Raw genomic sequence first — 57,671 nt, 5'->3', positions numbered from 1 at the left:
CTAATAAGATTGTAATAACGTTTTAAAAGGAATGCGTAAATTTGTAGAAATAAATTTGATATGACAACTGTATATTTAACCTTGGGATTTGTAGCGTTGTTTTTCATCATGATGTCTGTTAGGCTGATCTTTTTGAAAAATGGTGAATTTAAAGGCACATGCGCCTCACAAAATCCCTACCTTAACAAAGACGGTGGCACATGTGGGTACTGCGGGAAAAACGTAGATGATGGGTCTGCCTGTGGCAATCCGGACAACGAAGTGGACAAGGTCCTCGCCAAATTTAAATAAGTGTAACGATATAAGTTTTTTTACAGCTAACTAACCAATTTTAAGTGGCATTAATTAAGTCAATTTCTGGCATCAGGGGAACCATAGGAGGTAAAAGTGGAGAAAGCCTTACTCCTTTGGACATTGTAAAATTTGCGGCGGCTTTCGGCTCTTGGATTGTAGAGAAGACGCAAAATCCAAAAATAATAATCGGGAGAGATGCCCGCATCTCAGGAGAGATGGTTTCCCAACTCGTGACCGCTACCCTACAGGGGCTTGGTATAGATGTGGTTGACCTGGGTCTAAGTACCACACCTACGGTGGAACTAGCTGTCCCTCAGGAGAAGGCTGGAGGGGGTATTATCATTACCGCAAGCCATAACCCTATGCAGTGGAATGCACTCAAACTGCTTCAACATGATGGGGAATTTATCTCTGATGCTGACGGTAAGGAGGTATTGGAAAAGGCCGATAAGGAAGACTTTACCTTTGTGACGGTAAAGAAACTCGGTAAATATACCACTATAGACGATTATCTCGACCGGCACATTCAGCACGTTCTTAATTTAAGATTGGTCGATAAAGAGGCTATTGCTGCAAGGAATTTCAAAATCGTGGTGGATTGTGTCAATTCAACCGGCGGCATTGTTATCCCCAAACTACTGAAAGCATTAGGGGTTGCTCAAGTAGAAGAGTTGTACTGTGAGCCTACCGGCAACTTCGCCCACAATCCTGAGCCATTACCGGAAAATTTGAGGGACATAGCGATGAAACTTGAAAACGGTAATTATGATCTGGGTATAGTGGTGGATCCGGACGTGGATAGGTTGGCATTTTTTAATGAGGATGGGAGTTTTTTTGGAGAGGAATACACGATCGTTGCTGTGGCTGACTATATCCTTTCAAATCAGCCCGGGTCCACCGTATCAAACCTCAGTTCCACGAGAGCACTGAAGGACGTTACCAATAGAAGAGGAGGTGAGTATCATGCTTCGGCGGTCGGGGAAGTCAATGTAGTCAAGAAAATGAAAGAGGTGCAGGCCGTAATTGGGGGAGAAGGCAATGGTGGCGTGATCTATCCAGAGTCGCATTATGGTAGAGATGCGCTCGTAGGTATTGGTTTATTCCTTACCCATTTGGCTAAATTTGGAAAAACGGCAAGTAGGCTGAGGGCATCTTACCCTAATTATCATATTTCAAAAAATAAAATTGAGCTTACGGCGGATATAGACGTAGACAGAATATTGGATGCCATAAAATTGAAATACAAAAAACATCCCATCAACGATATCGACGGTGTAAAAATCGAATTCGAAAAAGAATGGGTACACCTTCGCAAGTCAAACACAGAACCTATAATCCGGATTTATTCTGAATCTGAAACCTTGGCCACGGCCGAACACTTAGCCAATAAAATCATTTTGGATATTAAAGAGGTAATTGCCGAGTCCGTGTAAGCGTGGCATTTTGGTAAAATTTGATTATGGAGTTTAAAAGAACGGTTTATCTCGACAACGCAGCTACTACTGCTCTTGACGAGCGGGTTCTCGAGGCGATGTTGCCCTTTCTAAGGAGCACCTATGGAAATCCTTCTTCCGTTCACAAGCATGGGAGGGAAGTTCGGGTTGCCATCGAAAAAGCAAGAAAAACCGTCGCTAATATCCTGCTGGTTAGTCCCGGAGAAATATGCTTCACCTCCGGTGGTACAGAGGCTGACAATATGGCTATATCCGGTGCGCTTGAAACCTTTGGATTGAAGCAGATAATTTCGTCGCCTTTGGAGCACCATGCGGTATTACACACCGCAGAAAAATGTTCCAAACGCATGGGAATTCCACTAAAGTTATTGGAGGTAGATTCACAGGGAAATCTAAACATGGATCAATTATCCACGTTTCTGCAGCAAACTCCGCATAGCTTGGTGTCTTTGATGCATGGAAACAATGAAATAGGTAACATCAGTGACCTTGAAAAAATCGGTGAATTGTGTAGATCGCATGGGGCATTTTTTCACTCCGATACTGTGCAGACAATGGGGCATTATGCGCACAACTTGAACACACTACCCGTGGATGCCGTGGTAGGAGCCGCGCATAAGTTCCACGGACCAAAAGGAGTGGGTTTTTTATTTATCCGGAAAGATAAAAAAATTCGGCCTTTTCTTCATGGAGGCACTCAGGAGCGAAATATGCGGGGAGGAACCGAGAATGTATATGGAATTATCGGACTGGCCAAGGCCTTGGAACTGGCCTATCAGGAAATGGAAGCTCATGAAACCCACATCAAGGAAATCAAGCGGTATTTTAAAAATGTACTCGTTAAACGGTTGCCGGGTGTAATTTTCAACGGGCTGTCAGGAAACTTGGAATCAAGCCTCTATACTGTACTCAACGTCAGTTTCCCTCCATCGGAAGCCAATCAGGGCATGCTACTTTTTAATTTGGACTTGGGTGGCATTTCTGTCTCTGGGGGTTCTGCATGCAGTAGTGGAGCCACATTGGGTTCCCATGTGCTTCAAGCTTTAGGTAGCGATCCTAATAGAGAATCAGTTCGTTTTTCATTTAGTAGGTTTACCACCAAAGAAGAAGTGGATTATACCTTAGCGAAGGTCTTAGAACTTTACGCTTAGAAGGGGAGCTTGGATAAGTCAACATTCCCCCCAGACAAAATAATCCCTATCTTTTTACCATGAAATTGCTCCTTGTTTTTTAGTAGAGCAGCGAGTGGCACTGCGCAGCTGGGCTCCACAATAATTTTCATTCGCTCATAAATCAACCGCATGGCTTCTATGATTTCCCTATCACTTACGGTTAGAATGTCGGATACGAATTCTTGAATAATCTCAAAATTCAATTCCCCCAAAGAAGTCAGCAGACCATCAGCGATGGAGTTGGGAGTGGAGAGAGGAATACGTTTTTTGGCTTGGAAAGAGCGGTAGGCGTCATCTGCACCCTCCGGTTCAGCCCCAATTACTTTAGTGTTTGGAGAGATATAATGGGTAGTGAGCGCAGTTCCTCCCAATAACCCTCCTCCTCCAACTGGCGCAATGATGGCATCAAAAGGAATATGCTCCTCCCACATTTCCAATGCACAGGTTGCCTGTCCTTCAATTACATGAATATCGTCAAAAGGAGGTATAAAAGTGGCCCCAGTTTTATTTACCACCTGAGCGAGGGTAGCTTCCCGAGAAGCCAAAGTTGGTTCGCAGAGAGTGATCTGTCCACCATAGGACTGCACCGCTTTCTTTTTGATTTGCGGAGCCGAAGAAGGCATCACAATATAAGCAGGAATCCCCGCCTGAGTAGCGGCCCTTGCAAGAGCTGCTGCGTGATTGCCACTGGAATGCGTCGCGACTCCTTTTTTTCTATCCTTTTCGGATAGCTTTAAGACTGCATTCGCCGCACCACGTGCTTTGAAAGCACCCACTTTTTGAAAATTCTCACATTTGAAAAATATTTCACAGCCTGCAAGACTATCAATAGCGGAGCAGGTCAGGATAGGTGTATTATGAATCATATGCCGAATTCTAACACCTGCCTCCTGAATATCCTCTAGGGTGGGAAAAGTACTTGTTATCATTAGTTATCGATTTATTTCAAGCTTCAAAGGTAATTTTTCCCCTTCAATCCGACAATAGTTATTTTTTTAACCCTCGTTTAATTGAACTCGGTACCGGCTGCTAGCCAAAATTTCTTTATATTGTCCGATACATGATAAGTATGACAGAAATATTGACTGATAAGCCTATTTTCCCGGTCATGGGTGAGGAATTGGGTGCGCATAATGCCATTGCCATTGACCTTAGCAAGGATAATGAAGCCTTAAATCAAGTGAATTTAGCCGATAGTCAGCAATTTTGCAGCTACGTGGATAGCCTGAGAGAAAGTCAGGAAAAAAAATATGGGCTTGGGGGGTATTTGGAAAATCGGGTAATATATACCAGAAGTCATGTATTTGCGACAGATTCAGCCATTTTCCGCAATATTCATCTAGGTGTAGATATCTGGGCATCTGCTGGCTCATCCGTTTTTTGTCCGGTTGAGGGGGTAATTCACAGCTGTCAAGATAATGCAGGTTTTGGAAATTATGGCCCTACGGTCATTTTGGAACATGTATTGCGGGGTAATAAAATCTACAGCCTATACGGCCATTTGGCAAAAGCGGACCTAGGTCTATTTTATCCAGGTAAACAAATAAGGGCTGGTGAAATATTAGGTCACTTGGGAGAGGAAAAAGAGAATGGAAATTGGCCTTCACACCTTCACTTTCAGTTAATTCAGGATTTGGAAGGCCTGACTGGCGACTATCCGGGCGTTTGCAGGGATTCGGAAATCGGTCACTATGCTCAAAATTGCCCTAATCCAAATAACTGGCTGAATTGTGAGTTGCTACAACCTATCTACTAAGCATCGTTTATACATAACATCAAATAACTTCATGAATAAATCAGAAATTGCCCACCTAACCAATTTTAGAAAGGAACTTCATAGCTATCCAGAGCTTTCTGGAGAGGAAGCAGCTACTTCTGAACGGCTAAAGGTATTCTTTAAGAATTTAAACCCCGATGAATTTATTGAAGATTTGGGGGGACATGGCTTTGCTGTCGTTTATAAAGGGAGCAATCCGGGTCCAGTCACCCTTCTACGAGCTGAATTGGATGCTTTGCCTATTTTGGAGCATGGTGCGATCAAGCACATTAGTCAAGTACCCGGAGTATCGCATCTCTGTGGCCATGATGGACATATGGCAATACTCTGTGGGGTGGGCATTGTGCTTTCACAGGAAAAACCCTTAAATGGAAGCGTTGTAATTTTATTTCAGCCTTCAGAAGAGACGGGAGAAGGAGCCTCCCAAGTGTTGAACTCAGAAAATTTCAAAAAAATTGTTCCAGATTTTGCCTTTGCCCTTCACAATCTACCGGGGTACGACAAAAACCAAATCGTCTTGAAAAAGGGTGCTTTTACGGCAGCATCTAAAGGAATGATCATAACTTTTACGGGAAATACCAGCCATGCAGCGCATCCTGAAGATGGCAACAGCCCAGCTGAAGCGATGTGTAAAGCAGTAATTGGCCTGGAAAGGCTCTCTGAATCCATCTCAGAGTTTTCAATGATTACCGTCATACATGCAGTCTTGGGCGAAGTTGCTTTCGGAACCACCCCGGGGGAAGCAAAAGTTATGGCCACAATTCGGACGTATGACGATGATGTATTAGAGAGGCTCGGCAAATTTGCTACTAAATTGGTTGAGCTTATTGCAAAGGAATATCGGTTGGAGGTTTCCGTATCGTTTCGTGATCATTTTCAGGCGGTAGTCAATGAAGAAAAAGCTTGGGAGTATGTCAACGAGTCAGCTAAAGACCTTAAATTAAAAACCAAACACATCAGGACTCCATTCCGCTGGTCGGAGGATTTTGGTCATTTTTCCAGCGTTACCAATACCCTCCTTTTTGGCTTGGGTGCAGGCAAAAAACACCCCCAACTTCATGAAGGCACGTATGATTTTCCGGATGATGTGATATCAACTGGGGTGAATCTTTTTTCCGAAGTGGTACGAAAAATAAATTTTTAATCCGACAAATGGACCACACCTCTTACATTGAAATCAACAAGACAGCCTACAAGCAAAACATTCAATTTATCCGAAACCAAGTTGGCGAAAAAACTATCATTTCTTCTGTTGTTAAAGGCAATGCCTACGGGCACGGTATTGAGAATATTGTAACCATAGCAGAGAGCAACGGAATACGGCATTTTAGTACCTTTAGCACCGATGAAGCTGTTCGGGTTTTTAATGCCTCCACAAAGGGAAGTCAAATCATGATTATGGGAATGCTTGATGAGGAATCGCTTCCTTGGATCATTGAGAGGGGAATTGGGTTTTATGTATTCGAGTTTGGCCGCCTGAAAGCGGCGATCGAGGTAGCAAAGCAACTTGACAAGCAGGCAAGGGTTCATATCGAAGTGGAGACTGGATTTCACCGGACTGGGTTCGAATGGGAGGAAAGAGAAACACTGCTTAAACGAATCGAAAAAAGCAGAGATCATCTGGAGCTACAGGGACTATGTACCCACTATGCGGGTGCCGAGAGTGTAGCTAACTATGTGCGTGTAAAATCCCAAATAACCAAATACCTGGAATATAAAGCATGGTTTGAGGAAAATGGGGTGATTTTCGAAACCTATCATACGGCTTGTTCAGCGGCATCCCTCAGTTATCCAGAAACTATTATGGACATGGTTCGGATAGGCATTGCCCAATATGGGTTTTGGCCAAGTCAGGAAACCTATATGGCAAATTTCAAGCAGCTGGATGCAGACATGAAAAATCCACTTAAACGCCTCATTAGTTGGAAGAGTAGTATCATGAGTATCAAAAAGGTGAAGATGGGTAGTTTTATTGGATATGGAAACAGTTATATGGCTTCCCGTAACATGACGATTGCCTTGGTTCCGATAGGCTATAGTCATGGATTCAGTAGAAATTTGAGTAATCTTGGAAAGGTATTGATTGACGGAAAAATTCTCCCTGTAGTGGGTACAGTAACCATGAATACAATTTCAGTAGATATTTCAGACCTCTCTACTCCAAAAAAGGGCGATGAGGTGGTAATTATCGGCAAGCAAAAAAGAAATGAAATAACTGTGGCCTCATTCGGGGAATCTACCCAACAAGTTAACTATGAATTGCTGACCCGATTGCCGGCTGATATCCCCCGAAGAGTTAAATAATAGATGCTTTTAAAAAAATAAAATCAAATTGGTATTTTAGAATGGTATTTGCGGCTAGTTTATTCAGGTAGTGTGTTAGTGAAAAAGCTGCACCTACCTTTTTAGCCGATCCGTGCGTTTTATGTATTAAGGATCAAGTTCAATCTTAAACAAAAATATCATGACGAATCTAACAAAATTATTCATGCCACTTTTTCTGCTATCTATTTTTTTCTTCTACGCTTGTGGCAGTGAGCCGGTAGAGCTTTCTGACCATAAGTGGAAAGCAACCAATGTTGCAGGTGCTGCCGCATCTAAAGAAAAATTGGCAAATCTAACTCTCGAATTTAGAGAGGATCAGGAAATTGGAGGTTTCGCTGGATGCAATGAATACAGAGGAGGTGCTACCTACAATCAACAACAAATCAAATTTTCGACCTTATATACGGATAATGAAACTTGTGATGATTCTGCCTTAGAGCGAGCGTTTCTCAAAAATCTGGAAAGTGGATCCACCTATACGTATCAGGGAAGCAAACTTGCCATCCATGATGAGTCCGGGAATATCGTAGTGGAAATGGAGCAAATCTGATGAGCTGAAGAATTAATGGAGTGGAATATACAAAATATACTTTTGGATAATTCCGGTTACTAGGTGGGGAATCACCTTAGAGTTTCTTAAGTTTTAGGTAAATATAATTGTCCGGTTTCCAACTACCTGTACCTTATGGGCCAGGTGGTATTTGATGGCACGTGATAGAACTACCTTCTCCACATCCTGGCCCATTTGTACCATTTCCTCGACAGTGTTTTGATGGCGTACTCGGGCCACATCCTGCTCTATAATTGGGCCAGCGTCCAACTCTTCGGTAACGTAGTGGGCGGTGGCACCGATTATTTTAACACCTCTTTTATAGGCGGCGTGGTAAGGTTTCGCTCCGACAAACGCTGGTAAAAATGAATGGTGGATATTGATGATACGATTGGGAAAGTGACGAATAAATTCCCCACTCAGAATCTGCATATACCTGGCTAAAACGACAAAGTCTATCTGATGTTCCTCCAGCAGTTTCAGTTGGCGTTGTTCCTGATCAGCCTTTGTTTCTTTTGTGATCGGGAGGTAATGAAACGGAATACCGAAGCCTTTGACAACTCGTTTCAAGTCGGTATGGTTGGAAATAATCAGGGGAATCTCCACCTGAAATTGCCCTGAATAATATCGGCTCAGTACATCAAAAAGGCAGTGAGATAATTTGGACACAAAAATGGCCATTCTAGGTTTGGGGACGCTAAATTCCAACGTGCAGCGCATGGAGAACTTTTTTCCAACTTCATCGAGAAAAACCGAAAGTATTTCCTCCTTTGGAATATCAAAGGTATCCAGTTCCCAGGCAGCCCGCATAAAAAAGTCCCCAATTTCTCCGTCAATATGCTGATCTACTTCTATAATGTTGCCGGAATAACGATATAAAAAATCAGAGACTGCGGCTACAATTCCTTTGTCATCTTTACATTGAATGATTAATATGGCTGTCTGCATGGATTTGGGTAAATAAAATTAAAATTGATGCTTAGCTAAGCAGTGCTTTAATATCCTCACTGTTAAGACTTTTTATAAAGCTTTCTTCAGAACTTACTAGCTCGCCAGCAAGGGCCATTTTGCGCTCTTGGAGTGCCATAATCTTTTCTTCTACGGTATCCTTGCTGATAAATTTGTAGATCATGACTTTGTTTTCCTGTCCAATTCGATGGGCTCGGTCTATAGCCTGTGCTTCTACTGCCGGGTTCCACCAGGGGTCTAAAAGAAACACATATTCCGCTTTGGTGAGATTGAGGCCCACTCCCCCAGCTTTCAGGGAAATCAAGAACACCTTCACTTCATCTTTTTGTTGGAAAGCCTCCACTTCTGCCTGCCGATTTTTCGTGGCACCATCCAAGTAGGCGTAGCATATTTTTTCCCTTTCAAGGACTTCTCTGATTATTGTTAAATGTTTTACAAACTGGCTAAAAATCAACACCTTGTGCCCCTCACTAGCGGTGGAAGAAATCATATGCGTAATATCTTCCAATTTTCCTGAGTCGCCAATATAATTTTCGTCTGTAAGCTTGGGGTGGTTGGCGATCTGACGCAATTGGGTGAGCCCCCGAAGCAAGGTAAATGATCGACGGGACATTCCAGGTATGGAAGATTCATTTACAATTTTTTCCCTAAAATAATCTTTTACCTCATTGTAAATTTTTTCCTGATCTGCGGTCATAGTAGAATATTTGACATTCACTACTTTTTCAGGCAGGTCGGTTGCTACTTGGGATTTTAATCTCCTTAGGATAAAGGGTTTAATCATAGCATGAAGCTTGGCGGTTTTATCCATATCTCCTTTCTTCTCGATAGGTAGAAGAAACTGCCGCTTAAATGACCCCTTACTACCCAATAGGCCTGTATTGACAAAGTTCATTTGAGACCATAAATCCATCGTTCCATTTTCCACAGGTGTCCCAGTGAGGATCAGTCGGTGCTTGCTGGATAGCTGCATGACCGATTTTGAAATAATGCTTTCGGGATTTTTGATGGCCTGCGACTCATCCAGAATGATATAATTGAAGAAGAACGTGCCTAAGATGTCAATGTCCAGTCGGGTAATGCCGTAGGAGGTCAAGACTAGATCATATTTTTCAAATCTGGAACTATCTTTAATCCGTTGTGATCCGGTATATACTAAAATTTTTAATTCCGGGGTAAATTTCCTGGCTTCCAGCTCCCAGTTATAGATCAGGGAAGTGGGCATCACCAGAAGCGAAGTTGCACCACCCGACTTTTCCTGCTCATGAGCGAGCATGGCAAGGGTCTGTACTGTTTTTCCCAATCCCATATCATCGGCCAAGCATCCGCCAAAATTATATTCATTGAGGAATCGAAGCCAATTGTAGCCCGCTTTTTGGTAGGGACGTAGGCTCCCCATGAAGTTGACTGGAAGGGGATAATCCTCAAAGGAGGAAAAATCTTTCAACTTGGCAAGTCGCTTACTGAGTGAAAGTTTGATTAAGTTTCCCTTCTGAAGTTCTTGGGCTAGGGCGATGTGGTGCTTTTTTAACTTAAGGCTACCTTCCTCCCGGTCTTCCATAAAGGAAAAAATTTCCCCGTAATTTACGAACCAAGACTTTGGGATAATCGCAATCTCTTTGTTGGGCAGTTCGATTTCGGTTTTTCCCTGAAGCAACATTTTCCGGAATTTGGCAAAGGGGATTTCGTAATCCCCAAATAACACGACCGCCTCAATATCGAACCAATCTATTTTTTCGGAGATATTGATGCTTATCTTGGTTGTACCGATAAAATATCGTTTCGATTTGTCGGGGTTAGCCTGTACAATCTCAATACCCAGCTCGTCCATGTCCGGCTTATGGTCAATAATCCAATCATAGGCCATCCGTTTCTGAATAGCGACTTTGCCGTTTCGGAAAGAAAGATTTCTTGTTTTGAAAAAATCACCAATTTCCTGTTCCCTAACCAAATCTCGAATGACCTTATGAAAGACGTACTCATCCCCATTCTTTTCCAGTTCCACATTGGTTGGCGTAATTTGGTCTGATCGAAAGAAATAATCACCATATTTGAAGCGCAGGTCGAAAACCATTTTTTCGTCCTGATCTATTTCCAGTTTTTCCCCATACAAGTTAGTCGTGGGGCTACCGGGCAGATCGCTAAGGATCAGTTGGGCGTGAGGCTCGCCCCGCTGCACCTGAATATCAAATCCCTTTGCGTACACATCAAATGATGCTACAAGTTGGGTGACGAATTTCTGGTAATACGATTCCTCGACTTTTCGGGGAACTACGATAAATTTTTTGTTTAGAAAGGGAAGCAGCTTTTTTCCGTCAACGTCTTTCTCAAAACTGTAAAGATTACTATCGACTACCAGCCAAGCCGGTTCTTTGCAGACTAGGTAACTCCCCACGTATTGCCATTCAAGTTTTTCGCCCCGATACTTTATTGTGGGAAAGTAATGTGTGTTTTCTTCGTTTCTGCGAAAATGGAATAAAACAGATGCTTTTTCAGGCATTATCTCGATTTCCTTCCAAGTGGGGTTACCGTCGTTGCCTGTCTCGAACAGCCGCTTTCCTTTGATTTTCGATAGGATTTTCGCCCGGGTAATCTCCAGTCGATGGTCGATCAGTTTTTGCGTCTCTTTAGTCGTCGCGTTGGAATTTTGTTCATCATAAATTTTGCGTAAAAAATCCTTTGCTTTCGTATTTTTGGTGTTAAACTTCTTGACGATAGCTTCCTGCTGCATGCTATCCATGAGCTTAATCAGCTCAAAATCCACCTCTTCCATTTCCGAGGCAAATTCAGGGGCATTTTGTGAAGATATATTCTGATAGGCATAGGATAGCCTTCCTTTTTCATCCAGCTGAATTGCAAAGGATTCAAAAAGAATCCCCAAGAACTCATGGTTGAAGAGAGCATAAATAATTTTAAAAGGCTTTTCAGCTGAAACTTTCATGGTAAGGGGTCATATCTGACGGAAACCTGATATAATTGCCAAATTCTAATTTCCGCTAGCTTGCAAATTACATAATTAATTAAAAATACGTGAATCTTTAGCTTTTTTTCAATTAAAGATGTTCTACTGTCTTTACGCGGGAGGCAATTTGCGCAGGTCTGTAGGCAGCCAAAAATGTGATCAGGATAACGCTCAGGCTGGTAAAAAGAAAATCTGAAACCCGCATCTTCACGGGATAGCTTTCAACAATGGAAGAAGTTACGCCTAAGGATACGAGTCCAAACATGTCCTGCAGCCAGCATATGACAAATCCAAGTACCAATCCTACCGCTGCACCGGACAGGGCAATGATGGCGCCTTCTTTCATGTAGATGGACCGAATCAATTTACGTGTAGCACCCATGGCGAAGAGCACCGCAATGTCTTTTTTCTTTTCTATGGCCAGCATGCTCAGGGAGAAGAAAATGTTGAACGAGGCAACAGCCAGAATGAACGTGAGAGTAAGGAAGACAAACAATTTTTCTAATCGGATTGTCATAAGGAGACTGGCATGCTGTTCATCGGTATCTTTTACCAAGAATTCACTGCCCAAAAGCGCGCGTAATTCATTTTTCACTTTTTTGATGCTGTATCCATCCGCTACCTTGATTTCCAGTGCAGTCCGTTTGTTTCCGTAATTTAATAACTTGGCGGCAAAGTCCAAGGGTACGATTATAAACTCATCATCAAACTGCTTTTCAATGCTGAATGTCCCTACCGGTTTAATGATTTCGCGGTTGTACATACTACTTGGATCAATGCTTCCTGACCGGGGAGCCTTAGGGTAGAATACCTGAAGGAAATCCTGTTGATTTTCCGGATCTACCAGAAGGAAATAGGAAACACCCAACCCAATGATGGCATGGGGTTGCAATTCGGAGCCCAGGGACATTTCTCCGGTAAAGTACCCTTGCGAAAACCTGCCTTGCTTCAAAAAATTATCAGAGACGCCTTTTATTGTTGCGACCAGTTGATTATCCCCATACCGGACTAGCGCATTATCTTCAATGACTTCAGTAAGCACTTCTACCCCGGCAGTGTTTTGAATGGATTCCAGCCACTCGGCTTCGACTTCAAACGATTTCCCCAAAGCAGGTTCTACTTTTAATTCCGCATCGAAAGAAGCATATATCCCTTTGATTAACTCTTCAAGACCGTTGAAGACAGAAAGGACAATCACCAGTGCCATCGTTCCTACGGCTACTCCAATCATGGAAATCCGGGAAAGAACGGTAATAAAGTTCCGCTTTTTTTTGCTGCGAAAATACCGGGATGCTATGAAAAACGAGAGGTTCAAGGAGTATGATTAATTATGGGGTTAGTTATCCTCATCTTCCTCGTCAGAAGCTTCCGGAATGTCTAATTTTGAAATAACGCCGTCCATATGCTGGGCGTAGGCAGCCGATTCATCTAAAAATAAGGCCAGTTCCGGGATGATACGTACAGATTTGCCAATTCGTTGACCTAGGTTTCTGCGGATTGTCTTTTTGGCATCGTTGACTTTGTCAAAGAGCTCCTGGGTATTGCCACCAAGAAAGCTTAGGTAGACTTTGGCAACCCCCAAGTCAGGGCTCATCAACACCCGAGTGACTGTCACCATGGTATTTCCAATGAGGGACCGCGATTCCCGCTGAAAAATATCCCCCAATTCCTTCTGGATTAATTTTGAATATTTTTGCTGTCTTTTGCTTTCCATAATAATAAAGTTATGACAAATTTAGTGAATTATATGCGTATCGGTTAATTTCGTGTCTTTCAATTAAACTTAATCTTTCCCTTGTTACAATTTTTCAAAGTAAATGATCCGTTTCGGCTCTTGGGTATCCTGCTGTTTGTGGTGCTACTACGGCTTCCATATATATGGATGGACATGCCATTACTACAGCCCGAAATGATATGGATGCTGATAGGGGAGCGATTGGCTGGAGATTATGCCATGTATTCTCAGATCATGGATGATACGGGCCCTTTGTCTGCTTTTGTTTATTGGGTCTTGTATTCTCTCTTTGGGAGGTCTGTATGGGCATACCATGGTGTTGCGGGAATCATCATTCTGTTTCAGGTCATTTACCTCAACTTTTTGTTTATAAGGTTCAAATCTTTTCAGGAAAACAGTTTTCTGCCGGCTATTGTTATGTTGGCTCTTTTTCATCTTTCTTATGATTTTTTGGTACTCTCACCCAGTTTGATGGGAAACACGTTTATACTTTTGGCATTTGGCCAGCTTTTTTCCCATACGAACATCAACCGGAATTCAACGGAGTCAGTCCTTTTGTTGGGGCTGTATGGAGGTTTTGCACTTTGTTTCCATTTTCCTCTTGTGGTGTTCTTTCCATTTATGGTGATTTGCGGCGTTTTCATTAGTGGCTTTAATTTTCAGCAATTAAGTCTGTCAGTGACCTCGTACTTTATTCCTATTTCCATGTATGCCGTTTATACTTTTTGGACAGATAGTTTGGGGGATTTTTACAGAGAGTTTGTCTTGGCATCCCGACAGGTAGCCCAGGTTGTTCATGTTCCCTACAACGAAATACTAATATTGTTTGCGTTTCCAATCATCCTAAGCCTGATCGGTTTGGTTTTGACTTTTGGCCTGCGGAAGATGTATGTCAATCAACAAAAGCAAAGTCAATTAATAATAATCTATTTTATCTGTTCCTGCTGTGCCGTGTTTTTGGCCAACCGTACGATTACATACCAATTTTTAGGATTCGTGCCGGTATTTACCTACTATTTAGTACACCTGCTATGGGTCTCCAAAAGCAAATACAAGCAAAGAGCAATTTTCTACACCTATTTGTTGATCATTCCATTAATAGGGTATGGAGGGCTCTATCTCAAGAAAAATGACTTAGATGCGTTTTCCACTTATGCCATAATCGCAAAGGATCGACATCAAGTACAAAATGGTGCCCGTGTTTTGGTATTGGGCAAAGATCTGGGCTATTATCAGAATGCGGTACCCGCTACTCCTTTCATCAACATCGGTTTGGCCAAGCAATACCTGCATGATATGGAGAACTATAGGAAAAAGACAAAAGTTTTTCGCCATTTTATGGAAGAAAGCCCCGAAGTTATTATCGATGAAGAGGGGGTTTTTGCAGGGATTTTACCCTATTTCCCCCAACTTGAGCAGAGGTATGAACTGGTTTCGGATGGGATCTACGAACTAAAAATCCCCGCCAATCGATAGAGCGGGGATTTATGATTATAAAAAGGGGTAGAAAATTTTCCTGCCAAGGCAGCTAACTAACAAGGAATTTTATTGACACGGGTTGCGTGTCTTCCGCCTTCAAATTCTGTCTGTAAGAAAAGGAGTACCATTTTCACAGTAAGGTCAAAATCAACAAATCTAGCAGGAATGGAAATCAGATTAGCATCATTATGCTGCCGCGACAGTTTTGCCAACTCTTCATTCCAGCATATGGCTGCCCGAATACCCTGGTGTTTGTTGGCGGTGATCGCAACTCCATTACCACTGCCGCAGATGATTACTCCACGGGTCAACTCACCTGCTTCAATACTGTTGCAAAGCGGATGAATATAGTCGGGATAGTCCACCGAATCTCCGGTATCTGGTCCGAAGTCGGTTACCTGATACCCTTTTTCCAGCAAGACTTCTTTTAATCTTTCCTTGTATTCAAATCCGGCGTGGTCTCCGCCTATCGCAATTGCATCAATCATTATACTTTTTTCTTAATTCTTCTTCGTCTTCTCTCTTTTGCCTTTCAAGCCGCTTTGCGATAAAAATCCCTATTTCATACAACACCAATATGGGCATGGCAATCAATAGCTGACTAATGACATCCGGCGGAGTGATCAAGGCCGACAAAACCAAAATACCAACAATAGCATGTCTGCGGTAGGTCTTGAGCATTCCGGAAGTGACCAATCCAGCTCGTGATAGAAAATAAATCACTACAGGAAGTTGGAACATCACGGCTGAAGCCAGCACAAGCATCGACAATGTAGATATGTAAGAGGTAATGTCAAATTCGTTGGCAATGGAAGGATCCAGTTGGTAATTGGATAGGAAGTTGATGGAAAGTGGAGCCAAAATGTAGTATCCAAAAGCGGCACCCATGAAAAAGAGCAAACTCACAAAGAATACTGCTCCCCGTGCTGCATTTCTCTCTTTATCATATAATCCCGGAGCAATAAATCGCCATACTTCCCAGAAAACATAAGGAAAAGCGGCAATTAAGCCTACCACCAAACTTGAGGTGATGTGCATGGAAAACTGTCCCGTCATCTGTCTGCTTTGGATGATAAAAGGGAGTTCCTGAATACAAAGGGCTGGAAGCGACAGGGCTTCGGAAATCCTGCACAAAGTTTGGTATGTGATAAAGTCCACCTTGGAAGGTCCCAGGATAACGACACCAAATATAAAACTTTTGGACAGGAAAGCTAAAACCATGAAGACCAAAATGGCCGAAATAGACCGGAGCAAATGCCACCGCAGTTGCTCCAAATGATCAAGGAAAGACATGCCGTCTTCTTCCTCTTCTTCTTTATATTGATCCAGTGCCACTTAATTTTTCGATTTATTAGTATAAAGGAAATTGAACCATCCAGTCGTTCACTTCTTTTTTAATTTTCTGTAGCTCTTCCTCATTATCGTGGTTTTGAAGGGATTTGTCTATAAGCGCTACAATCTTGAGCATGTCAGCTTCCTTCAATCCACGCGTAGTGACAGCAGCCGTTCCAATACGCATACCGGATGTAACGAATGGAGAACGGGTGTCGAAAGGTACCATATTTTTGTTTATGGTAATGTCTACCTTTCCTAAAGTTTCTTCCGCAATCTTACCGCTGAGTTCTTTGTTTCGTAAATCAATCAACATCAGGTGATTATCTGTACCACCGGAGATTATTTGGTATCCCCTGTCTACAAAGGCATCGGCCATGACTGTTGCATTCTTCTTCACCTGAAGGATATAATGCATGTATTCGTCGGAAAGGGCTTCCTGGAAAGCTACAGCTTTGGCTGCGATGATATGTTCCAAGGGACCGCCTTGAGTACCTGGGAAAACTCCCGAATCAAGCAGCGAAGACATTTTCCGCAGTTCCCCTTTCGGAGTTTTTAATCCAAAAGGATTGTCAAAATCTTCCCGCATCAAAATCAGTCCTCCACGTGGGCCCCGCAAGGTTTTGTGGGTCGTAGTGGTAACTATATGGCAAAAATCAAGAGGATCATTCAATAATCCCTTGGCAATTAACCCTGATGGATGGGCAATGTCGGCCAGTAAAATGGCACCAACTTCGTCAGCGATTTCCCTCAAGCGCTCATAATCCCAATCTCTGCTGTATGCTGAGGCACCACAAATCAACAATTTAGGTTTTACTTCCTGTGCTTTTTGGGCGACTTTCTCATAATCAATAAGGCCAGTTTCCTGTTCTACGCCGTAGAAATGGGGATCATATAATTTTCCCGAAAAATTCACTGGAGATCCGTGTGTCAAGTGGCCTCCGTGGGATAAGTCAAATCCCAGAATAGGATCACCAGCATTAAGGCAGGCAAGAAATACGGCTGCATTGGCCTGTGCGCCAGAATGGGGCTGTACATTCGCCCATGTCGCTCCAAAAAGTTCCTTGGCTCGATCAATGGCAATTTGCTCAATTTCATCAACCACTTCGCAGCCACCATAATACCGTTTTTTGGGCAGACCTTCCGCATATTTGTTGGTCAGCACACTTCCTGCCGCCTCCATGACCTGCTTGCTTGTGAAATTTTCGGACGCAATTAGCTCAATTCCTCTTTTCTGTCGGTCTTCCTCCTTACCTATTAGGTCAAATATTACCTGATCTCTTTCCATTGGTGTTGCTGATTTTCTTGATAAACCCCTATGATGCCATGCGTTTTTGAAAGGGTTCACCTAAGAACTCATTCAAACATAGGGCTAATTTTTTGGATGGGCAAAATTACTTCTAATGAATGTATATTCCAATCGAATAGGACAATTGATAGCTGGATAAGAGAGATATTTTTATTTACCTTTGGAGCAGGACAACTTTTGATATGAAAAAATTATTGATCAGTACAGGCGGTGGTGATTGCCCCGGATTGAATGCAGTGATTCGAGGAATCTACAAACGAGCCAAGCAGCATAAAGACTGGGAAGTCTACGGAAGCGTGGAAGCACTCTCAGGCATCATGAAAAACCCGCCTGAACTGGTAAAACTGAATCGGGCGAAGACCGCTGGGATTCATGTGCGGGGTGGGACCATTCTGAAAACCACAAACAAAGGAAATCCCCTTCAATATCCTGTAAAAGATGAATTTGGAAACATTACCTTTCAGGACATCACCGCGAGAGTAGCAGATAGGATCAAGGAGTTGGGTTTTGATGCAGTCATTAATATAGGCGGGGATGGGTCCCAGAAGATTTCCCAAGCGTTGTTTGAGAAAGGAGTGCCCGTTATCGGTGTACCTAAAACCATTGACAATGACCTTTCGGCTACCGATATGACTTTTGGCTTCCAGACAGCGGTACAAATAGCCACTGACAGTTTTGACAAACTCGTCACCACCGCAGAAAGCCACCATCGGGTAATGATAATGGAAGTGATGGGCCGGGACGCTGGATGGATTGCCCTTCATACAGCATTGGCAGGGGGTGCCGAAGTATGTTTGATTCCTGAAATCCCCTACGACATCCATAAGGTTCTCAAGCGGATACAAGACCGCTATGAAAAGGGCCGAGGTTTTGTAAATATTGTCATCGCCGAGGGAGCCAAGCCGAAGGATGGGACTTTGACCTTTTCGCCTGGAGAGGAGGGATCGGAACATGTGCGGCTAGGTGGGGTCGCCTATGAACTTTCCAGGCACTTGAAGCAAGTGGGTTGTACCCAGGAGATCAGGGAGACAGTACTGGGGCATACGCAGCGTGGAGGAACACCAATTGCCTTTGACAGGGTTTTGGCCACGCTTTTTGGGGTAAAGGCGTTCGAATTGGTATTGAAAGGAAACTTTGGGAAAATGGTTTCCTATCGGAACAATGACATTGTCTCGGTAGACATTTTAGAGGCCACTAAAAGCTACAACCACGTGGATAAAGACGGGTTTTTGGTTAAGGCAGCAAAAGGGATAGGAATGTCTTTTGGAGATTAGTAGTGGGGCGTTTTTGTGCGGAAATAAAAACGCTGTAATTCTTGGAGGGATCTTTAACCCACTGCCTTTCTAGGCTACACAAAAAAATCCAGGCTTACTGGCGGGGTTAAAAAAATTGGTAGTTTGGTAATTCGATATTAGAAAAGCCTCCAGTGCTGATCTGATAAAAGGGAAGAAGTAGGCAGTTATCCTTCTTTTTCTTCGTCAAAAAGCTCCAATTCAGCTTCATATTCGGAATAAATAACGTCGTCTTTGGCAATCCAATAATTCGAAGTGATCACTTCGTAGGCGTTATTTCCTTTTTCCCTTATTTGCCAGATGATTTTCTCAGCATCCTCAAAAGCTACCTTACCGGAGATTTGATCCGGATATAGTCTATTGATGATATTTCTATCGCTCAACCCTTGACAAAGTACCCTGGTAATCAATTCTTTATTAACTTCGGCCGTTTCTTTTGATTCGGGGTGAAGTTCCAGTTGGATGATGGTAGCTTCGGTATTTGGAAATTTACCGTTGTATGCCTTGAAGAGAAGTTGGTTTATATTGAAAAGATCATAATGCAAGGCAGGGTCTGGATATTCCTCCGCAACTTTATCCGCCATCATCTCATGAGAAAGGGATTGTATCTGGCCTTCATTGAGTTCTTCACCCAATTTAAAGTTTAAAAGTATCTTTGCGGCCTCCGCTGGCTCAAAGTCCGTGATGGCCATGTGCAATAATTCTTGGATTTCACTGGGTTTCGCCGTTGATGCATCAGGATATCCAAATTCTTCCAGTAGTTTTACCCGAACCTCATCACTCCAATAATTATCCAATTCGTTGACGGTTGTTATTCCTGATATAGTGACGTTGATTTTCATGGTTGCTGTTTATAGATAGTAGACGCTCAATATTATGAGCATACTAAAAATGCTCAAAGGCTATGCCGCATTTGAAGTCGAAGTAGAATCATTGCAAATCAATTCATGAACAGCATGGAATGGCACAAGAAATTATACTAAAAATCTAGGAAATAATGCATCGAGTCTGGGAAAGCGTTTTTAAGAGCTGGATTTAATCTAGTTTTTGTCAGCCTTTTTCCATCACCTGTTAGCAAAATATTTTTCCGCGTCAGAGGAAAGATTAAGCGTGAAACCTAATTTTTTAAGAAACGCTAAATGTCGTCAGAACCGAAATGGTTTGCGTCATCTCCTTAATAATTAAATTTGCAGGATGCCCTAAAAATTTTCTTTGACCGGAACTAATTGCCTGCTTTGCTGTTAAAAAGAGGTAAATAACTGATCGTTACTATTATGTTAAAAGCAGAAAAGAGACCCGTACACCTGTACATGGAGGCCAATCCCAACCCAAACTCCCTGAAGTTTGTGGCTAATTTTATGCTTACTGATGAGGGTGTTAGCTATGATTATCCGGATGCTGAAAGCACCGCAAATTCCCCTTTGGCTCAGGAGCTGTTTAACTTTGCGGCAGTTGAGCGTGTTTTTATAACGTCCAATTTTGTTACTGTCACCAAGAGTGAGGAAACCTCTTGGCCCGAAATCCAAGATATCATCCGAAACCATATTAAATCATATTTGGAGTCAGGTCGGGCAGCAGTCAATACTCTTATAGAAAAGGATCCACTTTTTGATGAGAATGACAGCGAAGTCGTCAAAAAGATAAAAGGTATATTGGATGAATATATCCGGCCGGCAGTGGAGCAGGATGGGGGCGCCATCGTTTTTCATAGTTTTCAGGAGGGTATTGTTAAGGTATTGTTGCAAGGAGCATGTTCCGGATGTCCTTCCAGTACCATCACGCTGAAAGCCGGAATAGAAAACCTGCTAACCCGAATGCTTCCTGAGGTAACGGGTGTAGAAGCAGAAGGCGTGTAAGTCGATATTAGCATATCACAACCGTATAAATAGGTGGAAAGACATATCGGATGATCAAAGGAAATTGGACCTGGGGATTTTTAGGAGCCCTGACATTGGTCATCCGATATGTAGCGGTACGCTATCCGGCTAAGACAGAAGAACTTTATTCGCGTACCTTTTTTCCTGTCATTCGAAACTTTATCGATGCCACTGTATCCCGGCTACCTTTTCCCACCTTTTACCTATTTTTATTATCCGTAGTAGCAATTGTAGTCTATGTGCTATATCGGACTGTCCAAACTGGTGGTTGGCGTCACAAAATTTTCTTTGTTTTTAGGTCCACTATAAACGGGCTCGGTTTTCTGGTGTTTTTTTTCCTGATGCTCTGGGGCTTTAATTATCAACGGATTCCTATTTTCGAACAGCTGGCATTAAATCCACTTCCGCTTGACGAGCAGAGATTGTTGCAGGAAATGATACTAACCAAAAATATACTTAGCCAGGTTCGGCCAAACATCCGGCAGGATACCAGTGCTATTGAGGACGTAATGGATTATCAGGAATTGGAGGATTTAGTACGTTTGGAAGTAAGCAACAACCTGTATATATTAGGACTAAACTATACAGGAAAACCTCGTACCAGGGAATTTTATCCGGCTGGCTTTATGCGCCAAATGGGGATTTATGGCATATATTTTCCATTTACAGGGGAAAGTTATATTGATCCAAGTTTGCATCCATTGGAGAAACCATTTACCATTGCCCATGAAATGGCTCACAGCTATGGGGTTACAGATGAGGGAGAAGCTAATTTTATTGCTTGGGTCATTTGTACCAATAGTGAATCTTATTTGCTTCAATACACCGGACAGCTACGGCTGCTCCGCTATCAATTGAATGATCTGTATAGAGTTAATCCGGAGGTGTATAAAACATTTGTAGCCTCTTTACCGGCAGGTGTTAAAAATGATCTTTCCTCCATTCGTCGAAATGTACTTTCCATTCAACCGCTTTTTTCTGAACTAAGCCGTCGGTCCAATGACATGTATCTGAAAACGCAGGGGGTAAAGGCGGGGGTAAAAAGCTATGCACAGCTTCCCATGCTTGTATTTGCATGGAGGACCCAATTAAAAGGAAGCTAAACCGAAGCCTTTTTTCTTTTCCTTCTACCGTTAAAATACAGGTATGCCAGGGTTGAAGTACTTAAAAAGAGAATGAAAGCAGCCCATTCGTTGGTTCTATATTTGGATTTGGCTTCCATCAATTCCAATTCCTTCGCTTCCAGCGAACGTTTGAGAATGCCAATATCTCCCTGCTGCTTTTGGGCAATAAACTTATAGTCCTCTTTCTCGTGGGAAATCTCGGTAGTCTCTATTTTTTTAATCATTTCGAGTTCCTCAATAATCTGATTGTCCTTTTGGATAATCCGTGACATCCAGTCATTGGTTGCCACCATATCTTTTTTGGTTCGGTTCCCAAATATTCCTGATTTTTTCGTTTCAGATTGCTGCCACTGTTGGTGAAGTTGCTGCCTTTCCGATAGAAGTTTATTTAGTTTTTCTTGTGCATTAGCAAACTGCGAAAACAATAGGAAGGCTAAAAAAATTAAAAAGAAGCCCCGAAGGTTGTGTAGTAGATCAAACGAAGGCTTATTAGAATCAGCTTTTGGGGCCATAATCTTGAACATGTTAACAGGTATTGAATTAATATAAAAATTAACTGTCAAATCATGTGCCTAAGCGGACTATTTGGTTAAAATTTTAGTCTTTTGTTCTTTTTTCTTTTAAATCCACCCTTTCTCCGCTTAGAGTTCGTGTAAAAATTATACAGAAAATTAGTTGCAAATAGAGCGATTGTTAAGGGGACAAAGAATGCGGGAAGCATGGTTTTTATACCCAAAAGAATACTTAGTCCAGCTATAATACCAATTTTAAAGGATGTATGACTTTCAGGGTAAATCTTGGAGACGATGATTAGGCTAATTATTTCGATAACGATCAGTGCCACAATTAATACCGTCAGTATGAAGGGTAGGGTTGCATCTGCGGCGACAAAATACCATGCTAATAGCCCGACAAATAGCGCCAGACTAAGGCTGTGTAGGGAGGTGTTTAAACGTTCTTTCATGGGATCATATTTTTGGGTTTCTGAATATAGGTAAACAAAGGAATAAAAACAAAAAAACATCCCATATGGATGGTATATGGGATGTTTTAGATAATATAGTTTATGTCGGTATTACAACTTACGCTTCACAAAATCCGTCATCATCCGGTAAAGGTGCCAGCTAGTATTGCCTCCACTTATTCCATGATTGCGGTTGGGGTAATAGAAGCTTTCAAATTGCTTATCGGCAGCAACCAACGCATCGACTAAATCCACGGAATTTTGAAAGTGGACATTGTCATCGCCTGTACCATGTATCAGCAGGAAGTTTCCCTTTAGCTTGTCTACGTGGCTGATGGGGCTGTAGTCATCATACCCCTTGGCGTTAAGTTGAGGGGTCTGCAAATAGCGCTCGGTATATATGGTGTCATAATACCTCCAGGTGGTGACTGGTGCGACAGCAATAGCAGTCTTGAAAACGTCATTTCCGAGCATCAAAGCAAGCGAAGACATGTACCCACCATAAGACCATCCCCATATTCCAATTCGGCTACGGTCTATATAGGACATGTCACCAAGGTATTTGGCTGCGGCGATTTGGTCTTCGGTTTCCAATTTACCAAGATTAGCATAGGTCATGTGTTTGAAATCCCTTCCCCGGCCACCTGTACCGCGATTGTCCACGCAAGCGACAATATATCCTTCGGCTGCAAGGTGCTGATGCCAAAAATCCCGAATACCTCCCCAGCTATTACGCACATTCTGCGAACCTGGCCCTCCATACACATACATAAACAGGGGGTAGGTTTGATTTGGATCAAAGTCGGCAGGCTTAATGAGATAGCCGTTCAGTTCCTGACCGTCCACGGTTTGGAAGCTAAAGAATTCCTTTGCGCCAAGTTCAAATCCGCCAATACGCTCAACTAGCTCATCATTAGATTCCAATACTTTGATTTTTTTGCCTTTTGCATCATAGAGACTAACCGACAGCGGCCGGTTTGCTGTGGAATGAGAGTTGATATAGTACTTAAAGTCTGGACTCATATTGGTACTGTGGGTACCTGACTCCTGTGTTAATAATTTTTTTCCTTTACCATTGAGATTGATCACATATAAGTGTCGTTCAAGTGGGGATATTTCGGTAGATTCGAAATAAATTTGTTTGTTTTTTTCATCTACCCCCACGAGTGTACTTACTTCCCAATCTCCAGAGGTTAGTTGCCTAATGAGCTTACCATCCATGTCATAGTGGTAGATATGCTTAAAGCCATCTTTCTCAGAAGTCGTGATAAAGCTTTTGTTGTCGCTGAGGTATTGAAGATTATCATTATAATCCAAGTCCACATAAGTAGCTGCTTCCTCATGTAATATCAGCGTGCTTTTTCCGCTGGAGACATCAGCATGCAACAAATCCATCTGATTTTGAAGCCGATTGAGTCGGATAAAGGCCAGTTTTTCCGCATCACCTGCCCAATAGATTCGAGGCAAATAGATGTCTTGATCACTACCTGCGTCCATTTTTACCATATTGGAAGATTCCAGGTGATAAACGTGAATCGCCACCTTGGAATTATCTTCGCCAGCTTTGGGATACTTGAATAAATGATCTTTGGGATAAAGTGGACCCCAAAGCTGCATGTTGAAGATGGGCACTCCTGATTCATCAAAGCGAATAAAGGCAATTTTATTACCATCAGGGGACCAGGCAAAAGCCTGTGCCATGGAGAATTCCTCTTCATACACCCAATCGGCGGCACCATTGATGATGGCATTTTCTTTTCCGTCTGTCGTCACCTGCGTAATTTCTCCGTTTAGAAGATTTTTGTAATACAGGTTATTATCCTTAACGAAGGCAACCTTGGTATTGTCTGGAGAAAGCGTGGCATAGGATACCTTTTCCTCTCCCATTATGGGCTGAACATCCGATGTATTCAGGTCGACGATATGGTAGATAGCTTTGGACGATCGGCGGTAGATTCGCTCCACCTTGGAAGAGAGGAGAGCAAAACGCTCATCCGCACTCAAAGAATAATTCGTAAAATCCACTCCGATTTGTTCTCCGTCAACCAAGACGTCTTCTTCTTCACCACTAGCCAAGTTGATTTTTACGATTTTTGCAACATTTTCCCGGCTTAATGAACTGTAAAAGTTACCGTCTTTCATCCAGTTGATACCATAGACAGATTTTTGGCTGAAGGTGGACGATTTGAAAATATCTTCCAAGGTCACCTTTTTCTTTTGCTGCCCTTGGGCTGACAAAAAAGTCACCATTATCAGCAGGAAAAAGCTGCATTTTACTTTACTCATCATAGAAGGTTTAATTTTTTGTTGTCAAAGATAAATAAATCGCTTTGACCAAAAAATGTTTTATTCGGACTGGAAATATCTTTTCCTAGGTACTTCGGATTTGCTAAGGATGGAGAAAAGAAGTAAGTTGACATGAGAGAATGCGTATTCGTTCAAATGGATTGAAACTGGTTAACATCACAAATCATATTTTTAAGGTCAAGAGGCTGAATTTTAATGTAGTTCCGCTGATTTTTTAAACGAAAATGTTGTAATTCGTACCTTAATCCATGTAAATGAAGAAGAAAATAGCTTTAGTAACCGGAGGCTTTTCCGGAGAGTCAGTAGTGTCTCTGAAGAGTGCTTCCGTGGTAGAGAAGTACCTTGATACGGTTCGTTATGATGTTTTTAAACTTTTTATCTATCCAAGAGATTGGTATTACTTGGATAGATTTGGGGAGAAAATCCCGGTTGATCTGAATGATTTTTCTATTCGGATCAATGATGAAATTGTCCGGTTTGACGGAGTCTTCAACATAATACATGGCTCGCCGGGGGAAGACGGAAAGCTCGCCGGTTACCTGGACATGCTGGACATCCCCTACACCACATGCGATGCCCTTACTTCCTCCATCACCATGAACAAGGGCTATACTAAGGCCATTGTGCAGGACATCGAAGGCCTGCATGTTGCCAAGTCGCTGCAGTTGTTCAAAGGGGATAAAACGAACACTCAACGAGTTGTACAGGAATTGAAAATGCCCCTTTTTGTTAAGCCCAACAATGGTGGGAGCAGCATTGGGATGAGCAAGGTGAAGTCGGAGCAGGAGATAGAAGAGGCCCTTGAAAAAGCTTTTGAAGAAGATTTGCAGGTGCTGGTGGAAGAGTTTGTTACTGGACGGGAGTTTTCCATCGGAATGTATAAGTTGGATGGTGAAATCCGTGTTTTACCTTCGACCGAAATAATCAGTTCGAAAGAATTTTTTGACTTTGAAGCCAAATATACACCCGGTGTAACTGAGGAGATCACTCCGGGGCGTATGGAGGAGCGTGAGGTAGCCCGGGTAAATAAAATTGCGGCGGCGGTATATCAGAAATTGAATTGCAAAGGCGCCGTGCGCATGGACTATTTTCTGGAAAAGGATTCGGGCAACTTTTACTTTATTGAGCTGAACACAGTGCCTGGGCAGACAGAAACTAGTCTGATCTCTCAGCAGGTAAGAGCTATCGGGATGGATGTGCGGGACTTCTATTCCGAGTTGATTGAAGAAATGTGGTCGGATTGGAACTGATTGAAAGAGAAGAGGCAGGGTCTTGACCTGCCTCAATTTTTTAGAGTCCGAAAGCTTTTTTTAGTTTGTCTACATAGTCCAACTTTTCCCAAGTAAAGAGTTCCACATTCAGCTTAATCGAAGCATTGTCCGGCGAATAGAACGTTTTTGTGACTACCTCATTTTCCCTGCCCATATGCCCATATGCGGCAGTTTCCTCATAGATGGGAAACCTTAGCTTGAGACGTTGCTCGATTGCGTAGGGGCGCATGTCAAACATGTTTTCTATAATTTCCGCAATTTGGCCATCAGTCATATCAACTTTGGAAGTACCGTAAGTATTTACGTAGATTCCCATAGGCCGAGCAACGCCTATGGCGTAGGAAACCTGCACCAATACTTCGTCTGCAACTCCTGCTGCGACCATGTTTTTGGCAATATGACGTGTTGCATAGGCGGCAGAGCGGTCCACCTTGGATGGGTCCTTGCCGGAGAAAGCGCCACCTCCGTGCGCTCCTTTTCCTCCATAGGTATCCACGATAATCTTTCGTCCTGTCAGGCCCGTATCGCCATGCGGACCACCTATTACAAACTTTCCGGTAGGATTAATATGATAAATGATGTCCGTATTAAATAATGCTTGAATATGATCAGGAAGTTGTGCCTTTACCCGCGGGATCAACACATTCAAAATGTCCTGTTTTATCTTCTCGAGCATGGTAGGCTCATCGGCAAAATCGTCATGTTGGGTGGAAACTACAATGGTATGGATTTTTTCCGGAACATTGTTTTCGTTGTATACTATAGTAACCTGTGCCTTGGCGTCTGGACGCAAGTAGGGCATATCCTTTTCCTCGCGGCGCAATACGGCAAGTTCCCTCAACAGCCGATGCGATAAATCAAGGGCTAAGGGAATGTGATTTTCCGTTTCTTTGGTCGCATAGCCGAACATCATGCCTTGGTCGCCTGCTCCCTGCTCTTCAGGATGCTCACGTTCTACACCTTGATTTATGTCTTTGGATTGTTCATGAATGGCGGAAAGTACCCCGCAGGAGCTTCCGTCAAACATATATTCACTCTTGGTGTAGCCTATTCGATTGATTACATCCCTCGCAATTTTCTGAACATCCAGATAGGTGTTGGATTTCACCTCCCCAGCCAGTATTACCTGACCCGTCGTTACCAGCGTCTCGCACGCTACTTTGGAATTGGGGTCAAAAGCTAAAAAATGATCTATAATCGCATCTGAGACTTGATCAGATATTTTATCTGGGTGCCCCTCGGATACAGATTCCGAGGTAAATAAGTATGACATATACGGTGTATTTAAGTGAGGCTGTAAATTTACATTTAATGGCTTAATTTGAAAACAATTCTTTCTCAAAGCTAAATTATACTATTTCGGTTTCAACTCTCGAATTTATGTGGAATCAATTCTCACTGTATTTTTTGAAGACCTTCGGAATGTAAAAGGCAACTCCGAAAACCAAGAACATCAAACCCGCAAAAAACTGAACAAACATCTGTACAAAGCCGAGGTTGTTTAGATGTACTGGGAAAAAGATGGTGGAGAAGAAATAAAAGATGAAACTCTCCCCAAATGAAAACAAAATAAAAGTAGCAATCCAAAAATACGGTAGGGAAAGGAGATTGGTGTTTTTGAACCTATTCTGACGGAAGATGTCCTTGAAGAAAATCAGGGAAAACAAAAGGATGATGCTATTGCCGAACATTTGGGTGTAACTTTGAATGCCAGTATCTACGGGTTGAATCCAAAGACTGTTGACTAATCCGGCAACTAAGAATATTGTAATGGAAAGAATAATCTTATTTTGAATGGCGCAAGAAAAGGGGAGGAAGTAAATAAGGGTTAGCATCAAAGTTATTCTTAAGTAAACAAATAAAATATTGTAAAGAAGAAAATTTTCTGAAATGCTAGCCATGGCTGACTGCCATATAATCTCAGACGCAACTGTAGTCAACAACACTCCGAATACCACTTGATGAATACGAGTATATTCTTGTTTTGATTTTTTAACACTGAAATATGAGGCAGATAGAATTAGCCCCAAAAAAAGACAAAAGTGAAAGATGCTCCAATGCATAGATAAGTTTATCATTTAGCTGTGCAAGTTACCTCCCCAAAGCTTCTTACAAAATACCCTGATCGGGGTATTTTTTGGCATCAAAAGATTAAAAATGTTGGAATACGAAAGTTTTTTTTTGAAAAATGGAATAGGCCGATCTTTTGGGATCGGCCTATTATTTAATACTCAAAAAGATCTAGGAGTTAAGCTGGCTTTTTTACCAGATCGCTGGCTTCACGATCCATCTCTCTTTTCATCAAATCAACTACAATTGGTGTAGCGATGTAGATAGACGAGTATGTACCGACCAGGACACCAATCAAGAGGGCGAATGAAAATCCTCTAAGTACCTCACCACCGAAAATCAATAAAACCAACACAACAATCAATGTTGTCAAAGACGTGATGAGGGTTCTTCCCAGTGTTTGGTTGATTGCGTCATTAAACAGGCCTACTAACCTGTTCGTGCCTTTGTTGGTAATGTTTTCCCGGATTCGGTCAAATACAATTACCGTATCGTTAATCGAATATCCGATCACGGTCAAAACCGCTGCGATAAATACTTGGTCAATTTCAAAATTGGCACCAAACGCACTGGCAATGGCAAATGCAGCCACCACAAACAAGGTATCATGAATCAACGCAATGATAGACGCCAAAGAAAACTGCCACTTTCGGAATCGTAGTAAAATATACAGAAAGATAGCCACCAGTGCAAAGAACATGGCTTCCATGGATGAGTTTTTGATATCATCCGCAACCGTTGCACCGACTTTGTTGGAGCCAGTAATAGCATAGTCATCGGAGGAGAGCTTGGTAGCGTCTGTTATGAAATTAAATCCGGTGACTGTTGCTATGCCTTCCCTCACCCGGGTTTCCACTTCCCTGTTGGCCTCGTCAGAGTCATCATTGATTAAGTAGGAGGTGGTAACTTTGAGGATGTTGTTTCCTCCATATGTTTTTACTTCCACCGCACCGTCAAACTCACTATCCAAGCCAACTTTCAGGTCAGAGGCAGGGAATGCTTCGCTAAATTCGACGATATAGTATCTGCCTCCTGTAAAATCGACACCAAATTTAAGCCCATTAATACCGCCTACTATCAGGCCCAATATAATAAAACCAGTGGAAATTAGATAGGCTACCTTCCTTTTTGCTAGGAAATTGATATTTAGTCGGGTAAGGATATTTCTCGCAAAGGGAGTAGAAAAAGACAACTTGCTTTGGTCTCCTTTTTTGCTCATCCAATGCACGATTACCCTTGTGATGAATACAGAAGAGAAAAAGGAGGATGCAATACCGATCATCAAAACAATAGCAAAACCCTTAACCGGTCCCTGACCCAACGCAAACAAAATGGCTCCCGTGAGGAAGGTGGTCACATTTGAATCCAAGATGGCACTGAAAGCCTTATCATAACCTGAACTGATGGCTTGGAGCATGCCTGCACCATTTCGAAGTTCTTCCTTAATTCGTTCAAAAATCAGCACATTGGCATCTATAGACATCCCTATGGTCAGTACGATACCTGCGATACCGGGTAACGTCAGCGCGGTACCCAACTGGGCTAATATGCCCAAGATAAAGAAGATATTGAACAACAGCGCAGCAATGGCAACAAAGCCACCCTTTGCATAATAGGCCACCATGAACATGACAACCAATAAAAGGCCTGCTATCATCGAAGTAATACCTTGTTTGGTGGCTTCTTTACCCAAGGTAGGCCCTACAATGGCTTCCTCCACAATCCGGGTAGGGGCAGGCAGAGCACCTGATTTAAGAATATTGGCCAAATCCTTTGCCTCCTCAATGGTGAAATTACCCGTTATTTCAGATTGTCCGGAAGGAATTTCTCCCTGAACCGAAGGAGCGGTGTATACATAGTCATCGAGTACTACAGCAATTCTTCTCCCGATATTTTCACCAGTAAGTTTTCTCCATCTTCTGGCCCCATCTGCATTCATTTGCATGCTTACAGCTGGACGCGACGATTGGTCAAAAGATTGGCGGGCATCAGTGATGACATCCCCTTCAAGTGGAGCTTGATCAGATCCTCTAGGGGCCTTGATGGCATGCAGTTCCAGTAATTCTAAATTGTCTGTCTTCTGAGGTTTTACTGACCAAAGTAAACGAATATCCCTGGGTAGAAGGGATTTTACATCATCCCTGTTGAGAATCCTGTTGATTGCCAACGTGTCACGTATTTCATAAACCAAGCCGTAATTCGCCTTCAATAATGAAAATAGGGGAGACACTTCCAGTCCCGAGGCATCATCGGATGCTGCACCCTCGGCAAGTTGACGGGCTAAATCACTCTCCAGATCCGTAGTATCGGAAGGTGTTGGCTCAGTTTCAGCGGTAGTTGGCTTTTGCGCCTGTGCTTCTGCTACCAACATGCTGTTCACACTCTGTAAGGCATCACCAAATTCGTTTATCTCGGCGACTTCCCAAAACTGCAGCTTAGCTACTCCTTGTAAAAGGTTCCTAACCCGCTCCTGATTATCCACTCCGGGAAGCTCAATTTGGATTCTACCAGATCCCTGAATTCGCTGAATGTTTGGCTGCGAAGTTCCGAAGCGATCAATACGGGTACGAAGGATATTGAATGATCGATCGATCGCATTTTCAATTTCCGTGTCAATAATTCCCAATATTTCCGAGTCAGAGGTTTCCAGGGAAATTCTTCCACGGTTTGCGGCGGTAGCGAAAACTGAATTGAGTTGACGGTTACCTGAAGTTTCACCCCAGGCTTGCGAAAACAGATTGACAAATTTGTCATTGGTGGTCTTTGCTCGTTCTGTAGCCAATTCTATCGCTTGGTTGAAAGCAGGGTCTTTGCTGTTACCGGCAAGTCCGCGAACGATTTCCACTGGAGAAACTTCTAGGGTGACGTGCATCCCGCCTTGAAGGTCTAACCCTAATCCTAATTCGGTTTCCTTCACTTCCTGATAGGTGAAGGGGAAGCCTAGAAATTTGTATACCGGTTCCCTCCAAACGGAATCCAAGTATGATTGTCTTCTGGCAAAGTCTACGTTGCCCGATTCATCCTCAGCATATTCGGTGGCTTTTTTCTGCACACCATTAGATACCAGAGTAAACGATAGATAGTACAGGCAAAGCACTGTTACCAATACCGTCAGAAATACGATTATGCCTTTGTTTTGCATGGGTATAATTTAGAAATAAATAGTTTGTTGATTAGAAATATAGATTGGTTCCCCATAGGCATTTGACACCAATAGGGTGGACGATTAATTCACTGATGATAAAGAATAAGTGGTAATCAGGGTGCGTTGGTCGAGACAATGTGCTCAAAAAGGACCTCAAAGAATTGGTTGGAATATGCAATTAATCCGTTGTATTGTGATGTTGGATTGCTCTCAGGGCTTATAACTTCGGAGATAAGGTGAAAAACTTGATCCAAAACAACCACAACAAAGGGAACAACGGCATCAACAGCGGTGTGGATACAGGTCGTATTTTCCTCAGAAGTATCATTTGATGATGTTTGCTGTTCGGTTAAAATTTCTTCCGAACTGCTTTGAATAATGTACTCAGAACTGGATACCAAGACACAGAACAACAATACCATCAAGATGGTAATTCGCTCCTTAAAGACGTTCTTATGTGCCCTGTTAGTTTCCATGGGATGCAAATATAGGGAATTATTATAATTCTTGCAGAATTTCCGATATTTTTTTTCAGGTAGAGAGCTTCTATATCAAGCGTTTAGGTGATCCCTGGGATTTTTCAATATGAAATGGAAGGCTTATACCTAACGTAAAATGTAATGCGCTGTATTCAATAAGTGAAAATCCTAAAATTATACCCAATGAGCGGAATTTGTCGGAAACACTCTAATTAAATCTGTCTTCCCTTGTCAATCAACCCGGCAGTCAGCTGATTAAGGGCTTCCACTTTGTATTCAAAGTCTCCTTTAAGGGTTTCCCGATATTGATGGATATTTTCCACCATCTCATTTATATCCTCTGGAATTATTTCTTCCAAGAGTTGCCGTAGACGTTTTGCAGTCGTTGGGGACTTTCCGTTGGTACTTATAGCTATTTTAACATTCCCTTTTGTCACTATACCGCCCAGATAAAAATCGCAATATTCAGGGGTGTCGGCAACATTCACCAATAGACAACGGGCTTTTGCATCCCGATACACCAGCTTGTTAACTTCCTTAAAGTTGGTTGCTGCTATGACCATGTGTCTTCCTTCGAGGTATTTCTCATGGTAGACATCTTGGATAAGGGTAATAGTCGGGTTGTTTTCAGCTAATTCCCTAATGTCATTGGAAATTTCCTTTGAAACAACTGTTACCAAGGCATGTGGACTTGATTTTAGTAAGAAGGTTAGTTTTTCCAATCCTACAAAACCCGCTCCTACAAGCAAAGTGTTAAGTTGGGAAACCTTCAGAAATATAGGGTATAGTTCGTTCATCTTTTCGGGATTTTATGTTTGCGTTTAGGCATACTTTTTTGAAAGAGCCACTTCCCGGTATACATGCATTAATTTGGGGCTTTCCCTTACCACTTCGCCAATGATGATGATAGCTGGGGCCTCGATTTTCTGAGTATGCACTTTTTCCTCAATATCCTCCATGGTTCCGGAAGCAATTTTTTCATCTTTTGTGGTACCGCTTTGAATCAAAGCGATAGGCATATGTCTCAAACCGACTTCTTTGTAGTGGGCAGCTATTTCTGCTAGCTTTTTTGTTCCCATAAGAACGATCACCGTTGCGGTTGACTGTGAGGCGAGATAAAGGTCCCTTGAAAGTTGGCCGGCAGAAGTGGTGCCGGTGATCACCCAAAAACTTTCGGATATGCCCCGCTTGGTCACCGGTATACCCATTGATGCAGGTACGGATACTGCTGAGGAAATTCCGGGAATTACCTCGGTATCGATATCAAACTGGTGGATGTAGTCAATTTCTTCGGCACCCCGGCCAAAGACAAAGGGGTCTCCTCCTTTCAGACGAACTACATGTCCGTATTTTTTTGCATAAAAAACGCAGAGCTCATTCGTGTCTTGTTGAGGGTTTAAGCTACTTCCGTTACGTTTCCCTACGTATATCTTTAAGGCTTTGTCCGGAGCATGGTCTAGCAGTACCGGGTCAATCAGCGCATCATAGAGGACTACATCAGCTCTGTTTAAGGCCAATACTCCCTTGAGCGTGATTAACTCAGGATCACCCGGTCCTGCCCCTACTAGGGTGACTTTCGGATAAATTTCATTGATCATGCCTGTAATTCTTTGGCGCGCAATTCACTGATAGATTCAAATATCGCTTCTGCATCCGAATAATAGCTGCGTGCGAAATCTTCAGAAGGCACATTAGTTTTTAGCTGGTATACGATATCCGAGAAAGAACCAGTCAACTCGATTTTTCCACTTTGGATAAAATGCTCTTCAAACAGAGTAACTATACTTGCATAGCTGTTGGTATTTACCCCTTCTGAAGTTAAAATGGCCTTGGAGGTATTGATTATACCTGTATAGGTTTGATAGATCGCGTCTGCCCAGCGTCCCTCCGCCATACTTTCTTCCGCATGAGCTAACTTTTCCCTAGCTTCCAACAATAGTGTTGACACCAAGTCGATTACCACACCGGCACATTCTCCTACGCCTATTGCTTTCACATAGTTTTCCTCGTTACCCCAATCGACAAAGTCGGTATCTACCACATCATCTGTACTGGAAAGCGGCTTCAGCAGCTCATAGAAATACATCTGTCCCTTTCGTTGGTAGTATTCGTGGTAAGCTTCTTCTGCTTGAGCATGCTGCTCATAGTCATCTAGCAATACCCGTAGTGATTGAGGCCCTCTTTTGGAAGGTATTTTGATCACTTTATCGGAGAAAATCCCAACACCATTGCCCAAGGTAGCTCCTCCAAGTAAAACTTGCAGGGCAGGAAGCACTGATTTACCTACTTTGATGGACATGCCCTGATAGCCAATTGAAGCCATATTGTGCTGTCCACAAGCGTTCATACAACCGGAAATTTTAATATTCAGGTCGCTGTTTAATAGGTATTTGGGATATTCGTTGTAGATGACTTCTTCAAGGATCTCAGCAGCTCCCGTACTGCTGGCAATACCTAAGTTACAGGTATCCGTACCAGGGCAAGCGGTGATGTCACCAACAGTGTTATAGCCATAATCAGCCATGCCCAATTTTTTCAGCTCTTGATAGAAGAAGGGAATAAGTTCTTTCTTAACATCCCGAATGATAATATTTTGTCTTAGCGTAAAGCGTACTTCGTTATTGGCATAGGATTTAACCAAATCAGCCAACTTGCGCGCTACATCTGTACGGAAGTCACCCAATTTCACCTTTATGCCCAAGGTCACAAAGCCGTCTTGTTTTTGGGGAAATATATTCGTTGTCTTCCACCTTTCGTAGGAAATGTCCGAAGGCTCAGCGACATTTAAAACAGGCGGATTAGGCAAACTTTGCTTCCGCTCATAGGATTCATGGTCTATGGGATAAGTTTGATGAGGAAGTGCACCTTTTTCTTCCTCCACCATCGCCAAAAACTCAGCTAATCCCATGGAACTTATCAGGAATTTCATCCGGGCTTTCATTCTTTTAGCACGCTCTCCGAAACGGTCAAAGATTCGAAGTACGGCCACAGTGAAAGGTATCAGCTGATCTGTAGGCAAAAATTCATATACTGGGTCAGCATGCCTAGGTTGGGAACCAAGCCCGCCTCCTAACAGCACTTTAAAACCTCGGATTTGAGTACCGTTTTCTACTTTAAGTTTTGGGATAAAACCTAAATCATGCAGATAAGCAAGAGCGGTATCGTCATCACTGGATGAAAAGCTGATTTTGAATTTCCGTCCCATTTCTTGACAGATGGGATTTCTTAACATATATCTAAATGTCGCGTCTGCATACGGAGTCACGTCAAAGGGCTCTTTTGGGTCCACTCCCGCCGTTTCTGAAGCTGTTACATTTCGAACAGTATTCCCGCAGGCTTCCCGCACAGTGATTTCATCCTTTTCAAGTTCAGCCCACAGTTCCGGCGTTCTGTCCAAACTCACATAATGGATTTGAATATCCTGACGGGTGGTAATGTGAAGTCTTCCTGTGGAGTATTTGTCGGATACATCTGAGATTCTGTGCAGCTGTTCAGAGCTTACTTTGCCATAGGGCAATTTGATTCGAATCATTTGTACGCCCGGTTGACGCTGTCCGTAAACTCCACGGGCAAGTCTCAAACTTCTGAATTTTTCCTCATCTATCTTACCGTCCCTGAACAGGGCGATTTTTTTCTCCAATTCAATGATATCTTTCTCTACTATGGGGTTCTCTATTTCAGTTCTGAAGCTTTGCATGGTATTCTACTTTTAAACTCTATTATTTTTGATGTTTACCCTGACGGTTAAATTTGTGTCTACTGGGTAATTATTTAGTAATGGTGTTACTTTCATGTAAGCCACACTCTTTTTGTGAAGACTCCCACCACCATCTACCAGCCCTGGGATCTTCCCCGGGTGCAATTGCCCTGGTACAAGGGGCACATCCTATGCTTACAAATCCCTTATCGTGAAGGGGATTATAGGGTATTTTATGTTCATTTATATAGTCCAGCATCTGATCCATTGTCCAATCCAACAGTGGATTGTATTTGAGGATCTGATTGGCTGGATCCCATTCCAATTTTTTCATCTGCTGGCGATTGGCACTCTGCTCGGAACGCAGTCCGGTGATCCAAACCTTATTGCCTTCCAAAGCCCTCTTTAGCGGCTCCACTTTGCGGATATAACAACAAGACTTTCTGTTTTCTACTGATTCGTAGAAGCTGTTTATCCCTTTTTCCCTTACGAATTTTTCGGCAGAAGCCGTATCTGGATAGTAAGTTTTGATGTCTACGCCATATTTCATAATGGTGCGGGCGAGGAGGTCATAGGTCTCATAAAACAACCTACCAGTATCCAAGGTGAAAATTTCCACGGGTAGTTTATGCATCGCAATTAGTTGCGTGATAACCTGATCTTCTTGACCCAGTGATGTAGAAAATACCACTTTTGATGGGAAAAGCTCACTTAACGTATTTATGGCGTGTATGGAATCCATTTCTTGGATTCGGTCGGTCAATTTTTCTATAGTGGAATGATCAATCATATGTAGTAGATTCTATTTTCAGAGTTTGCAGCTTTAGCAGCAATTTCTAACAGCAAATTTCCGAATATGGGTATTGATCCAAAAGGATAACTGCGGAAACTAGTTACAAAAGTATATAAAACCTACAAAATATATAGACTTATTGGAAAATTTTTTTACTCCCCTTCCAAAATATCCTGTAAGGTTCTCATTTCAAGAATTTTAAGCGTTTCATCACGTACTTTGATCATCACCTTGTTCAGTCCGCATCGTTCTTGGCTTTCGCACTCTTCACAGGGTTCATAGTAGTTGAGGCTTACACAGGGAAGCAACGCAATAGGTCCGTCCAGCAGTCGAATGACTTTGGACAAAGGAATTTCAGTTGGAGCTTTGATGAGGTAATAACCTCCTCCCTTCCCTTTTTTACTACCCAAAAACCCCGCTTTTTTCAATTCAAGTAGGATGTTTTCCAAAAATTTGTGGGAGATACCGTATTTCTCTGAAATTTCTTGAATCAAAATGGCACCTTGATCCCTGTGCTTGCCGAGATAAGTCAGCGCATGGAAGGCGTATTTGGTCTTTTTAGAAAGCATATGATACAAAAATAGGATAAATTGACAAAAAACAGCGGGTTAAACGAAAAAAGCACCGGAGAAAGGATCCCCGGTGCTTTTTAGATATAGCTGCAATGTGGTTAAATTAATTCTACACTTCGTTTTACAAAGGCAGTTAGGTCCTTGCCTGTCAGCAATCCCTGTGACAACAAGGCCAGGTCAAAAGCCTGCTTGGCCAATTTGCTTTGTTCTGCCTCATCTTCGGTTTTCAAGATCTTGTCAATCACCCCGTGGTTACCATTGATGCCCACTTTGTAATTGTCAGGTAGCGATCCGTAGAAACTCATTCCTCCGCCACCAGTTTGGGCCATATCTTTCATGCGGCGCATAAATTCGTCCATAGTCACCGTAACAGGCAATTCGTCAGGGCTCAGTGATTCCACTTCTACAGAATATGTTTTGCTATTAATGGCTTTGTCGAAAACCTCCTTGATCTTGGTTGTCTGCTCCTCAGTCAACAGATTGGCATAGCCGTCGTCTTTTTGGATCAGTTTTTCCGCTACATCCGAGTCCACACGCTTAAGCGAAGTTTTTTCCAATTTGCCCTCCAAATGTTGGATGAAATGGCTGTCAATTGGAGAATCCATTACCAAGACATCATAGTCCTTCTTGTTAGCAGATTGGATAAATGCATCCTGCTTGCTTGTATTGGTTGAATAGAGATATACTGTTTGGTCGTTCTTGTCTGTTTGTATGGCTTTCACCTTGTCCTGATATTCATCAAGGGTAAAATATGCTCCCTGAGTATTCTTCAGTAAGGTGAAATCCTTTCCTTTTTCATAGAATTTGTCCTCACTGAGCATACCATATTTAACGAACAGTCCGATGTCGTTCCATTTGTCTTCGTAGACTTTACGGTCTTTTTTAAAAAGCTCAGACAATTTGTCCGCTACTTTCTTTGTAATATAACTGTTGATTTTTTTAACATTGCTGTCCGCTTGTAAAAAGCTTCTCGAAACGTTAAGCGGGATGTCAGGTGAGTCAATCACGCCGTGAAGCAACATCAAAAACTCAGGAACGATGTCTTTTACCTCATCGGTAATGAATACCTGTCGGCTAAACAGTTTAATCTTGTTCTTCTGCAGTTCAAATTCATTTTTGACTTTTGGAAAGTATAAGACTCCGGTTAGGTTAAATGGATAGTCCACGTTCAGGTGGATCCAGAATAATGGGTCCTCGCTGAAGGGATATAGGTCTTTGTAAAATTTAAGGTAGTCCTCATCAGTAAGCTCACTGGGAGACTTTGTCCAGATGGGATTGGAATCATTTATGATGTTATCAACTTCTACAGACTTCCACTTCTTCTTTCCTTCCTCGTCTTCGCCGTCCTCAACGCTTTCGGTTTTGGTGCCGAACTGAATTGGAACAGGAAGGAATTTAGCATATTTGTCAAGGATCTGCTGAAGCTTAAATTTCTCCAGAAATTCCTCAGACTCGCTGTTTATATAAAGAATAACATCCGTTCCCCTGCTGGTTTTGGTGCCCGGGGCGATTTCAAATTCCGTGCTGCCGTCACAAATCCAACTGGCAGGTTCCGCTCCGTCCTGATAGGAAAGGGTTTGGATTTCCACTTTGTCTGCCACCATAAAAGCGGAGTAAAATCCAAGTCCAAACTTACCGATGATCTCGTTGGCATCCTTGGCTTCTTTGAATTTCTCCACAAATTCGGCAGCACCCGAGAAGGCAATCTGATTGATGTATTTCTTAATCTCTTCAGCCGTCATGCCCAGCCCGCTGTCGGACACGGTGATGGTCTTTTTGTCTTTGTCAAAGTTTACTTTGACGGTTGTGTCTCCGAGCTCCCCTGAATATTGACCCAATTGGGCCAAACGCTTGATTTTCTGTGTGGCATCAACCGAGTTGGAAACCAGTTCTCTTAAAAAAATCTCATTGTCTGAGTAGAGAAATTTTTTGATAATGGGGAAAATATTTTCGGTATGGATCGAAATGGTACCTTTTTCCTGCATGGCTTTATATGATTTTGATTAAAACAATTCGTAAATTAACTGAACCATGATAATCAAGACCTGTTCCAAACTAAAAAGGGTGTCAAATTGGCAGAATTTACTTTGATTTTAACGAACAGAAACCAAATCGATATGGGCGAATTTAAGTTGATTTTCTTCACCAAAATCAATAAAACCAATATGAATTTGTCGTATCCTTAACAAAACTACAAGTCGGGATAAATTCTACTTTTTGGTTGACGGATACGTGCTTCATGAATTACCTGAAATGATTCGTCTGAAAAAATAATTATGATGTCCTGTGGGTATTTGAAAATTTATTCTCTATCTAGGATCTCCCCAATTGGCTGCCCAGTAGCTCCATTTGGTAGTCGGGTATGAAGCAGAATGGACAGCGTAGGAGCAATGTCAGTCACTGCCGCATACCGGGAACTGGAGCCCGGCTGTATATTCCAGCCATAAAAAACAATGGGCACATGAGTATCATAGGTATAGCCTGTGCCATGCGTGGTTCCTCTTGTTGAGTTTGTTAGCCACGCAGCATCTAAAATCAATAACACATCACCTGAAGCTTTGTGGTTATACCCCATTTGCAGCAGATTTTTTCTTCCCGAAGTGTATTCATGGCGTCTCATGTCATTTGCGATGTACGTTTCTTTGATCCCGTCAAATCGCAACAAAAACTCAGCGATATCATTCTGCATGGCAACTAGGTCCACCTCTTTTTCTGCTATTAGAGTATGGTTGAGGAATACCTGCTCATTGGAAAAATTTTCTATCCAATCCCCTTCCCCATATTTTTCGTTGGTATAACCCCTGAGTTGGGTAAGGACAAAGCGGGTGTTCAGGCTGCCCGCTGGCACACGCTCATGCTGCATATACCGGACAACATCAGCTACACCGTGGTCTGCTGTGAGGAACACCAGATATTCACCTTCACCGATTTCCTTATCCAAGTGCTCAAAGAAGGCAGCCAATTCACGGTCCAGCCTTAAATAGGTATCCTCTAATTCAATTGAAGATGGTCCAAATGCATGGCCCACATAATCAGTCGAGGAGAAGCTAACCGCCAAAAAGTCGGTTTCGCCTCTTTTACCTAGCTGTTCCCCTGATAGTGCTGCATAGGCCATATCCAGTGTTAAGGTATTGCCAAATGGCGTACCGCTTATCATGCCCAACCCTCCATTATTTTCCATTAGCTCTGGAAGTATATATGGAAAGACGGGAGCTTCTTTACCAATTGGAGGCGACTCAAACTCATTGTCATCGTCCACACTTTGAATATAAGTTTCTATGGGATATATTGTTTCCCAAGTTTGGCCCAGATATTTTTTAGGAAGTTCCCGTTTGTTGAATGCAGTAACCCAATCGGGAAGGCTTTCTCCATAATAGGTCGAGTTCATAAATTCCCCGGTTTTTCCGTCGTACCAGTAGGCATCCCCCAAGTGGCCGGCCGGAAGTGCAGCACCACGGTCTTTGATCGCAATCCCGACTACCTTCGATCGCTTATTGGTGGCAAATTGAAGTTCATCGGTGATCGTTGTAGAAAGCATATTTCTCGGTGATATACGACCTGATCCTTCACTTCCGCCTACCGCGCTTACAGTACTGTCCTCTGCGCAATAGACCGTTCTTCCAAGTTTTCTTACATACCAATCATTGGCAATGACACCATGTGTAGCGGGAGTTGCACCTGTATATACCGAAGCATGTCCCGGGCCAGTATAGGTAGGAATGTAATTGTAATGGCCATTTTTCATCATAAACCCTTGGTCCATCAGCCGCTTAAAACCTCCCTCCCCATATCGGTCATGGTATTTATAAAAATATTCCTGTCTCATTTGGTCAACAACGATACCGACAACCAGTTTTGGTCGCTCTAGGGATTTTTCTGAGTTAGTTGTTTGTGAATAGCCCACGAACGACAGGCAAAGAAGGAGAAGGCTCCAGTATAATTTCATGGAATTTGGAATTAGAAAATTCGGATTGAAAATCGGTGTAGACTTAGAAACTTAATTAGAATAGATATGGGAAATTAATCCTTGCTTTTCAAGTCTCCTCGTTTGATGGATTGTATAAATTGAGCCCAAGCAAATGGATTTAACAACGGTAGAGGTCTTGGGCCATAGCGGTCCATACCCTGCATCATTTGCATATTTGTGAACTGCCTGAAGTTTTCATTTCCAGAAGCAGGCATTTCTTCAGCCCATCTTAGCAGTAGTTGGGGACTAAGATTACCCCGATTAAGCGGCCTTTCTTCTTCTATGTTAAGGGCCAAAACCGCATTCTTAAACTCTTCCTCTGTGGGATAAGGCATGACCTGTACCTCTGCCAGAGCGAATTCGTCCTCAACCATGGTAAGGATATAACTTAACTTGTCTTCCTGTATATTATCGGGAACTTTAATTGCTTGTCGCTTAAGGCCTATAAAGGAAAATACTACACTGTCTCCGGCGATGACAGGCATGGAAAAATATCCAAACCGGTTGCTGCTTGTGCCGCGACCTTTTCTGGGCACATAAATATTTACGCCAGGTATCGCAATTGTACTGTCAGCATTCAGGATGATTCCTGACAATTGCACGATCTTCCTATCAGGAGTATCTTGGGCATTCGCGGATTTTATACCCGTTAGGCACAGGAACATCACGAGGATGAGAAATGGGGAGGTAATTTTTAAATTGGATACTTTCATCAATTAAACTAACGGCTATTTACAAAGCAGTGTTTCGTACCATTGTTTCAAATTAAAGTGACTAGTTACACTATTTTGAAATGATTTACTTACTTTGAGGATACTTTTAATTGTTAAAATTAATTAAATGCGGTTAAAAAACATAAGTTTAAGTTACGGAATGCGAGTTTTTAAAGCTCTTTCGGAAGAACCAAGGGTCAGAATCCTGCATTTATTGATCCAAAATAAAGAATTGAGCATATCTGACTTGGAACATATTCTTGATTTTACTCAGACAAAAACAAGCCGCCACCTGAGTTATTTGAAGAATTCCGGACTGGTAGGTAGCAAAAAAATCGATCAGTGGACTTTTTATTACCTCTTGGAAGAAACTTCTGAAATCATTCAGCAGATTTTGAAGTTTATACAAAAGGACAACCGCCTTATCAAAGACCAGGAAATCTATGAGATCCTGCATTCTAACCGGGAGTTGGCCAAAAATAAAATTCAGGATAACAAATACGGACTGTAATAGTCAATGACAAAAATATATAAGCACCTTTTCTTTGATTTGGACCATACGCTTTGGGATTATGACAAAAACGTGGAGGAATCCCTATCCGAGTTGTACATGCATTACAATTTAACGCAGTTGGGTATTTCATCCTTTGAGGCTTTTTTCCGTGCATTCGAGCAGGTAAATTACGGACTTTGGGATAGTTACAATGTAGGAGCAATTACCAAGGAAGAGCTCCGCCAGGTACGTTTTAGACGCATTTTTGAAACAGTAGCCGCTGATCCAGACTTAGTTCCTGAACCCATGGAAGGCCATTTTATGACAAATACTTCATCCAAACCTCACGTTGTCGAAGATACCTTTGAAATATTGGAACACCTTAGGCATTCCTATGGCCTACATATAATAACCAACGGCTTCAATGAAAGCCAAGCCCAAAAAATGAAAGCAGCCAGGTTAACTTCTTATTTTGACTTAATTGTTACCTCCGAAACTACAGGACACCGAAAACCTGACCGGAGAATTTTTGATTACGCTGTAGAGCGATTGGGCGTAAGACCTGAGGAATGTGTTATGATTGGTGATAACCCACTTTCTGATATTGCAGGAGCACAAAATGCAGGAATAGATCAGATCTATTTCAACCCGAAGGGCATCGCTTGTTCTTTAAGACCGTCCTATACTATACAGAAGCTAATGGAGCTTAAGGGGATATTGTGATGAAAGAATACAAATACCTCCAGAAAAATCATCTATTTTAAGCCAGTTTGCCAACGTCCAATTGCAAAAAATATTTGTCACTCCAAGTCTAAGACAATTCGTATATTTTCTTTTACGGTTTCTCTTAGTTCTTCGGGCAAAGTACCTATCTTTTTTGTCAGCCTTTTATTGTCAATCGCACAAATTTGATCAATCATAATATCGCAGGCTTGGTTCAGGTTTGCCGTGCCTTGTTTTAAGTGTACTCTCAAAATTTCGGCTTCCTTACTAATGTTTGTTGTTATAGGGCAAATGATGGTTGACGGATGGGGAATGTTGTTAAGTAAATTAGTTTGAATCGTCAAGACTGGCCTGGTTTTGCCAGGTTCAGTTCCGATTTGAGGATTCAAATCCGCAATCCATACTTCAAATTGTTTCATCTGCGTAGTCAATTTTCTCAAAGTCACCAAGTATACTCATTGAGTCCTTCTCTACAAGACTGGATTCTTGCCTCAATTTGCTTTGGAGGTATTGATTTCGCTGAATCTTATTGTAATGGGATATTGCCTCATTAATATATCTATTACGCGGTTTTTTTAAGTGGGAAAGTATTTTCTCAGCTTCCCTGAAAATCGACTCGTCTATTTTTAAGGATACAGTTTTCATATGTAGTAATTTGATATACGAAAGGTAACTACCATTTTAATATTAATCAACTAAAATCTTTGAATAAAATGCGGTGAATTTTTATCGCTCGGTTTCTAATTAAGGTATCAGCCTAACAAAAAAATCTGCTAAAAGAGGATTCAAATATGTCCACTTGAAAACTTGATTAGGAAAGAGGCGTAATTTCCCAGATAAACAGCATACCCCTTTATTTTATCTCAGCTTTCCTTTGACATAATAAGAAAGTTTAGGGTTGGCTTCAGGGACTACTTTTAGCCTATGCCATTGATTATTCGTATATTTGCTATTCAATTCAATAACGAAGCTAAACCAACTTATACCATGCTCAAAGGTTTTTTTAACGTACCGGATCCCATCAACGAACCCATAAAAAGCTACGCGCCGGGCTCGCCAGAACGTACCAGCCTGCAAGCCGCATTGGCTGATGCAAGGGGGAAGCAAATAGATATACCCATGTATATAGGAAGTGACGAAGTAAGAACAGACACCAAACTGCCTCTTTCTCCGCCCCACGACCACAAACACCTGTTGGGTCACTTTCATGAAGGTGATGCCTCCCATGTGGAGCAGGCAATTCAGGCAGCGCTGGGAGCCAAATTCGCTTGGGAAAATATGCATTGGGAACAAAGAGCGGCCATTTTCCTAAAGGCAGCTGAGCTTATAGCGGGACCCTACCGGGACAAATTAAATGCTGCAACCATGCTTGGCCAATCAAAAAATGCCTTCCAGGCTGAAATTGACTCAGCCTGCGAAATCATAGATTTTCTCCGGTTTAATGTACAGTACATGACCGAAATTTATGCCCAACAACCTCCGAAGAACGATCAGGGAGTTTGGAACAGGGTGGAGCACCGGCCTTTGGAAGGATTTATATTTGCACTTACCCCGTTTAATTTTACCGCCATTGCGGGTAACTTGCCAACAGCACCCGCAATGATGGGAAATACTGTGGTATGGAAGCCTGCCTATACCCAAATTTATTCGGCTAATGTGTTAATGGAGATTTTTAAGGAGGCGGGAGTTCCGGACGGTGTAATAAATCTCATCTATGTGCACGGCCCGGAAGCCGGAGAAGTAATATTTAAGCATCCAGACTTCGCCGGGATTCACTTTACCGGATCAACGGGGGTTTTTCAGACCATTTGGAAGACCATCGGTGAAAACATCCATAAATACAAAACCTATCCCCGCATAGTAGGCGAGACTGGTGGTAAAGATTTTGTCATAGCCCATAAATCAGCACACCCTAAGGCAGTTGCCACAGCATTGGCCAGAGGTGCATTTGAATATCAGGGACAAAAATGTTCCGCAGCTTCACGGGCCTATATCCCTTCTAACCTATGGGAGGAGGTTAAAGATTTCTTGGTTTCCGATTTGGAAAGTATGAAAATGGGCGGCACCGAGGACTTCGGCAATTTCATCAATGCTGTGATTGACGAAAAATCCTTTGACAAAATAACTGGCTATATCGAGGAAGCAAAAGCCACCGAAGGTGTGGAGGTTATTGCAGGTGGTACCTTTGACAAATCTACTGGATACTTTATCGCCCCTACAGTTCTGCTGGTGCAGGATCCCATGTACAAGACAATGCAGGAAGAAATTTTTGGCCCGGTACTAACTATTTATGTGTATAATGCGGAGCATTTTGAGGAAGCTCTTGAGCTTGTGGATCAGACCTCTCCCTATGCGCTGACAGGTGCGGTATTTTCTCAGGACAGATACGCCATAGAATTGGCTACCGTGAAATTACGGCATGCGGCGGGCAATTTCTACGTCAACGACAAACCAACTGGAGCGGTAGTAGGTCAACAACCTTTCGGTGGGGCAAGAGCTTCGGGAACAAACGATAAAGCTGGCTCCATGATTAATCTTCTCCGCTGGGTTTCACCACGGACCATCAAGGAGACCTTTGTCAGTCCAAAGAACTATAGATATCCGTTTTTGGAGGAAGATAATTAGACTAATAGACCTTTGAGGTTTTTTTCAAACCTCGAAGGTCTTTACTTGCTCAAAAAGGAAACTCAATGTATACATAAATACAAAAACCTTCGAGGTCTGTAAGACCTCAAAGGTTAAAATCCGAACACTAGGGTCAACAAAAAATAAGATCAATTAAAATAAAATATGTTGATTCACCCACTCAATTTCTTCTTCCCGTATGGTATGATAGGTATCGGGAAAAATCAGGGTCTTTACCTTAGCACCCATTTCTTTGAGAATTTCCTCCGAGGCTTTTACCCGATGCAGCGGAACATGAATGTCCTGATGGCTGGCTCCAATGAAAAAAGGTGTCTTCTCAAAGTCACCCTTATATAAGTTTAGATCTAAATTTTCCCCGATCAACCCTCCCGTAAATGCGATAATACCACCGTATTTATTCGGGTTTCTTGCGGCGTATTCCAACGCAAGACATGCCCCTTGAGAAAAACCGATAAGGTACAATTGATCTGTAGTTTTTCCATTGTCGAAACAGTGTTGAACGAGTGCTTGCAATTGTGCCAATGCCTTGTCCAAAGCGGGTTGGTTGTTTTCTTGGGCTGCCATAAAGCTATAGGGATACCAAGTATTTCCAGATGCTTGTGGGGCCAATAGAGCAAAGCCGTCCAAGTTCAGGTGATCTGCTAAGGAAACAATTTGGCTTCCGTTAGAACCCCTTCCATGGACCATTATTGCCACTTTCTTGGCAGCGTCAAGGGATTTGCCTTTTTCTAAAACATTAATCATACTTTTTGGGATCAAGGGTAATTGCAGCCAGGTTTTTAGATATTACTTCCCGCTTCGGTTCTGCCCAATCCGGAAGTTTTAAATTTTCACCAAGGTGGCCGATCTCTTCATCAATAGCAAATCCAGGTTCATCCGTAGCCACTTCAAATAGAATTCCTCCCGGCTCACGGAAATAGATGGACTTAAAATAATTTCTATCCTTCACTTCTGTAACCTGCTGCCCAAAGTCCCCAAGTACCTGCTGCACTTTTAGCTGGGAAGCCTGATTGGCCGTTCGAAATGCAATATGGTGAACTGTTCCCGCACTTTGGATCGAACGGGTTGCGGGTTGATTGATCACTATATCTACTATATCTCCGGGTTCACCATTAGTACCATAGCGGAAGCGGTTGTTTTCCTCGCCGATAAAGACATAGTCCATCGCTTCGGTAAGTAGGCTGGATGTAAGTTCTTTTGAACGCAAATTCAACGTGGCACTGTGAAAGCCCCTGATGCTGTGTTCCAAGGGGATAGGTCCATAGGTCCAACCCTTTCTGCTGTCAACATCTGTGGCGACAAGTTCTATGCCCATACCGTCATGGTCTTCAAACCTCAATACCTCATCCCCAAAGCGGGAGATGGGAGTCGACACCGTAATGTCCAATTTTTTTAATCGATCATGCCAGAAGGAAACTGATGCTTTTGGAATGGAGAAGGCTGAAAAGGTAGTTTCTCCCACTCCTTTTTGGCCTCTTGTGGCACCTTCAAATGGGAAAAAGGTTAATATGGTGCCAGGAGTGCCAACTTCATCACCAAAATAGAAATGATAAACATCCGGCGAATCAAAATTGATGGTTTTTTTGACAAGCCGCAGGCCCAATACGCCAGTGTAGAAATCCACATTTTTTTGAGGATTACTGGCAAGTGCAGTAATATGGTGAATTCCAGTGATTAATTTTTCCATGGGTTTAAGGGAAAAGTATTAAAGATGACCCCAGCTATTTTACCTACGGCTGGGGTCAAGGGATGTTATTGTTTTACTAACTGTATGCTGGCGATAATCTTTACTTCGTCTCCAACTACCACACTTCCGGCCTCGGTAACTGCTGACCAGGTAAGCCCAAAGGCTTTTCGGCTTACTTTGCCAGTGATCTCAAATCCGGCCTTGGTGTTTCCATAAGGGTCACCTGCGATACCTCCCAGTTCTACCGCAAATTCTACTGGCAGAGTAGTTTCTCTCATTGTCAGATCTCCCTTCAAGACATAATCTTCGCCTTTCTTTACTAGAATACCGTTGGCGAATTTCAATTTAGGGTTGGTTGCCGCATCAAAGAAGTCCGCAGACTTTAAATGCGTATCCCTATCCTTCTGATTGGTATCAATGCTGTCAATTTCTGCTGAAAATTCGATTTTGGCACCGTCGAAGTTTTTTTCGTCAGATGACTCGGCGGATCCTTCAAATGATCGGAAATAGCCAGTTACGGTGGAGATTACTAAGTGTTTTACTTTGAATGACACCTCTGAATGTGTGGGGTCGATATTCCATTTTGTAGTACTCATAGTTGCTGTTTTTAAATTGTTAATACATTAATTGTTTATACATTGGTTTAGTTAAATTTTTTTATTCCTCCCTGAGTTTGTCCAATAGGTTGTTCAGGGTATCTACTTCCTCTTCTGATAAGGAGATTACTTCTTGGTTAAATTGATTGATGGCTTGCTCCAAGGTATCTAATAGTTTCAAGCCTTTTGGGGTAATAGTCACATCGACCTGTCGCCTATCGGCTGGGCATTCCTTACGGTCTATCAATGCTTTCAATTTTAGCTTTTCTACCAATCTTGATGCATTCGACATCTTGTTGAGCATCCTGTCCTGAATGGATGATACCGTAATGGGATCGGGATGCTGACCTCTTAGGATACGCAACACATTGTACTGCTCCGGAGACAACTCGTAGGGCTTAAACAGTTTATTCTGCCTGGTGACAATATAACTGTGGGTGTAAAGAATATTTACCACGGCTTTATTGAAAGGGTCTTTAAAGGATTTTTGCTGAATTGCCTCTTCGAGTCTGGTCATAATTTGTAATTGTATTTAATGTATAGACATATATCTATGCAAAAAGGTTTCAACTGTTTGAATTTTTTTTTAATATTATTTATAAAGATTCAGAATTCTACGATTTACTACATCTCTCATAAGGTCAAGTAAAGTTACCGTCCTAATTAATGTTAATTAAGTTGGTTAAACCGCCTAATTAATGTAAATTAGGTTGGTAAAGCAACCTAATTAATGTAAATTGCGCCGTTTATATGATAAATTTAAGATATGGAAATTCCTCGCTATGTTCAGACTTCGATAGAAAATCAACTTGGAAAGCAAAAAGTAGTTCTCCTATACGGGAGTAGAAGAAGTGGAAAAACTACTATTATTGAAAATATATTCCATAAGAACCAACAAGATACACTGTTTTTGTTGGGTGAAGATGTTCAGGTAGCTGAGCTGCTTAGTTTAAGGACCGTAGCAAATTATAGACAAATCGTCGGAGATAAGAAAATAGTAATAATAGATGAAGCCCAAGTTGTTCCTAATATTGGAAAAATATTAAAATTGATGATTGATAATTTAAAAGGAATTTCCATCATAGCTACGGGGAGCAGTAGTTTTGATTTGGTCAATGATGCGGGAGAGCCTTTGGTGGGAAGGAAAAAGGAATATCATCTTTTCCCTGTTGCACAGTTGGAGTATGCTAAAATTGAAAATAGGATAGAAACCGCCAACAATTTGTCTGAACGACTGATTTACGGTGGTTATCCTGAATTGTGGCACATTGATAGCCTGAATGATAAAGAGGAATACCTTGAATCCTTGGTAAGTAGTTATCTCCTAAAAGACCTTCTTGCATTAACCAACGTCAAAGGAGCAGATGTCCTTTATAAATTGTTAAGGTTATTGGCGTGGCAAGTTGGGAGTCAGGTCAGTACCGTAGAGCTGGGAAACAGCCTCCAATTGAATAAAGAAACCGTAGAAAGATACTTGGATCTACTTGCCAAGGTTTTTATTATCTTCCCTTTAAACGGCTTCAGCAGAAATCTCCGAAAAGAGGTAACTAAAAGCAAGAAATGGTATTTTTATGACAATGGAATCAGAAATGCGTTGATCCATAATTTTAGTCCATTAAGTCTAAGAAATGATATTGGTGCTTTATGGGAACAGCACTTTATTGCTGAAAGAATGAAATACAACAATGCCGCTGGTAATTCTATCCAATACTACTTTTGGCGAACCTACGATGGGCAGGAAATAGATTTACTGGAGGTAAACAGCCATCAGGAAATACAGGCATTTGAATGCAAATGGGGTCAAAAGAAAGCAAAAGTACCTGCGGCCTTCTCCAAAGCCTACCCAGATGCTAACTGGCAGGAAATTAACAGGTTAAATTATTTGGATTGGATTCAATTTTGAATTCTCAAGGCAATTCCATCTTTGACCTATGAAAAAACTAACCTTATAATACCGTTCAAATTCAACTAATAAACTGAATGCGGGATTATTTTTTCCGCAAATTCAAAATACGGCTAATTCCGAAATCCACGCTGGGATACAAATCGCCAACACCATTGTGGAGTGTAACCGCATATCCAAATCCAAGATGGCCCCTGAAAAATGTCTTCGTACGCCCGCCCATTTGAAATCCAAGATGTATATTGGAAAGTAAGGTGCTTATAAAATCCGTAAAATGCAGATTTTTAAGCAGTTTGTCGTCATCGAAATAAGTCTGTGAATACACAGCCTGACAGTGCACAACCCAAAAGTTGGCCAGGCAAAAAATAAGCTTTCGCATACGCTAATCCCTAGGTTCTCAATATCTCCATCGTTGAAGTTTTTAAAATTTCCCTACCATTCCACCATCCTAGTAAAACGGTAATGCAGGTAATGGCCACATAAACTGCTCCCAGGAGAAGCCATTCCATGTGGAAAGGAATTTCGAATAAATAAAGGCTAAGCAAGGCAGCCGCTATGATTGACAGAAGAATTCCACTAAGTGCCGCAAGACTCCCCAAAAAGAGATATTCCAAGGTGTTTATTTGTATCAAAATAGCCTGCTGTGCTCCTATGGTTCGCAGGAGAACGTTTTCTTTAATGCGCTGGTACTTGCTGATAATCAGGGAACTGATAAGGACCAGAATTCCAGTGATGATGCTAAACAATGCCATAAACTGGATCACAAAGCTGATCTTACCCAGAATTTCATCTAGGGTTTCTACGATAGTAGAGAGGTTGATCACTGAAACATTGGGAAAATCCCGGACAATCTCGTTTTGAACATTGCCTGCCTGTACATCATCTTTTGTCTTGGTAATAACTACGTGAAATTTTGGGGCATTAGTCAGCACATTGTCGGGAAATAGCACCAGAAAATTGGTTGACACCTGCCGGAAGTTAATTTCCCTAAAGCTTCCAACATAGGTAGTTAGAGGTCGGCCCTGCACATTGAATATGATCTGATCTCCCAATTTAATGTCAGAGCGCTCTGCATATCCTTTGTCAAATGAAATGAAGATGCTATCACCGGGATTGGTGTAAGGCTTAAGTTCACCGTCCGTTAGCCGCTCGGAGCTAATCAGGGAATCCCGGTAAGTCACTCTATACTCCCGATTAAAAAGCCGTCTTGATATTTGCTCATCCTCAGGAAGTTCCTGATTTTGTTTTTTAGTCACCCCCTTTACAGAATTGACTCCCATAGTTACGATGGGGACTTCCTGCAATATGGGTAGGTTTTGATTCTTCAATGCCTGGCTCACCGCATCCACTTGGTGGGTTTGTATATCGAAAAACAACATGTTTGGCTGTCCCTCCTTATCGGCAAACTGGACTTCATCCAGCAATTGGTACTGTACAAAGAACAAGGTAGATATCATGGCGGTACCTAAGCCGATGGTGGCTACTAAGGATACGGTTTGATTGTTTGGTCGGTATAGATTGGCCAATGCCTGTCGAATCGGGTAAGTTAGGGTAATGGGAAGCCATTTTTTTATACCCCACATGATACCCAGTGCAAACAACCATAGTACGCCAAATGCAAAAAACACAAATCCGGTAAACCAAAGCGTCTGAATCCAGTCTCTAAGCAAATAGTAACTGAATCCCATCATAAATATAACAATGGCCAGTACAACCGTCCAACGGAGTGGGTCTTTGGAAAACCGAATGGTTGCCGACTCAGGCCTCAAGGTCATCATGGGAGAAACCGTTCTAATCTTTAGCAGCGGAATCAACGCAAAGAGCAATGAAATCAATATGCCGGTAAAGGTTCCCAAGGCAATGGCTCTCCAGGAAATTTCCAAAGTAACATCTACAGGAAGGAAATCCTGAAATACGGCAGGCAAAATAAATTGTAAGGCAGTTCCAAGAGTAGCTCCCGCAACGGAACCTATAAGTCCCATTAGAAAAATCTGCCATACGTAAATTCCGAAAATCTTTCCGGAAGAAACCCCAAGGCAACGCAATACCGCCACCGCTGGTAGTTTTTCTTTGACAAATACATTGACAGCACTTGCTACGCCTACACAGCCCAAAAGAACTGCGATAAAGGCTACTAGACTGAGGAAGTTGGACAAATTTTGAAAGGATCTACCTGTGGATTCTTTCCGTCCCTGTACGGTTTCGTAACGGACATTTTCTTCTTCCCAGTTTTCCTTATAACTCTCGATTACTGCTTCTGGGTCTACGTTTTGATTTAGAGAATAATAATATTCGTAATTAACCCTACTGCCAAACTGTACCAATCCGGTCTCTTCGAGCGTTTCCATTGGGATATATACGGCGGGGGCGACAGTAGCCGTGATACCTGTTTGTCCGGGAACCTTTCTTAAAGCTCCGGCAATTTCATAGGTAACCTCCCCAATTTTAATTTCATCTCCCACCTTGGCATCGAACTGCACCAGCAGGAGGTTTTCCACCAAAGCTTTTTTTCCACCTTGCCGAAAACTTTCTTCCCCCGACAACGGCTCTGTATCAAAACTTCCGTAAAAAGGGAATGCCCCTTCCAGGGCCCTTACTTGGGTCAAGCGGCTTTCTCCTTTGGCGGGAAAAGACACCATGGATGCAAAATTCACTTCCCTGGCCTGATCAGCTACCAGAGAATCAATAAGCGGGAGGTCAAAAGGTTGATTTTTATTTAACACCAAATCAGCTCCTAAAAGCTCCTTGGCTTGGCGGTCAATGTCTTTGGTAAGGTTGTCACCGAAGGAGCTGATGGCTACCAAAGCGGCAATCCCTGTAATTATTGATGAAATAAACAGAATAAGCTTGGATCCATTTTTGCGAAAATCCCTCGCTGCCATGGTCATTATCCATTGGAAATCACCCATGAGTTACCTCCTGCAGTTTGCCACCTTTGATGTGGATGATGTGGTTCGTACGTTGGGCTAGTTCCGGGTCATGGGTGACCAGAATTAGTGTGGTGCCCTCTTCTTCGTTCAATTGAAAAATCAAATTCTCAATCATTTCTCCTGTTTCAGTGTCAAGGTTTCCAGTAGGTTCATCTGCAAAGAGAATTTTTGGTTCGTTGGCGAATGCCCTTGCAATGGATACACGTTGTTGCTCGCCGCCTGACAGCTGACTGGGGTAGTGGGTAACCCGATCTCCCAATCCGACCTTTTCAAGCAGTTCCAGTGCTTTTGATTTAGCATCTTTTCTCTTTTTGAGTTCTAGTGGGACCATTACATTCTCCAAGGCTGTCAAAGTTGGAAGCAGTTGGAAATTTTGAAAAATAAACCCTACTGAGTCATTTCTGAGTTTCGCACGTTGATCTTCTGTAAGGTTGTCCATGGCCTGACCGTTCAATGAGACGGAACCACCACTGGAAACGTCCAGTCCGGCACAGAGTCCCAGCAAGGTAGTCTTCCCGCTTCCAGATGGACCCACGATGGCGAGTGTATCTCCGTGAGCAACCTCAAAGCTGACATTTTCCAAAACAGTAAGCTTTCTGTTGCCGCTTTGGTAGGTTTTCGTTAAATTTTGGACGCTTAAAATACTCATTCGAATAGGGGGAAAAATGATTAATTGAGGTACTAACAAAAATCAACCTATATTTAGTTTGAATTTGTGTGGTAAACCTGCGTTAATATTAAAAACATATCAATACAACGAATCAAGCCAATTATGATCAATTATAAAATAATCATTTTTTATGTGTTTGCCTTTCTTATAATGGGTTGCACCGGGAACAACTCTACAAAAGAGGAAAATCAGACATCCACGAGTCAAGAAATTGAAATAGAAGAGGATCGTCCAGTTGTCCTGTTTTTTGGAAACAGTCTGACAGCCGGGTATGGGTTGGATGAGGAAGATGCTTTTCCGGCGTTGATCCAGGATAAAATTGACAGTGCCGGACTAGAATACTTAGTAATCAATGGAGGTTTGAGTGGAGAGACGACAGCAAGTGGGCTAAATCGTTTGGACTGGTTTTTGGAAGAAGGCCCTGCCGTGTTTGTGTTGGAGCTGGGAGGTAACGACGGACTGCGGGGAATCTCCGTAGCGGAAACCCGGAAAAATCTCAAAGAAATCATCCAACAGGTAAGAAGTAGATACCCAGATACAAAAATCCTTCTGGCCGGTATGCAGATTCCTCCTAATATGGGTCAGGAGTATACGGCCGAATTTAGTGGCATGTATGAGGAAGTTGCGTCAGATGAATCGGTAAGTTTGATTCCTTTTCTGCTGGAAGGCGTTGCGGGTAATCCGGAACTCAACTTGCCTGACGGTATTCACCCGACGGAAGAAGGCCATGAAATTGTAGCCGAGACGGTTTGGGAACATATTTTGCCACTATTGTAAATTCTTCGTTTTATCCATGAACAGAAATGTTGGTGCCATAAATTAATTAAAATAGTCCATAACTTCATCCCCACGGTATTACCGTTAAAAGTAAGGGTTTTTTATTTGTCAAAATTTTGTCTTATTTTTTCGGAATTTTAAAAAAAATAAAGAAATAGAATGAGTATACAGATTCAATCTTCCGGTGAGGAATATGATGCCATCATCGTAGGTTCTGGAGCCGGAGGAGGCATGGCTTCCAAAATATTGTCTGAGGCAGGCTTGTCCGTTGCCGTAGTAGAGGCAGGGGCCGATTTTGACCCGGCCTTGGAAGAGCACCGGACACAACTGAGGTTTCCATGGGAATCACCCCGAAGAGGTGCCGGAACGGTACGTGCGTTTGGAGATTTTGATGCAGCTATAGGAGGTTGGGATATCGAGGGAGAGCCTTATACCCGGGGTAAAGACAGTCAGTTTGACTGGTTTAGATCCCGTATGTTGGGAGGTAGAACCAATCACTGGGGCCGTATTTCACTTCGGTTTGGTCCATTGGACTTCAAGCGTAAAGACATGGACGGCTTGGGTGACAATTGGCCCATTGGCTATGATGACGTTAAGCCTTACTATGATAAAGTAGATAAATTGATTGGTGTGTTTGGCTCCAAAGAGGGAATCAACAACGAACCGGATGGATTTTTCCTACCTCCTCCAAAGCCGAGACTTCACGAATTATATGTTAAAAAGGGAGCAAGCAAAATCAATATACCCGTTATCCCTTCCAGGCTTTCTATTCTTACCCGCCCGGTAAACAATGATCGGGGAGTTTGTTTTTTCTGCAGTCAGTGTAACAGAGCCTGTCAGGTATATGCGGATTTTTCCTCCGGAACTTGTCTGGTAAAGCCAGCTATGAAAAAAGGTAAGGTGGATTTATATACTCATGCCATGGTCCGAAAGGTTACAACCAACGATCAGGGTGAGGCCACTGGCATTTCTTACGTAAGTAAGGCGGATATGAAAGAATACAAGTTGAGATCGCGTGTAGTGGTTTTGGGTGCTTCTGCCTGCGAATCAGCCCGGATCATGATGAATTCGACCTCCAAAACCCACCCAAATGGATTGGGAAATTCCACCGGATATGTGGGTAGATACCTGCATGATTCCACGGGTGCTGACCGTATGGGTATTCTACCAGAATTGATGGATAGGGACCGATACAATGAAGATGGAGTCGGAGGCTTGCATGTTTATACCCCTTGGTGGTTGAATGAGAAAAACTTGGACTTTGCGCGCGGATATCATATCGAATACTGGGGAGGAATGAGTATGCCTTCTTATGGTTTCGGTGGAGGCATGGATACCATGCGTAAACACATCAAAGATGAATTTGGAAATCCAAGTCCCTCCGGAGGCTATGGTGCAGGGCTTAAAAAGGATATTAGAACCTTCTACGGATCTACAGTGGGTATGTCAGGAAGGGGAGAAAGTATTCCCCAATACAGCAACTATTGCGAGATCGACGATAATGTTGTGGATAAGTTTGGTATTCCTGTGTTGAAATTCCATTATAAATGGACAGACCAGGAGCTCAAGCAGGCCAAACATATGCACGACACCTTTGAGGAGGTGTTGACTAGTATGGGCGCCACTATTTTAGGCAATAAGCCCGGTCCGGAAAGCCAGTATGGGTTGCATAAGCCGGGACGGATAATACATGAGGTAGGAACCACCAGAATGGGGAATGATCCAAAAACATCCGTACTTAATCAATATAGTCAGGCCCACGACTGCAAAAATCTATTTGTAGTAGATGGAGGTCCTTTCGTGTCGCAGGCAGACAAGAATCCTACCTGGACGATTTTGGCACTTTCGATGAGAACATCGGAATATATTGTGGACCAGTTAAAGAAGAAAAACATATAGAAACCCATGAATAGACGAGAAAATTTAAAACTGTTATTGGCGAGTTCGTTTGGGACCGGGCTGATATTGTCCGGCTGTGGTAGCGAGACAGAAAAAATAGCCCATCAACCGGCATTTGGTGAATTTGGGAGCTATGGACGTACTCCGGAAGAAATCAAGCACAACGACCTACTGAATTCGACGACCTTCTTTACCGAAGAAGAGCGGAAGAAATTGGATATTTTGGTGGACATCATTATTCCGGCAGACGAGACATCGGGAAGTGCCACAGATGCAGGGGTACCTGACTTCATAGAATTTATGATGAAGGATATTCCGGATTATCAGACACCAATGCGGGGAGGACTTCTTTGGCTGGACCATAAGGCCGATGAGTATTATCAGAAAAAATTTGTGGAAATCAGTCAGGAACAGCGGATCCGGATTATTGATGAGATTGCGTATCCCGATAAGGCCACACCTGAGGTTCAGGCTGGTGTGCGGTTTTTCAATATGCTCCGGAACCTAACAGCGACTGGTTTTTTTACCAGTGAAGAAGGATTCAAGGATCTAGGCTATGTCGGTAACCGACCCAATGCCTGGGATGGTGTTCCTGAGGAAGTACTGGCAAAGCATGGGTTTGAAAATGATCCCAAGTATAAGGATATTTATTTGGATATTGCGACCCGGGGAGATATTGCCCAATGGGATGATAATGGAAATTTGATAGCTTAGTGTCGTAAGATAAACAGAATTTTAAATCCAGTCAGGCGGTTTGTTTGGCTGGATTTTTAAGTTAGCGGGAAAGGGATTTTAATGTTACCAACAGTGTTTCTGTCTGTGAATTTCAACTTGATTTCTCGTTTTGTTGTATTAACTGACCGTGTTCAATTAGAATTCTGTTTTGTTGTACTAGGGTAGTTCTTTAGACTTGCTTGAAACTAGGATCTATACCGGATCAAATCCATGCGATCTTTCTTCTTGGTCCCTACTCCCCCGAAGGTTTAGCAATCGGCCTTCCCGCAGGAATCGGAACACCAAAATCCGGAGATCCGTCGGATTTCCATCCAAAAGGTTGCATGCGGATATCCCGGTCCCAGCCGGGTTGGATTGTTTTCTTGGAATGGTAAATGATCCAATCCTCCGAACCGTCCGGGGATTTGGCAAAGCTGCAGTGGCCAACTCCCAGCACCTCTTCTGTACCCATAAACACAGGTCCGGATTTTTTCCAGCTTTCCGAATTCATGGGGTCCTCACCCACCAATTCAAGCTGCCCCAAGCGGTATTCTTTTAGCCAGGATTCCCTTGTGGAGTAGATGAGAAAAGTCTTCCCTTGATTTCGCAAAACTTGCGCTCCTTCATTAAGATCTAGGGGTCCGCCCGTTTCCCAGTCTTCTTCCGGGGAGGAGATTTTCACCCGGTTGCTACTAATGGTAGTAGGGTCAGCCAAGCGTGCTATAAACAGGTGTTGGGAGGTTTTGTCCGTGTCTCTGTTTACTTCCCAACCGGACCAGATGGCATAGAGATTTCCGTTGTGCTCCATGGGTGTCAGGTCAATGGCCCATTTTACAGATTCCGGATCGGAAATATCATCTCCGGTATACAGCATGCCTATGTCTTCATAGGGGCCAAAGGGGTCCTCACCGGACGACTTTAATACACCCGACCGCTGATGGATAAAGGGACCGCCCGGAACCTTTCCTGCGGTATAATAAATATACCAGTGACCGTCGAAATGA

53 protein-coding genes (1 of these 53 running past the window's edge) are annotated in these 57,671 nt (G+C 42.5%); 19 read left to right on the top strand and 34 right to left on the bottom strand.

All coding sequences use genetic code 11. From position 1 onward, the window contains the following. Positions 1-60: 60 nt before the first annotated feature. The 3 genes from FQ608_RS01435 to FQ608_RS01425 are packed head-to-tail and all read left to right on the top strand — an operon-like array spanning position 61 to position 2,899. Positions 61-291 (top strand): hypothetical protein, encoded by a 231-nt coding sequence (locus FQ608_RS01435; RefSeq protein ID WP_158856018.1) that lies wholly within the window; start codon positions 61-63, stop codon positions 289-291. A gap of 44 nt (positions 292-335) precedes the next feature. Further along, on the top strand, positions 336-1,727 hold the full coding sequence (glmM, locus tag FQ608_RS01430; RefSeq protein ID WP_158856017.1) for a phosphoglucosamine mutase: 1,392 nt from the start codon (positions 336-338) through the stop codon (positions 1,725-1,727). A 26-nt stretch (positions 1,728-1,753) separates the two neighbouring features. Next, positions 1,754-2,899 carry a cysteine desulfurase family protein gene (locus FQ608_RS01425; protein WP_158856016.1) on the top strand — a complete coding sequence of 382 codons (1,146 nt, stop codon included), beginning with the start codon at positions 1,754-1,756 and terminating at the stop codon, positions 2,897-2,899. On the opposite strand, the gene FQ608_RS01420 is transcribed toward FQ608_RS01425, so the two are convergent. Then, a complete protein-coding gene (locus FQ608_RS01420; protein ID WP_158856015.1) occupies positions 2,896-3,849 on the bottom strand; it encodes a pyridoxal-phosphate dependent enzyme in 954 nt (317 codons plus the stop codon). The genes FQ608_RS01425 and FQ608_RS01420 overlap by 4 nt on opposite strands. 140 nt (positions 3,850-3,989) lie before the next feature. On the opposite strand from FQ608_RS01420, the gene FQ608_RS01415 reads away from it, so the two are divergent. The 4 genes from FQ608_RS01415 to FQ608_RS01400 all read left to right on the top strand — a co-directional run bounded on the left by FQ608_RS01415 (position 3,990) and on the right by FQ608_RS01400 (position 7,572). Next, positions 3,990-4,676, top strand: a complete 687-nt coding sequence (locus tag FQ608_RS01415; protein ID WP_158856014.1) for a peptidoglycan DD-metalloendopeptidase family protein — start codon at positions 3,990-3,992, stop codon at positions 4,674-4,676. Positions 4,677-4,707: 31 nt separating this feature from the next. Next, the gene (locus FQ608_RS01410) at positions 4,708-5,841 is read left to right on the top strand and encodes an amidohydrolase (protein WP_158856013.1); all 1,134 of its coding nucleotides are present in this window, start codon (positions 4,708-4,710) and stop codon (positions 5,839-5,841) included. A gap of 8 nt (positions 5,842-5,849) precedes the next feature. Further along, positions 5,850-7,001, top strand: coding sequence for an alanine racemase (gene alr / locus FQ608_RS01405; RefSeq protein WP_158856012.1), 1,152 nt, complete (start codon positions 5,850-5,852; stop codon positions 6,999-7,001). A gap of 160 nt (positions 7,002-7,161) precedes the next feature. Further along, on the top strand, positions 7,162-7,572 hold the full coding sequence (locus FQ608_RS01400) for an META domain-containing protein (RefSeq protein WP_158856011.1): 411 nt from the start codon (positions 7,162-7,164) through the stop codon (positions 7,570-7,572). A gap of 93 nt (positions 7,573-7,665) precedes the next feature. On the opposite strand, the gene purU is transcribed toward FQ608_RS01400, so the two are convergent. From purU to rbfA, 4 genes are all read right to left on the bottom strand, one after another. After that, a complete protein-coding gene (gene purU, locus FQ608_RS01395) occupies positions 7,666-8,520 on the bottom strand; it encodes a formyltetrahydrofolate deformylase (RefSeq protein WP_158856010.1) in 855 nt (284 codons plus the stop codon). 31 nt (positions 8,521-8,551) lie between these two features. Next, entirely contained in the window at positions 8,552-11,482 is a 2,931-nt protein-coding gene (locus FQ608_RS01390) for a DEAD/DEAH box helicase (protein WP_158856009.1), read from the bottom strand. A 112-nt stretch (positions 11,483-11,594) separates the two neighbouring features. Beyond that, a complete protein-coding gene (locus tag FQ608_RS01385) occupies positions 11,595-12,818 on the bottom strand; it encodes an FtsX-like permease family protein (RefSeq protein WP_158856008.1) in 1,224 nt (407 codons plus the stop codon). Positions 12,819-12,839: 21 nt separating this feature from the next. Continuing rightward, positions 12,840-13,217, bottom strand: a complete 378-nt coding sequence (gene rbfA, locus FQ608_RS01380) for a 30S ribosome-binding factor RbfA (protein WP_158856007.1) — start codon at positions 13,215-13,217, stop codon at positions 12,840-12,842. Positions 13,218-13,298: 81 nt separating this feature from the next. On the opposite strand from rbfA, the gene FQ608_RS01375 reads away from it, so the two are divergent. After that, the gene (locus tag FQ608_RS01375) at positions 13,299-14,714 is read left to right on the top strand and encodes a hypothetical protein (protein WP_158856006.1); all 1,416 of its coding nucleotides are present in this window, start codon (positions 13,299-13,301) and stop codon (positions 14,712-14,714) included. A 56-nt stretch (positions 14,715-14,770) separates the two neighbouring features. Here the strand turns inward: FQ608_RS01375 and rpiB are convergent, their stop codons facing one another. The 3 genes from rpiB to glyA are packed head-to-tail and all read right to left on the bottom strand — an operon-like array spanning position 14,771 to position 17,337. Continuing rightward, positions 14,771-15,205, bottom strand: a complete 435-nt coding sequence (rpiB, locus tag FQ608_RS01370; protein ID WP_158856005.1) for a ribose 5-phosphate isomerase B — start codon at positions 15,203-15,205, stop codon at positions 14,771-14,773. Next, complete coding sequence (gene tatC, locus FQ608_RS01365) at positions 15,198-16,052, bottom strand: twin-arginine translocase subunit TatC (RefSeq protein WP_158856004.1); 855 nt, start codon at positions 16,050-16,052, stop codon at positions 15,198-15,200. Before tatC ends, rpiB begins: the two co-directional genes overlap by 8 nt. 16 nt (positions 16,053-16,068) lie before the next feature. Beyond that, positions 16,069-17,337 carry a serine hydroxymethyltransferase gene (gene glyA, locus FQ608_RS01360; protein WP_158856003.1) on the bottom strand — a complete coding sequence of 423 codons (1,269 nt, stop codon included), beginning with the start codon at positions 17,335-17,337 and terminating at the stop codon, positions 16,069-16,071. A 203-nt stretch (positions 17,338-17,540) separates the two neighbouring features. Here glyA and FQ608_RS01355 point away from each other — a divergent pair, with 203 nt between their 5' ends. After that, positions 17,541-18,632, top strand: a complete 1,092-nt coding sequence (locus FQ608_RS01355) for a 6-phosphofructokinase (RefSeq protein WP_158856002.1) — start codon at positions 17,541-17,543, stop codon at positions 18,630-18,632. Positions 18,633-18,817: 185 nt separating this feature from the next. Here the strand turns inward: FQ608_RS01355 and FQ608_RS01350 are convergent, their stop codons facing one another. Then, the gene (locus tag FQ608_RS01350; protein ID WP_158856001.1) at positions 18,818-19,492 is read right to left on the bottom strand and encodes a hypothetical protein; all 675 of its coding nucleotides are present in this window, start codon (positions 19,490-19,492) and stop codon (positions 18,818-18,820) included. Positions 19,493-19,924: 432 nt separating this feature from the next. On the opposite strand from FQ608_RS01350, the gene FQ608_RS01345 reads away from it, so the two are divergent. Together FQ608_RS01345 and FQ608_RS01340 are read left to right on the top strand one after the other, a co-directional pair. Then, positions 19,925-20,506 (top strand): NifU family protein, encoded by a 582-nt coding sequence (locus tag FQ608_RS01345; RefSeq protein ID WP_158856000.1) that lies wholly within the window; start codon positions 19,925-19,927, stop codon positions 20,504-20,506. A gap of 50 nt (positions 20,507-20,556) precedes the next feature. After that, positions 20,557-21,630: a DUF3810 domain-containing protein gene (locus FQ608_RS01340; RefSeq protein ID WP_158855999.1), complete on the top strand. Its 1,074-nt coding sequence runs from the start codon at positions 20,557-20,559 to the stop codon at positions 21,628-21,630. Here FQ608_RS01340 and FQ608_RS01335 read toward each other — a convergent pair. From FQ608_RS01335 to FQ608_RS01325, 3 genes are all read right to left on the bottom strand, one after another. Further along, positions 21,627-22,175, bottom strand: coding sequence for a Clp protease ClpB (locus FQ608_RS01335; RefSeq protein WP_234364002.1), 549 nt, complete (start codon positions 22,173-22,175; stop codon positions 21,627-21,629). The genes FQ608_RS01340 and FQ608_RS01335 overlap by 4 nt on opposite strands. Before the next feature lie 65 nt (positions 22,176-22,240). Further along, positions 22,241-22,615 (bottom strand): hypothetical protein, encoded by a 375-nt coding sequence (locus FQ608_RS01330; RefSeq protein WP_158855998.1) that lies wholly within the window; start codon positions 22,613-22,615, stop codon positions 22,241-22,243. Positions 22,616-22,726: 111 nt separating this feature from the next. Continuing rightward, positions 22,727-24,901 (bottom strand): S9 family peptidase, encoded by a 2,175-nt coding sequence (locus tag FQ608_RS01325; protein WP_158856324.1) that lies wholly within the window; start codon positions 24,899-24,901, stop codon positions 22,727-22,729. A gap of 275 nt (positions 24,902-25,176) precedes the next feature. Here FQ608_RS01325 and FQ608_RS01320 point away from each other — a divergent pair, with 275 nt between their 5' ends. Further along, positions 25,177-26,172, top strand: coding sequence for a D-alanine--D-alanine ligase (locus FQ608_RS01320; RefSeq protein WP_158855997.1), 996 nt, complete (start codon positions 25,177-25,179; stop codon positions 26,170-26,172). A 40-nt stretch (positions 26,173-26,212) separates the two neighbouring features. On the opposite strand, the gene metK is transcribed toward FQ608_RS01320, so the two are convergent. From metK to FQ608_RS01260, 12 genes are all read right to left on the bottom strand, one after another. After that, positions 26,213-27,466, bottom strand: coding sequence for a methionine adenosyltransferase (gene metK / locus FQ608_RS01315; RefSeq protein WP_158855996.1), 1,254 nt, complete (start codon positions 27,464-27,466; stop codon positions 26,213-26,215). Positions 27,467-27,581: 115 nt separating this feature from the next. Then, positions 27,582-28,028: a hypothetical protein gene (locus FQ608_RS01310; protein WP_158855995.1), complete on the bottom strand. Its 447-nt coding sequence runs from the start codon at positions 28,026-28,028 to the stop codon at positions 27,582-27,584. A gap of 413 nt (positions 28,029-28,441) precedes the next feature. Continuing rightward, positions 28,442-31,405 carry a protein translocase subunit SecDF gene (secDF, locus tag FQ608_RS01305; RefSeq protein ID WP_158855994.1) on the bottom strand — a complete coding sequence of 988 codons (2,964 nt, stop codon included), beginning with the start codon at positions 31,403-31,405 and terminating at the stop codon, positions 28,442-28,444. A gap of 116 nt (positions 31,406-31,521) precedes the next feature. Next, a complete protein-coding gene (locus FQ608_RS01300) occupies positions 31,522-31,884 on the bottom strand; it encodes a hypothetical protein (protein WP_158855993.1) in 363 nt (120 codons plus the stop codon). Positions 31,885-32,099: 215 nt separating this feature from the next. Continuing rightward, the gene (locus FQ608_RS01295; RefSeq protein WP_158855992.1) at positions 32,100-32,684 is read right to left on the bottom strand and encodes a precorrin-2 dehydrogenase/sirohydrochlorin ferrochelatase family protein; all 585 of its coding nucleotides are present in this window, start codon (positions 32,682-32,684) and stop codon (positions 32,100-32,102) included. Positions 32,685-32,708: 24 nt separating this feature from the next. Next, entirely contained in the window at positions 32,709-33,485 is a 777-nt protein-coding gene (gene cobA, locus FQ608_RS01290; protein ID WP_158855991.1) for a uroporphyrinogen-III C-methyltransferase, read from the bottom strand. Further along, positions 33,482-35,584 (bottom strand): HEPN domain-containing protein, encoded by a 2,103-nt coding sequence (locus FQ608_RS01285; protein ID WP_158855990.1) that lies wholly within the window; start codon positions 35,582-35,584, stop codon positions 33,482-33,484. The genes cobA and FQ608_RS01285 overlap by 4 nt, the downstream gene beginning before the upstream one ends. 70 nt (positions 35,585-35,654) lie before the next feature. Continuing rightward, a complete protein-coding gene (locus FQ608_RS01280) occupies positions 35,655-36,374 on the bottom strand; it encodes a phosphoadenylyl-sulfate reductase (protein WP_158855989.1) in 720 nt (239 codons plus the stop codon). Between the two features lie 155 nt (positions 36,375-36,529). Beyond that, on the bottom strand, positions 36,530-36,946 hold the full coding sequence (locus FQ608_RS01275) for an RrF2 family transcriptional regulator (protein WP_158855988.1): 417 nt from the start codon (positions 36,944-36,946) through the stop codon (positions 36,530-36,532). A 101-nt stretch (positions 36,947-37,047) separates the two neighbouring features. Then, positions 37,048-38,934 (bottom strand): molecular chaperone HtpG, encoded by a 1,887-nt coding sequence (gene htpG, locus FQ608_RS01270; RefSeq protein WP_158855987.1) that lies wholly within the window; start codon positions 38,932-38,934, stop codon positions 37,048-37,050. A 317-nt stretch (positions 38,935-39,251) separates the two neighbouring features. Further along, positions 39,252-40,895 (bottom strand): alkaline phosphatase PafA, encoded by a 1,644-nt coding sequence (pafA, locus tag FQ608_RS01265; protein ID WP_158855986.1) that lies wholly within the window; start codon positions 40,893-40,895, stop codon positions 39,252-39,254. A 74-nt stretch (positions 40,896-40,969) separates the two neighbouring features. Beyond that, positions 40,970-41,629, bottom strand: a complete 660-nt coding sequence (locus FQ608_RS01260) for a carboxypeptidase-like regulatory domain-containing protein (RefSeq protein ID WP_158855985.1) — start codon at positions 41,627-41,629, stop codon at positions 40,970-40,972. A 127-nt stretch (positions 41,630-41,756) separates the two neighbouring features. Between FQ608_RS01260 and FQ608_RS01255 the strand changes: the two genes are divergently transcribed. Beyond that, the gene (locus FQ608_RS01255; RefSeq protein ID WP_158855984.1) at positions 41,757-42,140 is read left to right on the top strand and encodes an ArsR/SmtB family transcription factor; all 384 of its coding nucleotides are present in this window, start codon (positions 41,757-41,759) and stop codon (positions 42,138-42,140) included. A gap of 6 nt (positions 42,141-42,146) precedes the next feature. Further along, complete coding sequence (locus tag FQ608_RS01250) at positions 42,147-42,845, top strand: YjjG family noncanonical pyrimidine nucleotidase (RefSeq protein ID WP_158855983.1); 699 nt, start codon at positions 42,147-42,149, stop codon at positions 42,843-42,845. A 77-nt stretch (positions 42,846-42,922) separates the two neighbouring features. Here FQ608_RS01250 and FQ608_RS01245 read toward each other — a convergent pair whose 3' ends face one another. Then, positions 42,923-43,264 (bottom strand): type II toxin-antitoxin system PemK/MazF family toxin, encoded by a 342-nt coding sequence (locus FQ608_RS01245; RefSeq protein WP_158855982.1) that lies wholly within the window; start codon positions 43,262-43,264, stop codon positions 42,923-42,925. Next, positions 43,251-43,490 (bottom strand): hypothetical protein, encoded by a 240-nt coding sequence (locus FQ608_RS01240; protein WP_158855981.1) that lies wholly within the window; start codon positions 43,488-43,490, stop codon positions 43,251-43,253. The genes FQ608_RS01245 and FQ608_RS01240 overlap by 14 nt, the downstream gene beginning before the upstream one ends. Positions 43,491-43,832: 342 nt before the next feature. Here FQ608_RS01240 and pruA point away from each other — a divergent pair, with 342 nt between their 5' ends. Continuing rightward, positions 43,833-45,470 carry an L-glutamate gamma-semialdehyde dehydrogenase gene (gene pruA / locus FQ608_RS01235; RefSeq protein ID WP_158855980.1) on the top strand — a complete coding sequence of 546 codons (1,638 nt, stop codon included), beginning with the start codon at positions 43,833-43,835 and terminating at the stop codon, positions 45,468-45,470. A gap of 153 nt (positions 45,471-45,623) precedes the next feature. On the opposite strand, the gene FQ608_RS01230 is transcribed toward pruA, so the two are convergent. The 4 genes from FQ608_RS01230 to FQ608_RS01215 form a co-directional block, all read right to left on the bottom strand. Next, positions 45,624-46,235, bottom strand: a complete 612-nt coding sequence (locus tag FQ608_RS01230) for an alpha/beta hydrolase (protein ID WP_158855979.1) — start codon at positions 46,233-46,235, stop codon at positions 45,624-45,626. Further along, positions 46,228-47,178 carry a ring-cleaving dioxygenase gene (locus tag FQ608_RS01225; protein ID WP_158855978.1) on the bottom strand — a complete coding sequence of 317 codons (951 nt, stop codon included), beginning with the start codon at positions 47,176-47,178 and terminating at the stop codon, positions 46,228-46,230. Before FQ608_RS01225 ends, FQ608_RS01230 begins: the two co-directional genes overlap by 8 nt. A 65-nt stretch (positions 47,179-47,243) precedes the next feature. Further along, positions 47,244-47,774, bottom strand: coding sequence for a YceI family protein (locus FQ608_RS01220; RefSeq protein WP_158855977.1), 531 nt, complete (start codon positions 47,772-47,774; stop codon positions 47,244-47,246). 61 nt (positions 47,775-47,835) lie between these two features. Then, positions 47,836-48,291 (bottom strand): MarR family winged helix-turn-helix transcriptional regulator, encoded by a 456-nt coding sequence (locus FQ608_RS01215; protein WP_158855976.1) that lies wholly within the window; start codon positions 48,289-48,291, stop codon positions 47,836-47,838. 249 nt (positions 48,292-48,540) lie between these two features. Here FQ608_RS01215 and FQ608_RS01210 point away from each other — a divergent pair, with 249 nt between their 5' ends. Further along, complete coding sequence (locus tag FQ608_RS01210) at positions 48,541-49,677, top strand: ATP-binding protein (protein ID WP_158855975.1); 1,137 nt, start codon at positions 48,541-48,543, stop codon at positions 49,675-49,677. 85 nt (positions 49,678-49,762) lie between these two features. On the opposite strand, the gene FQ608_RS01205 is transcribed toward FQ608_RS01210, so the two are convergent. Genes FQ608_RS01205 through FQ608_RS01195 form a run of 3 tightly spaced genes read right to left on the bottom strand, consistent with a single transcriptional unit; the run spans position 49,763 to position 53,256 of the window. Beyond that, positions 49,763-50,056 (bottom strand): hypothetical protein, encoded by a 294-nt coding sequence (locus FQ608_RS01205; protein WP_158855974.1) that lies wholly within the window; start codon positions 50,054-50,056, stop codon positions 49,763-49,765. A 10-nt stretch (positions 50,057-50,066) separates the two neighbouring features. Then, entirely contained in the window at positions 50,067-52,586 is a 2,520-nt protein-coding gene (locus FQ608_RS01200) for an ABC transporter permease (RefSeq protein WP_158855973.1), read from the bottom strand. Beyond that, complete coding sequence (locus tag FQ608_RS01195; RefSeq protein ID WP_158855972.1) at positions 52,579-53,256, bottom strand: ABC transporter ATP-binding protein; 678 nt, start codon at positions 53,254-53,256, stop codon at positions 52,579-52,581. The genes FQ608_RS01200 and FQ608_RS01195 overlap by 8 nt, the downstream gene beginning before the upstream one ends. A gap of 123 nt (positions 53,257-53,379) precedes the next feature. On the opposite strand from FQ608_RS01195, the gene FQ608_RS01190 reads away from it, so the two are divergent. The 3 genes from FQ608_RS01190 (at position 53,380) to FQ608_RS01180 (ending at position 56,667) form a co-directional block, all read left to right on the top strand. After that, positions 53,380-54,054 carry an arylesterase gene (locus FQ608_RS01190; protein WP_158855971.1) on the top strand — a complete coding sequence of 225 codons (675 nt, stop codon included), beginning with the start codon at positions 53,380-53,382 and terminating at the stop codon, positions 54,052-54,054. 159 nt (positions 54,055-54,213) lie between these two features. Then, entirely contained in the window at positions 54,214-55,953 is a 1,740-nt protein-coding gene (locus FQ608_RS01185) for a GMC oxidoreductase (protein WP_158855970.1), read from the top strand. A 6-nt stretch (positions 55,954-55,959) separates the two neighbouring features. After that, the gene (locus tag FQ608_RS01180) at positions 55,960-56,667 is read left to right on the top strand and encodes a gluconate 2-dehydrogenase subunit 3 family protein (protein WP_158855969.1); all 708 of its coding nucleotides are present in this window, start codon (positions 55,960-55,962) and stop codon (positions 56,665-56,667) included. A gap of 253 nt (positions 56,668-56,920) precedes the next feature. Here FQ608_RS01180 and FQ608_RS01175 read toward each other — a convergent pair whose 3' ends face one another. Next, on the bottom strand, positions 56,921-57,671 hold the 3' portion of the coding sequence (locus FQ608_RS01175) for a glycoside hydrolase family 43 protein (RefSeq protein WP_158855968.1). 332 nt of this gene lie beyond the right edge of the window; only the last 751 of its 1,083 coding nucleotides appear in the window; the start codon falls outside the window, past its right edge — the gene reads right to left on this strand; its stop codon occupies positions 56,921-56,923.

It is taken from the genome of Lunatibacter salilacus (genome assembly GCF_009797935.1).
GTDB lineage: Bacteria > Bacteroidota > Bacteroidia > Cytophagales > Cyclobacteriaceae > Lunatibacter > Lunatibacter salilacus.
The sequence above is the reverse complement of the archived record's forward strand: the minus strand, read 5'-3'. Positions and strand labels throughout refer to the sequence as shown.

Coding starts and splice junctions, on each gene's coding strand:
- FQ608_RS01435 (WP_158856018.1), top strand. CDS start 61: ATGACAACTGTATATTTAACCTTGGGATTTGTAGCGTTGTTTTTCATC.
- FQ608_RS01425 (WP_158856016.1), top strand. CDS start 1,754: ATGGAGTTTAAAAGAACGGTTTATCTCGACAACGCAGCTACTACTGCT.
- FQ608_RS01420 (WP_158856015.1), bottom strand. CDS start 3,849: ATGATAACAAGTACTTTTCCCACCCTAGAGGATATTCAGGAGGCAGGT.
- FQ608_RS01415 (WP_158856014.1), top strand. CDS start 3,990: ATGACAGAAATATTGACTGATAAGCCTATTTTCCCGGTCATGGGTGAG.
- FQ608_RS01410 (WP_158856013.1), top strand. CDS start 4,708: ATGAATAAATCAGAAATTGCCCACCTAACCAATTTTAGAAAGGAACTT.
- alr (WP_158856012.1), top strand. CDS start 5,850: ATGGACCACACCTCTTACATTGAAATCAACAAGACAGCCTACAAGCAA.
- FQ608_RS01400 (WP_158856011.1), top strand. CDS start 7,162: ATGACGAATCTAACAAAATTATTCATGCCACTTTTTCTGCTATCTATT.
- purU (WP_158856010.1), bottom strand. CDS start 8,520: ATGCAGACAGCCATATTAATCATTCAATGTAAAGATGACAAAGGAATT.
- FQ608_RS01390 (WP_158856009.1), bottom strand. CDS start 11,482: ATGAAAGTTTCAGCTGAAAAGCCTTTTAAAATTATTTATGCTCTCTTC.
- rbfA (WP_158856007.1), bottom strand. CDS start 13,217: ATGGAAAGCAAAAGACAGCAAAAATATTCAAAATTAATCCAGAAGGAA.
- rpiB (WP_158856005.1), bottom strand. CDS start 15,205: ATGATTGATGCAATTGCGATAGGCGGAGACCACGCCGGATTTGAATAC.
- glyA (WP_158856003.1), bottom strand. CDS start 17,337: ATGGAAAGAGATCAGGTAATATTTGACCTAATAGGTAAGGAGGAAGAC.
- FQ608_RS01355 (WP_158856002.1), top strand. CDS start 17,541: ATGAAAAAATTATTGATCAGTACAGGCGGTGGTGATTGCCCCGGATTG.
- FQ608_RS01350 (WP_158856001.1), bottom strand. CDS start 19,492: ATGAAAATCAACGTCACTATATCAGGAATAACAACCGTCAACGAATTG.
- FQ608_RS01345 (WP_158856000.1), top strand. CDS start 19,925: ATGTTAAAAGCAGAAAAGAGACCCGTACACCTGTACATGGAGGCCAAT.
- FQ608_RS01340 (WP_158855999.1), top strand. CDS start 20,557: ATGATCAAAGGAAATTGGACCTGGGGATTTTTAGGAGCCCTGACATTG.
- FQ608_RS01335 (WP_234364002.1), bottom strand. CDS start 22,175: ATGTTCAAGATTATGGCCCCAAAAGCTGATTCTAATAAGCCTTCGTTT.
- FQ608_RS01330 (WP_158855998.1), bottom strand. CDS start 22,615: ATGAAAGAACGTTTAAACACCTCCCTACACAGCCTTAGTCTGGCGCTA.
- FQ608_RS01325 (WP_158856324.1), bottom strand. CDS start 24,901: ATGAGTAAAGTAAAATGCAGCTTTTTCCTGCTGATAATGGTGACTTTT.
- FQ608_RS01320 (WP_158855997.1), top strand. CDS start 25,177: ATGAAGAAGAAAATAGCTTTAGTAACCGGAGGCTTTTCCGGAGAGTCA.
- metK (WP_158855996.1), bottom strand. CDS start 27,466: ATGTCATACTTATTTACCTCGGAATCTGTATCCGAGGGGCACCCAGAT.
- FQ608_RS01310 (WP_158855995.1), bottom strand. CDS start 28,028: ATGCTAACCCTTATTTACTTCCTCCCCTTTTCTTGCGCCATTCAAAAT.
- secDF (WP_158855994.1), bottom strand. CDS start 31,405: ATGCAAAACAAAGGCATAATCGTATTTCTGACGGTATTGGTAACAGTG.
- FQ608_RS01300 (WP_158855993.1), bottom strand. CDS start 31,884: ATGGAAACTAACAGGGCACATAAGAACGTCTTTAAGGAGCGAATTACC.
- FQ608_RS01295 (WP_158855992.1), bottom strand. CDS start 32,684: ATGAACGAACTATACCCTATATTTCTGAAGGTTTCCCAACTTAACACT.
- cobA (WP_158855991.1), bottom strand. CDS start 33,485: ATGATCAATGAAATTTATCCGAAAGTCACCCTAGTAGGGGCAGGACCG.
- FQ608_RS01285 (WP_158855990.1), bottom strand. CDS start 35,584: ATGCAAAGCTTCAGAACTGAAATAGAGAACCCCATAGTAGAGAAAGAT.
- FQ608_RS01280 (WP_158855989.1), bottom strand. CDS start 36,374: ATGATTGATCATTCCACTATAGAAAAATTGACCGACCGAATCCAAGAA.
- FQ608_RS01275 (WP_158855988.1), bottom strand. CDS start 36,946: ATGCTTTCTAAAAAGACCAAATACGCCTTCCATGCGCTGACTTATCTC.
- htpG (WP_158855987.1), bottom strand. CDS start 38,934: ATGCAGGAAAAAGGTACCATTTCGATCCATACCGAAAATATTTTCCCC.
- pafA (WP_158855986.1), bottom strand. CDS start 40,895: ATGAAATTATACTGGAGCCTTCTCCTTCTTTGCCTGTCGTTCGTGGGC.
- FQ608_RS01260 (WP_158855985.1), bottom strand. CDS start 41,629: ATGAAAGTATCCAATTTAAAAATTACCTCCCCATTTCTCATCCTCGTG.
- FQ608_RS01255 (WP_158855984.1), top strand. CDS start 41,757: ATGCGGTTAAAAAACATAAGTTTAAGTTACGGAATGCGAGTTTTTAAA.
- FQ608_RS01250 (WP_158855983.1), top strand. CDS start 42,147: ATGACAAAAATATATAAGCACCTTTTCTTTGATTTGGACCATACGCTT.
- FQ608_RS01245 (WP_158855982.1), bottom strand. CDS start 43,264: ATGAAACAATTTGAAGTATGGATTGCGGATTTGAATCCTCAAATCGGA.
- FQ608_RS01240 (WP_158855981.1), bottom strand. CDS start 43,490: ATGAAAACTGTATCCTTAAAAATAGACGAGTCGATTTTCAGGGAAGCT.
- pruA (WP_158855980.1), top strand. CDS start 43,833: ATGCTCAAAGGTTTTTTTAACGTACCGGATCCCATCAACGAACCCATA.
- FQ608_RS01230 (WP_158855979.1), bottom strand. CDS start 46,235: ATGATTAATGTTTTAGAAAAAGGCAAATCCCTTGACGCTGCCAAGAAA.
- FQ608_RS01225 (WP_158855978.1), bottom strand. CDS start 47,178: ATGGAAAAATTAATCACTGGAATTCACCATATTACTGCACTTGCCAGT.
- FQ608_RS01220 (WP_158855977.1), bottom strand. CDS start 47,774: ATGAGTACTACAAAATGGAATATCGACCCCACACATTCAGAGGTGTCA.
- FQ608_RS01215 (WP_158855976.1), bottom strand. CDS start 48,291: ATGACCAGACTCGAAGAGGCAATTCAGCAAAAATCCTTTAAAGACCCT.
- FQ608_RS01210 (WP_158855975.1), top strand. CDS start 48,541: ATGGAAATTCCTCGCTATGTTCAGACTTCGATAGAAAATCAACTTGGA.
- FQ608_RS01205 (WP_158855974.1), bottom strand. CDS start 50,056: ATGCGAAAGCTTATTTTTTGCCTGGCCAACTTTTGGGTTGTGCACTGT.
- FQ608_RS01200 (WP_158855973.1), bottom strand. CDS start 52,586: ATGGGTGATTTCCAATGGATAATGACCATGGCAGCGAGGGATTTTCGC.
- FQ608_RS01195 (WP_158855972.1), bottom strand. CDS start 53,256: ATGAGTATTTTAAGCGTCCAAAATTTAACGAAAACCTACCAAAGCGGC.
- FQ608_RS01190 (WP_158855971.1), top strand. CDS start 53,380: ATGATCAATTATAAAATAATCATTTTTTATGTGTTTGCCTTTCTTATA.
- FQ608_RS01185 (WP_158855970.1), top strand. CDS start 54,214: ATGAGTATACAGATTCAATCTTCCGGTGAGGAATATGATGCCATCATC.
- FQ608_RS01180 (WP_158855969.1), top strand. CDS start 55,960: ATGAATAGACGAGAAAATTTAAAACTGTTATTGGCGAGTTCGTTTGGG.